59 protein-coding genes (1 of these 59 running past the window's edge) are annotated in these 57,671 nt (G+C 27.7%); 5 read left to right on the forward strand and 54 right to left on the reverse strand.

The window, feature by feature from the left end; genetic code table 11:
* Positions 1-140 precede the first annotated feature (140 nt).
* The 20 genes from nhaC to I4U66_RS12160 all read right to left on the reverse strand — a co-directional run bounded on the left by nhaC (position 141) and on the right by I4U66_RS12160 (position 18,632).
* Positions 141-1,583, reverse strand: a complete 1,443-nt coding sequence (gene nhaC, locus I4U66_RS12065; RefSeq protein ID WP_092925681.1) for a Na+/H+ antiporter NhaC — start codon at positions 1,581-1,583, stop codon at positions 141-143.
* Between the two features lie 160 nt (positions 1,584-1,743).
* Complete coding sequence (locus I4U66_RS12070; RefSeq protein WP_092925679.1) at positions 1,744-2,124, reverse strand: hotdog domain-containing protein; 381 nt, start codon at positions 2,122-2,124, stop codon at positions 1,744-1,746.
* 194 nt (positions 2,125-2,318) lie between these two features.
* Positions 2,319-3,647 (reverse strand): DUF389 domain-containing protein, encoded by a 1,329-nt coding sequence (locus I4U66_RS12075; RefSeq protein WP_092925677.1) that lies wholly within the window; start codon positions 3,645-3,647, stop codon positions 2,319-2,321.
* Positions 3,648-3,754: 107 nt separating this feature from the next.
* Entirely contained in the window at positions 3,755-4,522 is a 768-nt protein-coding gene (locus tag I4U66_RS12080) for a class I SAM-dependent methyltransferase (RefSeq protein ID WP_195929009.1), read from the reverse strand.
* Between the two features lie 162 nt (positions 4,523-4,684).
* Positions 4,685-5,869 carry a sodium ion-translocating decarboxylase subunit beta gene (locus I4U66_RS12085; RefSeq protein ID WP_092925673.1) on the reverse strand — a complete coding sequence of 395 codons (1,185 nt, stop codon included), beginning with the start codon at positions 5,867-5,869 and terminating at the stop codon, positions 4,685-4,687.
* Between the two features lie 154 nt (positions 5,870-6,023).
* Positions 6,024-6,413 (reverse strand): biotin/lipoyl-containing protein, encoded by a 390-nt coding sequence (locus I4U66_RS12090; protein WP_207733558.1) that lies wholly within the window; start codon positions 6,411-6,413, stop codon positions 6,024-6,026.
* A 21-nt stretch (positions 6,414-6,434) separates the two neighbouring features.
* On the reverse strand, positions 6,435-6,818 hold the full coding sequence (locus tag I4U66_RS12095; protein ID WP_092925671.1) for an OadG family protein: 384 nt from the start codon (positions 6,816-6,818) through the stop codon (positions 6,435-6,437).
* 14 nt (positions 6,819-6,832) lie between these two features.
* Positions 6,833-8,380 carry a methylmalonyl-CoA decarboxylase subunit alpha gene (gene mmdA / locus I4U66_RS12100; RefSeq protein WP_195581130.1) on the reverse strand — a complete coding sequence of 516 codons (1,548 nt, stop codon included), beginning with the start codon at positions 8,378-8,380 and terminating at the stop codon, positions 6,833-6,835.
* Between the two features lie 49 nt (positions 8,381-8,429).
* Complete coding sequence (gene mce / locus I4U66_RS12105; protein ID WP_092925667.1) at positions 8,430-8,840, reverse strand: methylmalonyl-CoA epimerase; 411 nt, start codon at positions 8,838-8,840, stop codon at positions 8,430-8,432.
* Between the two features lie 9 nt (positions 8,841-8,849).
* The gene (meaB, locus tag I4U66_RS12110; RefSeq protein WP_092925665.1) at positions 8,850-9,788 is read right to left on the reverse strand and encodes a methylmalonyl Co-A mutase-associated GTPase MeaB; all 939 of its coding nucleotides are present in this window, start codon (positions 9,786-9,788) and stop codon (positions 8,850-8,852) included.
* 13 nt (positions 9,789-9,801) lie between these two features.
* The gene (locus I4U66_RS12115; RefSeq protein ID WP_092925663.1) at positions 9,802-10,200 is read right to left on the reverse strand and encodes a cobalamin B12-binding domain-containing protein; all 399 of its coding nucleotides are present in this window, start codon (positions 10,198-10,200) and stop codon (positions 9,802-9,804) included.
* 20 nt (positions 10,201-10,220) lie between these two features.
* Positions 10,221-11,891 (reverse strand): acyl-CoA mutase large subunit family protein, encoded by a 1,671-nt coding sequence (locus I4U66_RS12120; protein ID WP_092925661.1) that lies wholly within the window; start codon positions 11,889-11,891, stop codon positions 10,221-10,223.
* 65 nt (positions 11,892-11,956) lie between these two features.
* Positions 11,957-12,490, reverse strand: a complete 534-nt coding sequence (locus tag I4U66_RS12125; protein ID WP_092925659.1) for a 2-oxoacid:acceptor oxidoreductase family protein — start codon at positions 12,488-12,490, stop codon at positions 11,957-11,959.
* Between the two features lie 18 nt (positions 12,491-12,508).
* Positions 12,509-13,321: a 2-oxoacid:ferredoxin oxidoreductase subunit beta gene (locus tag I4U66_RS12130; protein WP_092925657.1), complete on the reverse strand. Its 813-nt coding sequence runs from the start codon at positions 13,319-13,321 to the stop codon at positions 12,509-12,511.
* Positions 13,303-14,451 carry a 2-oxoacid:acceptor oxidoreductase subunit alpha gene (locus tag I4U66_RS12135; RefSeq protein ID WP_195929011.1) on the reverse strand — a complete coding sequence of 383 codons (1,149 nt, stop codon included), beginning with the start codon at positions 14,449-14,451 and terminating at the stop codon, positions 13,303-13,305. The genes I4U66_RS12130 and I4U66_RS12135 overlap by 19 nt, the downstream gene beginning before the upstream one ends.
* A 12-nt stretch (positions 14,452-14,463) precedes the next feature.
* Positions 14,464-14,664: a 4Fe-4S dicluster domain-containing protein gene (locus I4U66_RS12140; protein WP_207733559.1), complete on the reverse strand. Its 201-nt coding sequence runs from the start codon at positions 14,662-14,664 to the stop codon at positions 14,464-14,466.
* Positions 14,665-15,191: 527 nt separating this feature from the next.
* Positions 15,192-16,715, reverse strand: coding sequence for a polyamine aminopropyltransferase (locus I4U66_RS12145; RefSeq protein WP_092925651.1), 1,524 nt, complete (start codon positions 16,713-16,715; stop codon positions 15,192-15,194).
* On the reverse strand, positions 16,715-17,137 hold the full coding sequence (locus tag I4U66_RS12150) for a DUF350 domain-containing protein (RefSeq protein WP_092925649.1): 423 nt from the start codon (positions 17,135-17,137) through the stop codon (positions 16,715-16,717). The genes I4U66_RS12145 and I4U66_RS12150 overlap by 1 nt, the downstream gene beginning before the upstream one ends.
* Positions 17,138-17,149: 12 nt before the next feature.
* The gene (locus tag I4U66_RS12155) at positions 17,150-18,250 is read right to left on the reverse strand and encodes a DUF4178 domain-containing protein (RefSeq protein WP_092925647.1); all 1,101 of its coding nucleotides are present in this window, start codon (positions 18,248-18,250) and stop codon (positions 17,150-17,152) included.
* Positions 18,251-18,449: 199 nt separating this feature from the next.
* Positions 18,450-18,632 (reverse strand): hypothetical protein, encoded by a 183-nt coding sequence (locus I4U66_RS12160; protein WP_195581132.1) that lies wholly within the window; start codon positions 18,630-18,632, stop codon positions 18,450-18,452.
* A gap of 821 nt (positions 18,633-19,453) precedes the next feature.
* Here I4U66_RS12160 and I4U66_RS12165 point away from each other — a divergent pair.
* Both I4U66_RS12165 and I4U66_RS12170 read left to right on the forward strand, forming a co-directional pair.
* Positions 19,454-20,344 (forward strand): TetR/AcrR family transcriptional regulator, encoded by an 891-nt coding sequence (locus I4U66_RS12165; protein ID WP_092925641.1) that lies wholly within the window; start codon positions 19,454-19,456, stop codon positions 20,342-20,344.
* Complete coding sequence (locus I4U66_RS12170; protein WP_092925639.1) at positions 20,334-21,755, forward strand: MDR family MFS transporter; 1,422 nt, start codon at positions 20,334-20,336, stop codon at positions 21,753-21,755. Before I4U66_RS12165 ends, I4U66_RS12170 begins: the two co-directional genes overlap by 11 nt.
* 106 nt (positions 21,756-21,861) lie before the next feature.
* Here the strand turns inward: I4U66_RS12170 and I4U66_RS12175 are convergent, their stop codons facing one another.
* The 20 genes from I4U66_RS12175 to I4U66_RS12270 all read right to left on the reverse strand — a co-directional run bounded on the left by I4U66_RS12175 (position 21,862) and on the right by I4U66_RS12270 (position 40,520).
* Complete coding sequence (locus I4U66_RS12175; RefSeq protein WP_092925637.1) at positions 21,862-22,347, reverse strand: zinc ribbon domain-containing protein; 486 nt, start codon at positions 22,345-22,347, stop codon at positions 21,862-21,864.
* A 77-nt stretch (positions 22,348-22,424) separates the two neighbouring features.
* Positions 22,425-22,913: a threonine/serine exporter family protein gene (locus I4U66_RS12180; protein ID WP_176698676.1), complete on the reverse strand. Its 489-nt coding sequence runs from the start codon at positions 22,911-22,913 to the stop codon at positions 22,425-22,427.
* On the reverse strand, positions 22,913-23,701 hold the full coding sequence (locus tag I4U66_RS12185) for a threonine/serine exporter family protein (protein WP_092925633.1): 789 nt from the start codon (positions 23,699-23,701) through the stop codon (positions 22,913-22,915). Before I4U66_RS12185 ends, I4U66_RS12180 begins: the two co-directional genes overlap by 1 nt.
* A gap of 289 nt (positions 23,702-23,990) precedes the next feature.
* Positions 23,991-25,556 carry a ribosomal protection-like ABC-F family protein gene (gene abc-f, locus I4U66_RS12190; protein ID WP_195929013.1) on the reverse strand — a complete coding sequence of 522 codons (1,566 nt, stop codon included), beginning with the start codon at positions 25,554-25,556 and terminating at the stop codon, positions 23,991-23,993.
* Positions 25,557-25,998: 442 nt separating this feature from the next.
* Complete coding sequence (locus I4U66_RS12195) at positions 25,999-26,298, reverse strand: (2Fe-2S)-binding protein (RefSeq protein WP_092925629.1); 300 nt, start codon at positions 26,296-26,298, stop codon at positions 25,999-26,001.
* 111 nt (positions 26,299-26,409) lie between these two features.
* Positions 26,410-27,441, reverse strand: a complete 1,032-nt coding sequence (locus I4U66_RS12200; RefSeq protein ID WP_092925627.1) for an ABC transporter ATP-binding protein — start codon at positions 27,439-27,441, stop codon at positions 26,410-26,412.
* 20 nt (positions 27,442-27,461) lie between these two features.
* Positions 27,462-28,256, reverse strand: coding sequence for an ABC transporter permease (locus tag I4U66_RS12205; RefSeq protein WP_092925626.1), 795 nt, complete (start codon positions 28,254-28,256; stop codon positions 27,462-27,464).
* 8 nt (positions 28,257-28,264) lie between these two features.
* Complete coding sequence (locus I4U66_RS12210) at positions 28,265-29,125, reverse strand: ABC transporter permease (protein ID WP_092925624.1); 861 nt, start codon at positions 29,123-29,125, stop codon at positions 28,265-28,267.
* Positions 29,115-30,335, reverse strand: coding sequence for an ABC transporter substrate-binding protein (locus I4U66_RS12215; RefSeq protein WP_195581134.1), 1,221 nt, complete (start codon positions 30,333-30,335; stop codon positions 29,115-29,117). The genes I4U66_RS12210 and I4U66_RS12215 overlap by 11 nt, the downstream gene beginning before the upstream one ends.
* A gap of 345 nt (positions 30,336-30,680) precedes the next feature.
* Entirely contained in the window at positions 30,681-31,109 is a 429-nt protein-coding gene (locus I4U66_RS12220) for a hypothetical protein (RefSeq protein ID WP_195581135.1), read from the reverse strand.
* A gap of 71 nt (positions 31,110-31,180) precedes the next feature.
* Positions 31,181-32,245, reverse strand: a complete 1,065-nt coding sequence (locus tag I4U66_RS12225) for a sulfurtransferase (RefSeq protein ID WP_195581136.1) — start codon at positions 32,243-32,245, stop codon at positions 31,181-31,183.
* Positions 32,246-32,514: 269 nt separating this feature from the next.
* Positions 32,515-33,582 (reverse strand): DUF4179 domain-containing protein, encoded by a 1,068-nt coding sequence (locus tag I4U66_RS12230; protein ID WP_092925615.1) that lies wholly within the window; start codon positions 33,580-33,582, stop codon positions 32,515-32,517.
* The gene (locus I4U66_RS12235; protein ID WP_092925613.1) at positions 33,583-34,137 is read right to left on the reverse strand and encodes a sigma-70 family RNA polymerase sigma factor; all 555 of its coding nucleotides are present in this window, start codon (positions 34,135-34,137) and stop codon (positions 33,583-33,585) included. It lies immediately after the preceding gene.
* A gap of 178 nt (positions 34,138-34,315) precedes the next feature.
* Complete coding sequence (locus tag I4U66_RS12240) at positions 34,316-35,494, reverse strand: MFS transporter (RefSeq protein WP_092925611.1); 1,179 nt, start codon at positions 35,492-35,494, stop codon at positions 34,316-34,318.
* A gap of 263 nt (positions 35,495-35,757) precedes the next feature.
* Positions 35,758-36,180, reverse strand: coding sequence for a gamma-glutamylcyclotransferase family protein (locus I4U66_RS12245; RefSeq protein ID WP_092925609.1), 423 nt, complete (start codon positions 36,178-36,180; stop codon positions 35,758-35,760).
* Complete coding sequence (gene pcp / locus I4U66_RS12250; protein WP_092925607.1) at positions 36,174-36,815, reverse strand: pyroglutamyl-peptidase I; 642 nt, start codon at positions 36,813-36,815, stop codon at positions 36,174-36,176. Before pcp ends, I4U66_RS12245 begins: the two co-directional genes overlap by 7 nt.
* A 41-nt stretch (positions 36,816-36,856) precedes the next feature.
* Positions 36,857-37,789 carry a DUF979 domain-containing protein gene (locus I4U66_RS12255; RefSeq protein ID WP_092925605.1) on the reverse strand — a complete coding sequence of 311 codons (933 nt, stop codon included), beginning with the start codon at positions 37,787-37,789 and terminating at the stop codon, positions 36,857-36,859.
* Positions 37,790-37,806: 17 nt separating this feature from the next.
* Positions 37,807-38,478, reverse strand: coding sequence for a DUF969 domain-containing protein (locus I4U66_RS12260; protein WP_092925603.1), 672 nt, complete (start codon positions 38,476-38,478; stop codon positions 37,807-37,809).
* Between the two features lie 249 nt (positions 38,479-38,727).
* A complete protein-coding gene (locus I4U66_RS12265; RefSeq protein WP_092925601.1) occupies positions 38,728-39,771 on the reverse strand; it encodes an ABC transporter substrate-binding protein in 1,044 nt (347 codons plus the stop codon).
* Positions 39,772-39,872: 101 nt separating this feature from the next.
* The gene (locus tag I4U66_RS12270) at positions 39,873-40,520 is read right to left on the reverse strand and encodes a hypothetical protein (protein ID WP_195581141.1); all 648 of its coding nucleotides are present in this window, start codon (positions 40,518-40,520) and stop codon (positions 39,873-39,875) included.
* A 281-nt stretch (positions 40,521-40,801) separates the two neighbouring features.
* On the opposite strand from I4U66_RS12270, the gene I4U66_RS12275 reads away from it, so the two are divergent.
* Complete coding sequence (locus tag I4U66_RS12275; protein ID WP_092925597.1) at positions 40,802-40,987, forward strand: hypothetical protein; 186 nt, start codon at positions 40,802-40,804, stop codon at positions 40,985-40,987.
* A gap of 33 nt (positions 40,988-41,020) precedes the next feature.
* Here I4U66_RS12275 and I4U66_RS12280 read toward each other — a convergent pair whose 3' ends face one another.
* The 11 genes from I4U66_RS12280 to I4U66_RS12330 all read right to left on the reverse strand — a co-directional run bounded on the left by I4U66_RS12280 (position 41,021) and on the right by I4U66_RS12330 (position 51,715).
* Positions 41,021-41,878 (reverse strand): kinase, encoded by an 858-nt coding sequence (locus I4U66_RS12280; RefSeq protein ID WP_092925595.1) that lies wholly within the window; start codon positions 41,876-41,878, stop codon positions 41,021-41,023.
* A gap of 273 nt (positions 41,879-42,151) precedes the next feature.
* Positions 42,152-42,844: a DUF554 domain-containing protein gene (locus tag I4U66_RS12285; RefSeq protein ID WP_195929015.1), complete on the reverse strand. Its 693-nt coding sequence runs from the start codon at positions 42,842-42,844 to the stop codon at positions 42,152-42,154.
* Positions 42,845-42,895: 51 nt separating this feature from the next.
* Positions 42,896-43,384 carry a prolyl-tRNA synthetase associated domain-containing protein gene (locus I4U66_RS12290; RefSeq protein ID WP_092925591.1) on the reverse strand — a complete coding sequence of 163 codons (489 nt, stop codon included), beginning with the start codon at positions 43,382-43,384 and terminating at the stop codon, positions 42,896-42,898.
* A gap of 48 nt (positions 43,385-43,432) precedes the next feature.
* Positions 43,433-44,521: an SIR2 family protein gene (locus I4U66_RS12295; protein WP_195929017.1), complete on the reverse strand. Its 1,089-nt coding sequence runs from the start codon at positions 44,519-44,521 to the stop codon at positions 43,433-43,435.
* A gap of 149 nt (positions 44,522-44,670) precedes the next feature.
* Positions 44,671-45,129 (reverse strand): YdeI/OmpD-associated family protein, encoded by a 459-nt coding sequence (locus I4U66_RS12300; RefSeq protein ID WP_195929019.1) that lies wholly within the window; start codon positions 45,127-45,129, stop codon positions 44,671-44,673.
* 24 nt (positions 45,130-45,153) lie between these two features.
* A complete protein-coding gene (locus tag I4U66_RS12305) occupies positions 45,154-45,537 on the reverse strand; it encodes a VOC family protein (protein WP_195929020.1) in 384 nt (127 codons plus the stop codon).
* 312 nt (positions 45,538-45,849) lie between these two features.
* On the reverse strand, positions 45,850-47,190 hold the full coding sequence (locus I4U66_RS12310; RefSeq protein WP_195929022.1) for a TldD/PmbA family protein: 1,341 nt from the start codon (positions 47,188-47,190) through the stop codon (positions 45,850-45,852).
* Positions 47,191-47,192: 2 nt separating this feature from the next.
* Positions 47,193-48,584, reverse strand: a complete 1,392-nt coding sequence (locus I4U66_RS12315) for a TldD/PmbA family protein (RefSeq protein WP_195929025.1) — start codon at positions 48,582-48,584, stop codon at positions 47,193-47,195.
* Between the two features lie 99 nt (positions 48,585-48,683).
* Positions 48,684-49,496 (reverse strand): YjjW family glycine radical enzyme activase, encoded by an 813-nt coding sequence (locus tag I4U66_RS12320; RefSeq protein WP_092925581.1) that lies wholly within the window; start codon positions 49,494-49,496, stop codon positions 48,684-48,686.
* A gap of 2 nt (positions 49,497-49,498) precedes the next feature.
* Entirely contained in the window at positions 49,499-50,992 is a 1,494-nt protein-coding gene (locus tag I4U66_RS12325) for a YjjI family glycine radical enzyme (protein ID WP_195929027.1), read from the reverse strand.
* Positions 50,993-51,019: 27 nt separating this feature from the next.
* Positions 51,020-51,715: a Crp/Fnr family transcriptional regulator gene (locus tag I4U66_RS12330; RefSeq protein ID WP_092925577.1), complete on the reverse strand. Its 696-nt coding sequence runs from the start codon at positions 51,713-51,715 to the stop codon at positions 51,020-51,022.
* Positions 51,716-52,058: 343 nt separating this feature from the next.
* On the opposite strand from I4U66_RS12330, the gene I4U66_RS12335 reads away from it, so the two are divergent.
* Entirely contained in the window at positions 52,059-52,628 is a 570-nt protein-coding gene (locus I4U66_RS12335; protein WP_195929029.1) for an HD domain-containing protein, read from the forward strand.
* Positions 52,629-52,748: 120 nt separating this feature from the next.
* On the opposite strand, the gene I4U66_RS12340 is transcribed toward I4U66_RS12335, so the two are convergent.
* Positions 52,749-52,889 (reverse strand): hypothetical protein, encoded by a 141-nt coding sequence (locus I4U66_RS12340; protein ID WP_176698675.1) that lies wholly within the window; start codon positions 52,887-52,889, stop codon positions 52,749-52,751.
* A 273-nt stretch (positions 52,890-53,162) separates the two neighbouring features.
* Positions 53,163-54,404, reverse strand: coding sequence for a helix-turn-helix domain-containing protein (locus I4U66_RS12345; RefSeq protein ID WP_195929031.1), 1,242 nt, complete (start codon positions 54,402-54,404; stop codon positions 53,163-53,165).
* A gap of 171 nt (positions 54,405-54,575) precedes the next feature.
* Here I4U66_RS12345 and I4U66_RS12350 point away from each other — a divergent pair, with 171 nt between their 5' ends.
* Positions 54,576-56,828 carry a glycoside hydrolase family 3 protein gene (locus I4U66_RS12350; protein ID WP_195929033.1) on the forward strand — a complete coding sequence of 751 codons (2,253 nt, stop codon included), beginning with the start codon at positions 54,576-54,578 and terminating at the stop codon, positions 56,826-56,828.
* A 70-nt stretch (positions 56,829-56,898) separates the two neighbouring features.
* On the opposite strand, the gene I4U66_RS12355 is transcribed toward I4U66_RS12350, so the two are convergent.
* Positions 56,899-57,671, reverse strand: the 3' portion of a protein-coding gene (locus I4U66_RS12355; RefSeq protein ID WP_195929035.1) for a TRAP transporter large permease. Its footprint extends 535 nt past the window's final position; 773 of the gene's 1,308 nt are visible here — the last part of the coding sequence; the start codon falls outside the window, past its right edge; it ends in the stop codon at positions 56,899-56,901.

Raw genomic sequence — 57,671 nt, forward strand, 5'->3', positions numbered from 1 at the left:
ATATAAATATTCTTCGCTTTCTCTTATACTCCTTCTTTTTTATAAAAATTTGTCATATAAAGTTTGAAAATAGACTTTTTTGAAAATTTTCTATAAATAAGAAAGAGGCTAATCTTTAATTAAGATAGCCTCTTTCTTATTTATAGTATACCTTTTTCTATTTCTTCTTTAACTTTTCCCATTTCTTCAGGAGGTAATTTTTCTATAGTTATACCAGTAGCTGCGTATATTAAAGATATTATAGGATTTATTAAGTTTAAAAATGCAAATGGTAAATAAGCAAATGGGTGAATTCCTAAAGTTACCCACATATAAGCCCCACATGTATTCCATGGGATAAGTGGTGATGTTAGTGTTCCACTATCTTCTAGTGCCCTTGATAAATTTTTTGGATGATATCCTCTTTTTCTAAATTCATTTTTATACATTCTTCCTGGTAAAACTATTGATAGATATTGGTCTCCAGTCGCTAAATTTACTCCTATACAAGATACTATAGTAGCTAAAACTAATCCAAAAGAACCTTTTGCAAATCTCAAAAGTGCACTTGATAGTGCCTCTAGCATTCCCGTTTTTTCAAGTAATCCTCCTAAACTAAGTGCACATAATATAAGTGAAACTGTCCACATCATAGAATCAAGACCACCACGACTTAATAGTGCATCAACATCAGCTACTCCTGTTTCTGATACATATCCATAATGAGCAGCTCCTACTATATCAGTTAAATTAGATCCTTGACAGAAATATGCAAATATTCCACCTAGTAGTGTTCCTATTAATAATCCTGGTATCGCTGGTACTTTACATATGACAAGTATTATTACTAAAATAGGTGGGATAAATAGTATCGGTGATAAAGTATTATATGAATCACTAAGTGTACTTCTTATAAGTTCAATATTTGCCATATCAAGTTCTTTGCCTGCATATTTCATACCTATTATTCCATAAAGTATAAGTGCTATTATAAGTGCTGGTCCAGTAGTGTATATCATATGTTTTATATGTTCAAATAGCTCTGATCCTGCCATTGCTGGTGCTAAGTTTGTAGTATCCGAAAGTGGTGACATTTTATCTCCAAAGTATGCCCCAGATATTATAGCTCCTGCTACAAGTGGAGCTGGCATTCCAAGGCCTTGCCCGATACCAATAAGTGCAATACCAACAGTTCCTGCTGTAGTCCAAGATGATCCAGTAGCAAGTGATACTATTGCACATATTATTGTAGTTGCTGGTAGGAATATTGCTGGTGATAATATTTCAAGCCCCCAATAAATCATTGATGGTACTGTTCCACTTAGTATCCATGTTCCTATAAGTGTACCTACTATCATAAGTATAAGTATCGCCTGCATTGCCATCTTTATAGTTTCAAGTATTGTTACTTCTAACTCTTTCCAGCTAAACCCTAGCCTAAATATTCCAACACAACCTACCACAAGTGAACCTATTATAAGTGGTATATGTGGATCCGCATCGAGTTTTATCAGTGAATATGCTAATACTATAACTAAAAGTATTAATGGTATTATAGATTCTATAAGAGTTGCCTTTCTCTGGGTTTTTGGTTTTGCTTTCAAAATATTCCCCCCTTATTTTTATATTTTATTAATCTATATTAAATTTTCTGAAAATTATACCAATTCTTTAGTTATTTTTAATATATTCATGTATAATAAACTCTATAAATTCTATATTTATAACTTTTATAATATTTAACTTAATAATTCATATTTTTATCTATTTCCTTTGTTTATCTTTAGGAACTACACAAGTTCCAGTAGCTTTACATACAACTATAGGTCTTAGTAATACCTCTCCTGCTGAATCGCTTATATCTGATGCTGATTGTATAACCTTTCTCGCTTCAAAATTCATTTTTCTAGATGTGGTTCCAAAAGATATTAATTCTCCACTAACCTCAATATAGTCTCCTGCATATACAGGTGCTAAAAACTCTATATTGTCATAAGATCTAAATAAGCCTTCATCTCCATCATGCTTTATAAGTATTTCTGTGGCCGCATCTTTAAATAATTTAAGTATCTTTGAACTATCTACTACATTTTTGCCATAGTTAGCATCATTTGTCCCTATCCTAACTCTTATTAAAGACTTCATTTACTTGTCCCCTTCCTTAATTTAATTTTTAACCTTTACTAAATACTATGAAATAGACTTAGATATATATTACATAAACAACTATATATTAATTTGTAAAAAATACTACTTTTGTAACATGTAAAAAAGCACTAAAAATCATAATTATAATTTTTAGTGCTTTTTTACATGTTGATTAACTTATTATTAGTGTCTTATTTTTTATATTCATTATCAGTTTTAGTTTCTTTTTCTGTAGAAATCATTTGCACATAAACTTTAACTCCATCTTCTTTAGTTCTAGCTTTAAACCAGTTTTCTATAGTAGGTATACTTTTGCTTAAGGTTTCATCATTTGTATATAGTATAAGTACCGGTACTTCTTTTGAACTATTAGTATCACTAGTTACATATCCTAAATATACTTCTTTTATCTGAGGATAAATAACTTTTATTTCTTTTGATATTTCTTGCACATTTGTATCTTCTTTTATATCACCTGTCTTATTAGATACATTATTATCCTTTATAAATATATTACTTTGATTTTTTATATCAGATATATACTTTTCTATATCAGATATGCTTCCTTCATCTTGCTTTATTATTAAATCCATATCTTTAAATCCATAATTATGTAAATTTTTTTCTAAAATTTTAAATTCATTTCTTGATATTTTTTCTCCAATTAATGCTAAAGTTATAGTGTTATTTTTTGTATTTATGTTTTTTTCTATTACATATTGATCTTTTAATTCTGTATTAATAAAAGCATCTAAATTACTTTCATCTATTGTTTCTTGTATCATATTAAGTGCAGAAAATACGCTAGGTATCATAACTATTACAGCTGTAATTAATATAATTCTTTTTACCCTATGTTGTTTTTCATCATCTAAATTAGTTCTAGCTGGTAAATTTAATGCTTTTGTAACTATAAAAGTTGACGTTATTATAAAAAAGCAATTAATAAAAAATAAATATCCTGCACCAAGAAATATATGATAATTTTTAGTAGCAAGTCCATATCCTGCTGTACAAAGTGGTGGCATAAGTGCAGTAGCTATAGCAACTCCCGGTATTACGTTACTAATTTTATTACGAGTTAGTCCAACCATTCCTGCTATACCACCAACAAAAGCTATTATAACGTCCCATATAGTTGGACTAGTCCTTGCTAATATTTCACTACCTGCTGTTGTTATTGGTGTTATTGAAAAATATAATGTAGATGTTATTATACTTATAAAAACTGATATTGTTAGTATTTTAAAAGCTTCTTTTAATAACTTTAAATTATAAGTACCTACACCATAGCCTATACCTATAATAGAACCCATAAGTGGTGATATAAGCATAGCACCTATTATTACTGCAGTAGAGTTCATATTAAGTCCAACAGATGCTATTATTATTGCACATATTAGTATTATAAAGTTTGCACCGTGTACATTCATTCCTTCTAATATGTTTTCATGTATCTCCTCATTGGTGGCTTGGTTTCTAGTAAATTCATATATAAAATTTTCTTTACTAAATTTCATAAATTTCCTCCTGAGCTATATAATGTCCTATTTAATATATTTAAATTTACTATATTATGGTACAATTTGCAAGTAATTAGATTTCTAATCTATATTATATATATTATTTATAATTTTATTGCCTTCGTAGCTATATAAGTATCTATATATTTTCCTAATATATCATCTTCTATCTTATCTTCATAAAATCCACCTATTACAAAACCTGCTTCAATTTGACCTCCTATTTGACTATAAAGTGTATGCCCAAACTCTAAAGGTTCTTTATTTTTTATAAATTCTTCTAGTTTTTCTTTTGGCAGTTGCTTTATATCTGAATAAGGTATAGTGTTTGCTACTGCTAAATTACCTTTTTCCCATTCACATAAGTCGAATATATATACTATAGGATTTGTAAATCCAGCTATTAGCACACCACCCTTTTTAAGTACTCTGTAGCACTCTTTCCAAGTCTTTTCTATATTATCTATAAATGTGTTTGATACTGGATGAAATATAAAATCAAAGCTTTCATCCTCAAATCTTGATAAATCTCTCATATCACCTTGTTCTAAATCTATTTTAAGATTATCCCTTTTACTTACAAGCTCATCTTTTAATAGCTGTTCTTTGCTATTATCAAATACGGTTACATTTGACCCTAGTGCAGAAAAAATTGGTCCTTGTTGTCCTCCACCACATGCTAGGCAAAGTACCTTTTTATCCTTTATGTTCCCTATCCACTCTTTGGGTACTAATTTTGTTGGTGTTAATAATAGTTTATACTCTCCATTTCTTGCTTTATCTACATCTTCACTACTTACAGGCATTGTCCACTTATTTCCTTTTTTAACCTCATTATCCCAAGCATTACTATTATATTTTAATATATCCATATATCTCCCTCCTCTATTATAATTACTAACAATTCCTATAATTTTTCTCATCAAATTTTTTAAATTTATACAATTAAATATAAATACCATATTTTAACTAAAAAAGGATATCTCTTTTAATTCTTAAAACTTTTAGAGATATCCTTCGTCTACTAAATATATTTATCCAAATAAACTAAGAAGTATTCCTGCCGCTACTGCTGAACCTATAACTCCAGCAACATTTGGTCCCATCGCATACATAAGTATGAAATTGCCTGGATTTTCTTCTTGTGCTACTTTATGAGCAACCCTTGCAGCCATAGGAACTGCTGATACTCCTGCGGCTCCTATAAGTGGATTTACTTTATCTTTGCTAAATTTATTCATTAATTTTGCAAATAATACACCTGATCCAGTTCCTATACTAAATGCTATTATACCAAGTACAAATATTTTTATAGTTTGCATGCTTAAAAATATTTCTGCCTCTGCTGATGCTCCAACTGCTAATCCTAAAAATATAGTTATCATATTCATTAAAGCATTACTTGCAGTATCTGATAATCTATCTGTAACCATACACTCTTTAAGTAAATTTCCAAACATAAGAAGTCCTATCAATGTAGCTGCTGATGGCAATAATAGTGATACTACTATTGTTACTGCTATTGGAAATATTATTTTTGTTTTTTTAGACACCAACTTTGATTGTGTCATAACTATACTTCTTTCTTCTTTAGTTGTTAAAGCTTTCATAATAGGTGGTTGAATAATTGGTACTAGTGCCATATAAGAATATGCAGCAACTGCTATAGGTGCTAATAAGTGAGGTGCTAACTTTGTCGTTAAGTATATTGCAGTAGGTCCATCAGCTCCACCAATTATTCCTATTGATGATGCTTCAAGGCCAGTAAACCCTAAAAGTAATGCTCCTATAAATGTAAAGAATATCCCAAATTGAGCTGATGCTCCTAGTAACATGGTTTTAGGATTTGCTATTAATGGCCCAAAGTCTGTGCATGCTCCTACACCTAGAAATATTAGTGGTGGAAATATTCCAAGCTTTGCACCTTGATATAAATAATGTAAAAGTCCTCCTGGTGATTTAGTATTTATAGTTCCATTTATAGCTTCATTTGTTAATTCTAAATTACTAATTGATGATATTGGCCCATTCATAACACCTGCCAACGGAAGGTTTGTAAGTAACATACCAAAAGCTATGGGTACTAATAATAATGGTTCAAATTCTTTTGCTATTGCTAAATATAATAAAATACAAGCAATAAAAATCATAATTATTTGTTGCCATGATATATTAACAATCCCCATAGATGAAATAAAATTATTTATAACTTCTATCACGGGTAAGTCCCCCTTTTTCTATTCTAGGAAATTGTAATTTTCCCTATTCTGATAAGTTTGATTTTACGTACTATAAAAACTCTCCTCTATCTTAATCTTTTGCTCAAATTATATGTAATATAAAGTATTTGTAGTTTTATTATAATCTAAAGTACTATTTTATAGATAAAAGTATATCTCCAACACTTACAGATGCTCCTTTTGAAACATTAACAGATGTAACTGTTCCGTCAGAATCTGCCATTATTTCATTTTCCATTTTCATAGCTTCAAGTATTAATAAAACTTGACCTTTTTTTACACTATCTCCTTCTTTGACTTTAACATCGCATATAGTTCCTGGCATTGGAGCATTTACTTGACCAGAACTATTTGAGGCTTTAGGTGATGATTGAGCTTTATTTTGTACTTTAGATGCTTTATCTATTTGGTGTGTACTTTGTGCTTGTGGTACTTTTGAAATATGACTCGCTACGCTACTTAGTTCTTCTACTTCTACTTCATATGTATTTCCATTAACTGTTATATTATATTTTTTTATCATTATTAAACTCCCCCTGCTACTTTATTTAGTAGTACTTTTAGTCATTCTTTCCCAATTTGTTTTTGAGTTATTAGTTCTAGATATTTTTCTTACTATTATATTATTTGTACTATTTCTAGTTGAAGCTGCTATTGCTGCAGTTATTACGGATACTAATTCTTCTATACTTTCATCTTTTTTAAATTCATTACTTTCTGTCATAGTTTCTTTCTCAGTACTATCCTTAAGCTTAGCTTGTGATTTTTCACTTTGAAGTAACTTTATTATAGCTGTTATAACTAATAAAATTATAAAAACTACACTCATAGACAGTAATGCTACACTAACACCTGCTAATAATGTTTCTCCTATTGGTAATGTTATTGTAGGATCTTTTAAACTTTCTAATAATTGACTAATATTCATATATTACCACCTTCCTATAAAGGTATATTTCCATGTTTTTTAGGCGGTCTTTCTTCTCTTTTAGATGATAATGTATCAAGTGCATCAGCTATTCTTACTCTTGAGTATGCAGGTTCTATTACATCATCTAAATATCCTCTTTCCGCTGCTTTGTATGGAGTTGCAAACTCATCACTATATTCATTTATCTTAACTTCTCTCATTTCTTTAGGATTTTGGGCATTTTTTATATCATTTTTAAATATTATATTTGCTGCACCACTTGGTCCCATAACTGCAACTTCAGCACTTGGCCAAGCAAGTACCATATCTGCTCCCAGATCTTTTGAACACATAGCAAGATATGAACCACCATAAGCTTTTCTAGTTATTAAAGTTATTTTTGGTACTGTAGCTTCACTATATGCATAAAGCATTTTTGCACCATGTCTTATTATCCCTCCATACTCTTGAGATGTTCCTGGTAAAAATCCTGGTACATCTACTAATGTAATTATCGGAATATTAAAAGCATCGCAAGTTCTTATAAACCTTGCACTTTTATCTGATGCATTTATATCAAGTGATCCTGCCATAATTTTAGGTTGATTTGCAATTATACCAATACTTTCTCCGTTTACTCTTGCAAATCCAGTTATCATATTTTGTGCAAAATATGGTTGGACTTCATAGAAATCACACTCATCTACTATTTCATATATTATTTCTTTCATATCATATGGCTTATTGGCATCATCTGGAATTATGCTGTTTAATATATCATTTTTTCTATTGGCATCATCTATTGTATCTATTATTGGAGCTTTCTCTGAGTTGTTTGATGGTAAAAAACTAAGCAGTTTTCTTATTTGTTGTATACAGTCCTCATCGTTATTTGCTATAAAGTGAGCTACTCCAGAAGTAGTATTATGAGTAGATGCTCCACCTAAACTTTCAGCACTAACTTCTTCACCTGTTACTGTTTTTATAACCTGTGGCCCTGTTATAAACATTTGACTAGTTTTATCTACCATATATATAAAATCTGTCAGTGCCGGTGAATATACTGCACCTCCTGCACAAGGACCCATAATTGCAGATATTTGTGGTACTACCCCCGATGCTATTGTGTTTTTATAAAATATCTCTCCGTATCCAGCTAATGCATCAACGCCTTCTTGTATTCTAGCTCCTCCTGAATCGTTAAGCCCTACTACTGGAGCTCCAACCTTAAGTGCCATATCCATAACTTTGCCTATTTTTTTAGCATGCATCTCACCTAAAGACCCACCAAGTACTGTAAAATCTTGTGCAAATGCACAAACTAATCTTCCCTCAACTTTACCATATCCGCATATTACACCTTCACCTGGCACTTCTTGTTTTTCCATACCAAAATTTGAACATCTATGTTTTACAAATGCATCTAATTCAACAAAAGTATTTTCATCAAATAATAAATTTAATCTTTCTCTTGCAGTTAATTTTCCTGATGCATGTTGTTTATCTATTCTCTTTTGCCCACCTCCTAGTTCTATCTTACTTCTTTTTTCATAAAGTAGATTTAACTTTTCTTGTGACACAAAACCACCCCCAAAACTTTAGTTAATGTATTAAATGGTAAAGCAAATTTTATTTTCTTTCGCTTAGCTCAAGTAACACTCCATCAGTTCCTTTTGGATGACAGAAAGCTATTTTTGCATTTCCTGCTCCATATCTCGGTACTTCATCTATCATTTTATACCCTTTAGCTTTAACTTCTTCTATTGCTTTTTCTATATTATCTACTCTTATTGCTACGTGTTGTATTCCACCACGTCCATTATTTTTAGCTATAAATTTAGCTATAGGTCCATCTTCAGTAGTTGATTCTAGTAATTCAAGTTCAGTATCTCCAACTGGTAAAAATGCTACTCTGACTTTTTGTTCATTTACAATTTCTGTACCTTCACAATTTATTCCTAATACATCTTCATAAAATTTTAAACTTTCTTCTAAGTTATTTACAGCTATCCCCACATGGTCTACTTTTAATATTTCCATAGTTTCCTCCTAATCATTAATTATCTTTTCAACTAATATATCGCTAAGCGAATATATATCTATTTCCTTAGTTATAGTTTTATCTAAAAGCTCATTGACTTCGTTTGTATATTCTAGTTCTTTAACGAGCTTTGAAATCTTTCTTTGTACTAATTCTTTTACTTCTAATTTGTTTCGCTCAAATCTTTTTTTAGTTAGTTCCCCACTACTTTCTAAATAGTTTTTATGCTTTATTATATTTTTAAAAGTAGTATCTATACCTTCTCCAGTTTCTGCTACACATAAGTTTACCGGTGGTCTAAATTTCCAATCTTTTTTAAAATCAAGCATCATTTCTATTTCTAAAGCTGTTTTTTTCGCTCCATCCTTATCAGCCTTATTTATAACAAATACATCTCCAATTTCCATAACACCAGCTTTTATTGCTTGTATATCGTCTCCAAGACCTGGAACCATAATCATAAGTGTAGTGTCAGAATTTTTTACTATATCGATTTCTGATTGCCCAACTCCTACAGTTTCTATAAATATAAAGTCACACCCATAAGCATCAAGTATTTTTACAGCAGATTGTGTTGCATTTGATAGACCACCTAGGCTACCCCTTGTCCCCATAGACCTTATAAATACACCTTTGTCTAAACTTAAATCATTCATTCTTATTCTATCTCCAAGTATTGCTCCTTTTGTAAAAGGGCTTGTTGGGTCTATTGCAATTATACCGACTTTGTTTCCTCTACTTCTTATGTGTTTTACTAACTTATCTGTCATTGTAGATTTTCCTGCACCGGGAGGGCCTGTTATTCCCACTATATAGGCCCTTCCAGTATATTTATATATTTCTTTTAAGTACTTTTCATATCCATTTATTTCATTTTCTACAATAGTAATAAGCCTAGCACAATCCCTTTTTTTACCTTCTATAACTTTTTTTACTATATCACTCATAATTTCACCTTTATTATAATTCTCTTTTGAGATTTTCTTTTATAAACTCTATAGTAACTGTTGTTGGAGTTCCTGGTGTAAAAATTTGTGCTATACCTTTTTCTTTTAAAAAAGGTATATCTTCTTCTGGAATAACGCCTCCACCTATTACCAAAATATCGTCTGCCTCTTCAGATCTTAATAATTCTACGACCTTTGGTAATAAATGATTATGTGCACCAGATAGTATGCTCATAGCTACAACATCTACATCTTCCTGGATTGCAGCTTGAACTATTTGATATGGAGTTTGACGAAGGCCTGTGTATATAACTTCCATCCCTGCATCTCTTAGTGCTCTAGCTATTACTTTAGCTCCCCTGTCATGTCCATCTAAGCCTGGTTTTGCAACTAATACTCTTATTGGTCTCATTTGTATTCCTCCTTAAATCACTATATCATTACCGTTTGTTTATATTCACCAAATTCAGCTCTCATAACTTTGCATATTTCCCCTAATGTGGCATAACTTTCTACTGCATCTAGTATATATGGCATTATATTTTCATTGGAGTTACAAGCTTTTCTTAAAGCTTCTAAGTTTTTTTGTACTTTTTCATTATCTCTACTCTCTTTTAATTTTCTTATCTTTTCTTTTTGTCTTTCACCAACCATAGGATCAACCTTGAGAAGTCCCTTTGGAGCTTCTTCTTCTATCTGGAATTTATTTACTCCAACTATTATTCTTTCATTATTTTCTATTTCTTTTTGATATCTATATGCACTATTCATTATTTCTTGTTGAATAAATCCTTTTTCTATGGCTTGTGGTGCTCCTCCTAAGTTGTCTATTTTATTTATTAATTCTAAAGCCTTTTGTTCTATATTATTAGTTAAGCTTTCTACATAATAAGAACCAGCTAGTGGGTCTATGCTATCTGCTACTCCACTTTCATTTGCCACTATTTGTTGCGTTCTAAGTGCTACTCTTACTGAATCTTCTGTTGGTAGAGCTAATGCCTCATCTTTTGAATTAGTATGAAGTGATTGTGTTCCTCCAAGAACTGCTGCTAATGTTTGAATTGCTACTCTTACTATATTATTTTCTGGTTGTTGTGCAGTTAGTGTACAACCTGCCGTTTGGGTGTGAAATTTAAGCGACCATGATTTTGGATTTTGTGCATTAAATCTTTCTTTCATTATTTTTGCCCATAATCTCCTTGCTGCCCTAAACTTTGCAACCTCTTCTAATAAATTATTATGTGCATTAAAGAAAAATGATAATCTTGGCGCAAAATCATCAACATTAAGTCCTGCTTCTATAGCAGAATTAACATAAGCTATACCATCAGCTAAAGTAAATGCTACTTCCTGAACTGCATTTGCTCCAGCTTCTCTTATATGATACCCTGATATACTTATAGTGTTCCATTTTGGTACCTCTTTTGAACAATACTCAAATATATCAGTTATTAGCCTCATAGAAGGCTTTACAGGGAATATATAAGTTCCTCTTGCTACATATTCTTTTAATATGTCGTTTTGAATAGTTCCTCTTAACTTATCAGCACTTACACCTTGCTTTTTGGCTACTGCTATATACATTGCAAGAAGAACTGATGCTGGTGCATTTATAGTCATCGATGTTGATACTTTATCTAGTGGTATTGAGTCAAATAATATTTCCATATCAGCTAATGAATCTATACAAACTCCAACTTTGCCTACTTCACCTTCAGATATATCATCATCTGAGTCATATCCCATTTGAGTTGGTAAATCAAATGCTACTGAAAGTCCCATAGAACCTTGTTCTATTAAATATTTGTATCTTTTGTTTGATTCTTCAGCAGTTGCAAATCCAGCATACATTCTCATAGTCCAAAACTTACTTCTATACATTGTAGGTTGAACACCTCTTGTAAATGGATATTGCCCTGGATAACCTAAATCTTTTTCATAGTCCATATTTACATCAATTGGTGTATATAGTCTTTTTACTTCTTCTCCTGTATCAAATGTAAATATTTCTTTTCTTTCTGAAAATTTACTTAGACTCTTATTAACCTTATTTTCTTCCCATTTTTTTAAGTTTACTTGTATCTCATCTTTGTTATTTGTCATAAGCTTCCCCCCCTATACCTAATTAATAAAATTAAAATATTTTAATATTTTATTAAACTTTTAATTTATTTTGATAGTGAAATTCCTCTTTCAAAAGCTTTTTCATTTAATTCTTCTGTTCCTTTTGGAACTCTACTTAACATAGATTTTTTTACTTGTTCTGTATCTATTTCTGGTATCATATTGCATATTACTCCAAGTGCTACCATATTAGCTACCATTTCTTTTTTTAATTCATACTTGCTTGTATATATAATAGGTAATTTTAATACCTTAATTTTATCATCATTAATTATATCTTTCTCATCAATAGAAGAATCTAAAATTATAATTCCATTATTTTTTACTGTGTGATAATATTCATCAAATGCCTTTTGTGTTAAACATAATAGCATGTCAGCTTTTCTTACCTTTGGAAAATTTATCTCTTCATCACTTACTATTACTTCAGCCTTACTAGCTCCCCCTCTAGCTTCAGGCCCATATGATTGGGTTTGTACTGCATTTAGATTTGAAAGTATAGAGCCTTCTGCAAGTATAACACCTGCTAGAATAAGTCCTTGACCACCAGAACCACTAAGCCTAACTTCTTTTCTCATAATATAATCTCCTTATACTTACTTGAATTTATTTAAAATTTTTTCATATTCCTCAGTATACTCTGGCATAACACTATCTTTAAATACTCCATAAAATGATTTATTCTCTAATTTTTCTTTGGGTAATTTATCTTTAATAGATACATCTAAATAATTTTCTTTTAATAAATTCATTAAGGATACTGCTGACCCTTTCTTATTTTTTCTTCCATAGTATGTTGGACACAAACTCATTCCTTCTATTAAAGAAAATCCTTTATGATTTATTCCTTTTTTAATATAATCTATCATTTGCTTTGCATGATATGCTGTAGCCCTTGCAACAAATGTAGCTCCTGCTCCTATTGCTAGCTCACATATATCAAAAGGTCTGTCAATATTTCCATATGGTGCTGTTGTGGATAAATCATTAGTGTTAGTAGTTGGAGAGTATTGACCGCCTGTCATTCCGTATATATTATTATTAAATACTATTGCTGTTATATCTATATTTCTTCTACAAGCATGTATTAAATGATTTCCTCCTATTGCACTACAGTCACCATCACCAGTTATAACTACAACATGCATATTAGGACTTGCAAATTTTACACCTGTTGCAAATGGCAATGCTCTACCGTGAGTAGTATGAAGTGTATTAAAGTTTAAATATCCAGATGCCCTTGATGAACATCCAATACCAGATACTATACAAACATTTTCCTTAATAAGACCTAACTCTTCTATAGCTACAGCTATAGATCTCATTAATATCCCATGACCACATCCAGGACACCATATATGTGGCAGTCTATCCATTCTAAAATTATTTTCTATGACTGTACTAGGCATCTTTTTACCTCCAATATTTTATCTACAATTTCTTCTGGAGTTATAATATCTCCATTATATTTGTTGATTCCATAAATATTACAGTCTTTTGAACTTACCCTTTCTACTTCTAACCTTATTTGTCCACTATTTAATTCAGGTACATATATATTTTGAACTTGCTTACTTATTTCTCTCATCTTTTCTTCAGGAAATGGCCATACCGTCTTTATACTTAAAAGTCCAGCTTTTATGCCTTCTTCTCTTAGTATATTTACTGCATCTTTGCTACATCTACTCATACATCCAAAAGTAACTATAAGTTCTTCACAATCTTTTGTTTTATATTCCTCATATATTAATATGTCATCTAAGTTACATTCTATCTTTCTCATAAGTCTATCCATTAATATTTTTGTTTTCTCTATGCTGTTAGTTGGAAACCCTACGTCATCATGCATAAGTCCTGTTACATGATATTTATAACCATCTGTAAAATTTGCCATAGGAGGTACCAAGCAATTTGAATCATAAGCCTTATAGTCTTTTTTAGATGCTGTAACTTTTATTCTATCTATTACTTCTAATTCATTTATTTCTGGTATTTCTACCTTTTCTCTCATATGTCCTATAACTTCATCTAAAAGTAATATAACTGGGGTACGGTATTTTTCTGAAAAGTTAAATGCTTTTACTGTCATATCAAATGTGTCTTTAACGCTTATTGGAGATAATACTATTATTGGATGGTCACCATGAGTTCCCCACTTAGCTTGCATTAAATCACCTTGCGCTGGAGATGTTGGAAGCCCTGTACTTGGACCACATCTTTGAACATTAACAATAACACATGGTACTTCAGCTAAACATGCATACCCTATATTTTCTTGCTTTAGAGAAAAACCTGGTCCACTAGTAGCTGTCATTGATTTTAGTCCTGCAATTGATCCTCCTATAGTTGCAGCCATAGATGCTATTTCATCTTCCATTTGAATAAACTTACCTCCTACTCTTGGAAGCATAAACGATGAAATTTCTGCTATTTCAGTAGATGGTGTTATAGGGTATCCTGCAAAAAATTTCATACCTACATAAAGTGCCCCATGTACACAAGCTTCATTTCCTTGTAATAACTTTACTTTCCTAGACATATTCTCACCTCTTTAATCCTCAGAAGTTTGTGCTATATATATAGCATAATCTGGGCATCTAAGTTCACATAATCCACAAAAAATACAATCTTTTTCTTTTTGTATTTGTACCTTACTATTTTCTAGTTTTAATACATCTTTCGGACAAAATTCCACACAGATTCCACAACTTTTGCACCACTTTTCGTTTAGCACAAGTTTCTTGCCAGGCAATATTCTCCCTCCCCTTATAGTCTTAATGTTTAAAGATATTAAATATATATTTCTAATTATCTTTTATAGTTTCTAATATTTTTAACTCTCACTCTATTCCTATATATTCTTTTGGATTGCTGTATATTCTTTTATCTCGAATAAATATGAAGTAATTCAAAAGAATACCATCTTAACTTTTACTAAAATAATAATACATAATATAAGGCAAAAATTTTAAATATATTTATAGCAAGTTTTTATTTTTATAAAATTAATTAACTTATGTTTTCTATATACTTAGAATAAAAAAAATACCATCAACATAAATTTATGCTAATGGTATTTTTATATGATTAAACTTATACTATTTATTTTCTAATTCATTAACTCTTTTCTCTAAATTAGAAATTTTACTATTTATTAATACTGTCTTTTCTTTATATTTTTTTATAAATTTATATATAGCAATAGGAATTAATATCCATATTAATATATTAAATACTTGGAAAAAAATTCATATGTAATAGACATAAACTCCTCCCGTACTATTTCCAATTTTTAACCGATTCTTCGTAATAATTTATAAGTTTAGGATGAGATAAAGTATTAGTATCAATACTTTCAATATCGATAACTTCATCCTGTGCAAAATTGAACATACTCTCAATAGAACCCTTGTTTAAATACTTGGTACTTACATTAACCTTAATATCATCCAAATTCAACTCTTGTTTTGAAGAAAGATTAAATCCCCATTCTCCAAAAGATGGCACTTGCACATGATATGGATATACATTAAAATCCTCAGATTTTAAAGTTTTATTTATACTCCAAAATGCTTTTCTAGCATAATATGGGCTAGTGGATTGAACGGTCATTACTCCATTTTGAGTTAATGCATTTTTACATAGTCTATAAAATATATTAGTATATAATTTATTTAAACTATCATTGTTAGGGTCTGGCAAATCAACTATTATAACATCATAAACCTCTTTAGTATTTTCTAAAAATTCAAAAGCATCTTCATATACCAAATTTACTTTTTCACTAGATAAAGAGTTTTTATTAATCTCAGTTATAAGTGGGTTTGTTTTGCACAAATCTACCATCTCTTTATCTATGTCAACTAAAGTAATATTTTTAATATCATCATACTTTAATAACTCACGAACTGCAAGTCCATCTCCTCCGCCTAGTATCAATACATTTTCATGATTTTTAACTATTCCCATAGGTATATGAACTAATGCTTCATGATATCTATATTCATCTTTAGATGAAAACTGTATGTTCCCATTTAAATATAACCTTAAATCATCCTTGTGTCTTGTCATAACAATCTTTTGATACTGCGTTTGATTTGATAATACAACTCTATCACGATATAGTGAATTTTCAATACTTTGAGATATATTTTCAGAATATAATACTCCTAAAAACATAAATACTAATGATATATATGAGACTATCTTAAACGTTTCAATATTTTTTATATAACTTTTATAATTATGAATTATAACTATAGCTATTACTATGTTTATCGTTCCCACTAAAAAAGATGTAGCAAAATACCCTAAAGTAGGAAGTAAAAATAATGGGAATAAAAGTGAGCCGATAAGTCCTCCTATATAATCAAAGCTAAATACATTTGATAAAGTTACTCTTAAATTATCACAATTTTCCTCTATAATTCTTGTAAGTATAGGAATTTCAAGTCCTACTAAAGTTCCTATTAGAACTATCTGTATATACATAATAAATTCACTAGAAGCTATATATACATTGGATAAAAATAGTATTAATGAAGATATTCCTCCTAGTATACCGACAGCTATTTCAACAAATACAAAAAAGTCAAATAGGTTCTTTTTAACATATTTTGAAATATGAGAACCTACTCCCATAGCACACATATAAAGCCCTATTGTTATAGAAAACTGCTTTATACTATCTCCTAATAAGTATGAGCCTACAGCACTTATTAAAAGTTCATAGACTATCGAACAGCCTGATATTATAAGTGTTGTAAGCATTAAAATCTTGTAATTAAATTTATTATTTACCATTACTGTATAGCACCACTAATTAGTATAGCAAGACCTATAAATATTCCTGAAACCATAAGTCCTGCTGCACTATTTCCATTTCCAATTTCTTCATTTAGGTTATATTTTTTATTAAATACTAACATTGATAAGTAACCTAATATACAAAGTACTATTCCAAGTACAAAGTATATAACTGTTGAAGTTAAATCTTGTAGTATTGTTGTATTTGTATTTTGATTAACTGGAGATGCTATAACACTTCTTAAAAGTATTCCTACTGCTATTGATGATGCTGCACTTATATATCCTACTGCTTTATTTCCTCTTTTTATTTCTGTTGGAAAGTGACAAGGTATAGCCAAGTCTACTAAAAAATTTCCAACTAACATAAGTATAAAACCTATTACTGAATAGATTATCGTTCCTAAAATACCTTCCATATATTCCTCCTATTATTTACCACTACTAAGTCCACCACCAGATGATGTTCTTGAAAATACACTACCTCTTTTAACACTTTGATTTGAAGTTTGTAGTTCTCTGTATTTATTATTAAAATCTTGAGAGACTATGTTTCCTTTATAAGTATTAAATGGAGATATTCTTCTTTTGTATTTGCTGTAGTCATTTCTATATCCAAATGTATAATAAAAATCTCTATAATATACATTTGATGAAGAGTGACTTGTATTATATAGATCATTGTTGCTAACATACATATATTCTCTAGGACATACTTGTATATATGTCTTATCATCCATCCCTATATAAACTACAGCATATTCATCCTTTGTAAGTATAGCCACACTATACTCATCATCACTACTTTGAACTTCTTCTATTAAAGTTGTTGCTTTATCTATTATATCTTTTGCTGATTCATCCATGGACATAGATGTATAATATACATCTGCTTTTAGTTTACTATCAGCATCTGAAGTTATAGATGTGTAATAAGTATATTTTGATGAGTTATTTTTAAGGTAGTTTTGTATAAAATTTTTATCACTTATAAACATATATACTATTAATATAATTATAGGTATTGAAAGTAATAAAGCATATTTTAGATATTGCACTTTTTTCTGTTCTTTTTTAGGATTGTTTTCTTCTATGTAATCATCTTGTAGTATTTCTATATTATCTACTTCAATGCTTTCACAATAGGTAACTTCATCCTCCCAAATTTCTACTGAAAATATTTTTTTAGATTCTTTATGTTCATATTCTTTAAATACTACTTTTTCATATAAATCTACATCTGCTTTATAAAAGTTTGTAACTTCTGCTTTTAAGTCTTCTTTTAATTTGTATCCCGACTTGTATAATGTGTTTTCTGATTTTTGATGGGTTTCTTTAAATAAATATAAATAATCATAACTTATTCCAACACTTAACCATAATACGCTATTATTATCGCTTAAAATTTCGTATTCTATAAAAGTTGAACCTTCTTCATCTTTGTATACTATATAAGAAATTATTTTATATACATTAGATTTTATTTTTATCCTTTGCCCTATTTCTAATTGCCTAAAACTAGCATTAACCATAATCCCCCCTATTTTACATATTTTACCATATATTTATTATATCATATAAAAATTTCATTTTTTAAGATTTGTATACAAATTTCTCTTTATATATCCATATTTGTTATTTAAGTTTTTTAATGTTAGATGCACTTTAAAATATCCCATATAAGCAAAACTTATATGGGATATTTTAATCATAATTATTATATATTTTACATTAACTATTTCTACTTCTTTTTTGTCTATGTATATTCTCACATAATAAACTTTCATCTAGTCCACCTCTATAATGGGCTATTATAGTTTCTAAATCTATATTAGTTTCTTCTATAATTATTTTAACCTCATATATAGTTGGATTTTCAAACATTTGAAGTATTTCTAATTCCTCTTTAGTCAATTTTAGACCTTCTTTCTTCAATAATTATATATATATTTATACTTTTAATAACTATTATTTATGTATTATTCTTATCTGTAATTATACTCCTATATATTAATTTAAAACACTTTTATTTTTTATTTCTAATTTAAATAGTAGTTAACATAATAAGATTATGGTAATAAATTATTATTATTAATTTTTATATAATTAAATATTAATAATAATATAAATTTACGAGCGAATTTATATGATAATCATGTATTAAAAATTTAAGTATTTTATATCTACTAGAAATATACCTTTTATATTTTTATATTTCTTCAATACTATACTTATGTCTACCTAGATTCCATTTGATTCTTGTGATTCTTCATTTTGTACTAGTGGTGTGCATTCTATGGGGTTGTATCAACAATTGCATTCATATTTTCCTATATCCTTTAAAATACCATCTATAAATTTGTCTTTATTCACTGCTATAGATAAATATTTTCTTTTACTAATGTTTGCCATAATTCTTTTAATTCACTTTACCATACGTTTTACTTAAATTAAGGCATACTTGTAGGTCTAGTATTATCCATTATTTATCCTTTGGCTGGTAATCTTATATGCTATATCATTATTTGTATATTTAAGTAGTAGTATAACTAATTTTTTAGTTGTTTATTTTATAATTAATTTTATCTATTCCACTTCCGATTGCTATGTATATAAGATTAACTCCTTAAGAATATTGGCCCTGTTACTTGACAAAAATAATAAAAATATACATAATAGTACTATAAAGTATCAATAAGTACTAATCAGTACTATTAGTTTCTAAGAGGTGATTTATGAGTAGTAAACAAGAAGTTATTATGCAAGTGGCTCAAAAATGTTTTAATAAACAAGGATTAAAATATACATCAATAGATGATATTGTAAAAGAATGTAAGATATCTAAATCTACATTTTATAAGTATTTTGCGACTAAGGAAGATTTAGTTTGGGAAATGTTAATCTATTCTAATAAAAAATTTTCCAATGCATCTATATTGATAGACACAGATGATACAAAAACACCACATGAAAAATTAAAAGAAAAAATAAAACTTGTATCTGATTATCTTAAATATAACTATTCTTTTAATTCACACATTCTAGGAGAATTTTCAGAAATTAAGGGTAATTCTTTAATAGAGATAAGAAATAACTTAAGATCTAATATAATAAACTGTTATAAGACCCCTTTAATATTAATTTATGGTGAAGAAATAACTCCTTTTATATGGGAGTTATTATTTGTTATAGATAGCTTAATTCATGAATTTAATCTTGTAATGAAAATGAATAAAAGAAATATTAGTGAAGAATATATTTTTGAATTTATAACTAGACAAATAGATTTAAATATAAAAAATCTAAGATACAACAAAAGTATTATAAATGAAAATATATTTTACTCTATAGATGAAATTGGTGAAAGCAATTATAAAGATTCTCTAAAAGATGTTTTTTTAAATGTAGTATATTCTATAAAAGAATGTATTAAATTAAATGAAAACGAAAAACTATCTGAAGCAATTACAAAAATAGAAGAAGAATTTAATTTAGGTAATTATAATTCATTGACTATGCATGCTATGATAGCATACTTAGAAAAGCAAGATTCTCTAAAAGAATATGCAGCTAAATTAAATAGATTGATATCTAAGTTAGGAGATGAAATAATAAATGGAGAATAAAAGATTAAGGAATTTAATAGTTTCAGTGCTAATGCTAGGTTCATTTTTAACAGGGCTTAATCAAACTGTACTAACTTCAGCACTACCTAGTATAATGCATGATTTTTCTGTAAATGCAGATACAGCTCAATGGCTAACATCAATTTATATGCTTGTTTTAGGTATTATGATACCCTCAACTGCATATTTAATAAGTAATTTCTCAACTAAAAAGCTATATATTAGTGCTATGTTGCTATTTTCTATTGGATGTATAATATCTATATTTACAAAAAACTTTTCATTGCTAGTTGTGTCTAGAGTCTTTCAAGCGATGGCTTCCGGAATAATAATGCAATTAGTTCAAGTTGCAATGCTAAACCTATACCCTAAGGAAGAAAGAGGAGCTGCCATGGGTATGTATGGTTTTGTTGTTGGTGTTGCTCCAGCAATAGGACCAACATTAGCTGGGTATGTAATAGATAACTTTGGATGGAGAGTTTTATTTTATGTTCTAGCTTTTATTGCAGTATTAGATATGATATTTGCACACTTTACATTAAAAAATATTACAGAAATTAAAAAATCTAAACTTGAATTCATATCACTAATATTATCAACTTTCGGGTTTGGAGGATTATTAACAGGAGTTTCTAATGTTGGATCATATGGAATATTAAATCCTATAACATATGTACCAATAGTAATTGGAATTATATCACTTATATTATTTACAATAAGACAATACAAGGTTGATGTACCACTTTTAAACCTTAGAGTATTTAAAAGTAAACAGTTTGTAGTATCAGTTATATTGCTAATGATTACTTATGGAGCATTTACATCTGCAACTATGATATTATCTTTATATATACAATCAGCAAGAAAAATGTCCGCAATGATACCAGGATTAATGATGCTTCCAGGTTCAATACTTATGTCTATATTAAGTCCAGTATCAGGACGTATGCTTGATAAATATGGAGCAAGAATCCCAGTTTTATCAGGATTTTTATGTTTGGGAATAGGTACATTTGCATTTTCAAACTTAAGTGAAACAACGTCTATTTTAACATTAACTATTATGTATTCGTTTAGAATGCTCGGAATAACATTTTTATTAATGCCAGTTACAACTTGGGGACTTAATTCACTTAAACAATCTGAACTGGCAGATGGTAGTGCTATAAGCTCTACACTTAGACAAGTTTCTGGGGCAATAGGCGCATCTATGCTTATATCTATAATGACACATGTATCAAATAGTAGTTTAAATACGTCTCAAGTTCTTGCTGATATAAAAGGAATGGATGCTGCATTTAGAATTGCTACTATATTAGTAGTAATCGGATTAATAATTGCAATAATATATGTAAAAGATAATAAGAAAAAATCTAAAAAAACATGTAACGATAATCTGGCCTTAGAATAAATTATATAATTTACCCCTTAAATTAGTATATTTATTAACAGTTATAATAAAATATAAAAACTTAAATAATAAAAAGATGGCATCATATTTCACAATGCCATCTTCTTTATTTTTTTAAGTTTTTTATTTCTTCTATAGTAAGTCCAGTTTTTTGTGCTATCACTTCAATAGGTAATACATCTAATAATTCCTTTGCTATTTCTATAGCCTTTTCTTTTTTTCCTTGTTCTATCTTCTTTTTCTCAAATTCTAAATCTTCTATAGATTTGTTAATTTCTTCAGATTTATCATAATTAAAATAATTTCTATCTTCTAAATCAATAAATTCTATATTATCTAAATCTAAAGATACTTTTTCTTTCTTTTCGATTTTTCTTCCAATTTCATTATTTAACTTTCCTATTTTGTTACAGCAAGTCATTTTGACAAAGTATGTTTTGTTCCATTTAAAAAGAGGTATGAAGAAAAACATAAAATACCAATATGATATATATACTTCTACATGTCCATACTTTCCACAGCATTTACATATAGTAAATTCATCAAAGTCTAGTTTTTTCTCTTCTTGACTTATACCCATTATAAAAAACATTTGTTTCCTCCAATAGTCTTTCTAATATTTAGTAATATTATATCAAATTAATTACCTTTAAAGTACTAATTCTATTTTTATTGTTGGCTAATTTGTGAAACCTTATGAATCTCTACTTTTTCATTTTTCCTTAAGTTTTTATAATATGTCCTAAATAAAGAAGAAACTACTATAACACCAAGGGCTATAGAACCACTTGCAAATAAAACATTAGCTCCTGTAGTGAATGATTCTTGGAAATTTCCTTCTATAACATAATACATTGTATTATATAATCCAAGACCTGGAATTAAAGTTATTATTCCTGGAACTACAAATAATATAGTAGGTTTTTTCATCTTTCTTGCTAATATTTCACATAATAATGCTGCAATTGACGCTGCTATAAAGTTTGCACTCATCATATCAAAATTGATTCTCATTAAAAATATATATATAGTCCATGATATCATTCCTATAGAACCAGATATGTATAGTGTTTTTTTAGGTGCATTTAAAAATACTGCAAAACCAACTGCTGCTAAGTATGAAAATATTATATGTATATACATTGGCATCCAAATCATTATAATAATCCTCCCCATTTTACATATATATTCATTGACACACCAACACCAACTGCAATAGCTGTGGCAATAACTCCTGCATCAATTGCTCTTCCTACTCCTGACATTAACTCCCCTGATACTAAATCCCTTATAGCTTTTATAAAAGGTACTCCTGGTAAAAGTGGCATTATAGATCCTACTATTAACATCTTTGGTGTATCTAATATACCAAGTTCTACAAGACCTATTCCACAAAATCCTATAATTATAGATGAAACTAGTGTTGCAAAAACAGGTATATTTGTTATTTTTTTTACCTTATTATAAGTAATCATAGCTATTACCGATGTTATAAGAGTTAGCATAAATGTTATTACGTTATCTCCTCCAACTAATACTGCAAAACTAGAAGAACCTATTGCAGTCCATATATTTATCTCACTTTGTGTATGCGGTGATTTATCTTCTAAGTTTTTTAATTCTGCTATTGCATCATCTATTGACATATCTATATCGTTAACAAATTTTCTTGAAAACTCATTTAGTAAGTCAATTTTATTTAAATTTATACACCTATTTTCTATTACTTTCATAAATGTATATCCATCAAATCTATCATCAGAAACTATAATGGTATTGGGTGCCATAAACACATTTATATGAGAAAATCCTCTAGATTTGCAAATCCGTTTTACAGTATCGTCTACTCTATAAGTTTCTGCTCCATTACTAAGCATTAATTGCCCTATAAATGTGGCTAATCTCAAGACATCCTTTTTGTATTTATAATTAATACTTTCTGCCATAGTTGACCCCCTCATTTACATATTATTTTTATTAGAAATTAATTATATCACTTCTATTTAGATATATAAAGCAAAATTTTTATACTTTAAAATCATTAATACTTTTAATTATTATAGATAATTAAATCCGTGAAATTGTATTTAAGAATGTTTCGTTTCTCTTAATAACTTATTGTTATAAAAAAAGATAGTGCCCAAAAGTACAACACTATCTTTTTTAATTATTGATAATTTAATTTTATTTATCATTAAATGATACAACACTAAATATGTTTAAAATATATTCTTTTTATATTATATCTATAATTTTAGTAGCTATTTTCTCTCCAAAACATTTATCATGCTCTACAAAAAGCATAGTAGGTTTTTCTTCAAGAATCATATTTTCTATTTGTATACGCGAAATTACATCAATAAAATTAAGGGGTTCGTCCCAAATATAAAGTTGAGATTTTTCACATAAACTTGCAGCAATAAGTAATTTTTTCTTTTGACCTTCACTCCACTGTTCTATATTCTTTTCAAATTGAATATTTGTAACACCTACTTGATTCAAGCTACTTTTTAAATGCTGTATATTTATTCTTTTTTCTGCTGAAAACTCTTCAATTTTTCCTTTTAAAAAATTTGTTTCTTGAGAAACATATGATATCTTACTTACTTTTTCTACATAGCCTGTATAATTAATTTCTTCTCCCATTAATAGCTTTATTAAACTTGATTTACCACACCCATTTTTACCTCTTATCCAAATACGATCTCCTGGTTTAATTTTAAAACTTATTGGTTTTTTTAATATTTCCTTTTGATATACTATTTGTAAGTCTACTACCTCTAACAACTTATCTGAGTTTGTCTCTATATTCCCTATTTTGAGTTTTTCTACCTGTTCTATATTTTTTAGCAATTTAGATTTTTCCTCTATAGCTTTATTTTGACGCTTTTCTAAGCATTTAGCTCTTTTCATCATCTTTGATGCTTTATGCCCAATATATCCTCTATCTACAGGACCACCTCCTATTTTAGTGGACTCTAATTTATCAGACCAACTAGATTTTTGTTTAGCTGCTATTTTAAGTCTTTTAATGTTTTTAAGTAATTTTTCATTTTCTGATTTTTCAAACTCATCTCGCCTATCATTATTTACTTGCCATGTAGTGTAATTACCTTTTTGGATATCTATATTACTTTTATTAATAGATAAAACATGATTAATTACTTCATCTAAAAAGTTTCTATCATGTGAAACTAATATAAATCCCTTCTTCTTATTTAAATATTTTGCTACACATTCTCTACCTTCTGAATCTAAATGGTTAGTAGGTTCATCAATAAGTAAAAAGTTATTTTTTCTAAGAAATAATGCTGATAATAATAGTTTTGTACGCTCACCAGAACTTAATGTTTTAAAATTTCTATCTAGTATTTCTGGTCCTAATCCTATTTTTCTTACTTCTTTTTCTATCATTTCATTAATAATATATCCATCATAGCTTATAAATTTATCTAACACTTCTCCATATTCTTTTATATATTTAATATCACCTGAATATTCTTTTAGTTCTTTTTCCCATTTAGTGAACGGTGCTATTGCTTCTCTCATAACTTCTAAAGCTACTTGATTGTCATTCTCTACATTCATAGGAAAATAATCAAAGCTTACTGGACTTATTATTTGCCCACTATATTTATATTCTCCTTTTAATAATTTTAAAAAAGTTGTTTTCCCTCGACCATTTCTACCTATTAATCCTAACTTCCAGTCTGTATCTATATTTATGGATACATTTTTAAATATATCATCTCCATGGTTATCATATTGAAAACTTAAATTATTTATTTTAATTTGTGCCATAATTGTCCTCTCCTTTGTTGAGGAAATAAAAAAACTTCCTCAACTTAAATAGTCTTTTTTACTACTTAAAAGATAAGAAAGTTATTATATTTAAATATTATGACATGCAAATAAAAGCAATGATTGCTTTTATTTGAGTAATTTAGTTATAACATTTAATCTTATTCTTAACTTTAAGTAGTTTATAGGGTAGCTTAATAAAACATCTATTTTTGATGTTTTAAAACCTAATTAAACTATATTATTGTTATTTTGAATAAGATTAATTGTTCATTTTATCTAATCACCTCTATATGTATTTTGTATTATTATAATATTATAGTAACTTAATTTCAAGTGCTTACATTAGATCAAGAGATTTCATGAATTTAATTTTTTAAGATAATTTAAGTTAAAAAGGGATATGTCTTAAGACATATCCCTTTTTATAACTATAAACTAGTTATCTTTTATTTTCTATTATATTTGATATAATACCTTTACATCTTCCACATCCAGTACCTGCTTTAGTAACTTCTCCAACTTTTTCAACAGTGTCAGCTCCATTTTTTACTGCTTCTACGATTGTATCTATTGATACATTCTTACATTTACATGCATTTTTTATAAGAGCCTCTACTTCCTTAAGCTCTTCTTCGTTTTCAATATTTATATCAGACATCTTTTTAAGCTCTTCAATAGTTCTAGCTCCCTGTGCTTGAGCCTTTCTAACTTGTAAATATTTATCCATATCTAGTTTCATATGTATTTCTCCTAACCTTTAAATTTATTTATTAATATATTAACTTTATAATTATTTAATATTATAATTACATTATATTTATATCCAATATTAATATATAATAAACAAGTTTTATTGAGTAAAGTAAACTACATTTTCTAAATTAAAGTTTATTTTTACATTTTGGTTAACTTCATAAAAATGCTTATTTGAACTAACCTTGAGTATAAAGTCTTTTATATCTATTTCATAAATTGTATTTTCACCTAAATATGTTTTCTTTTTAATTTTTCCTATAACTCCATTTGGATAATTTTCATTATTAATTTCTATATTTTCTTTAGATATCATAAGTTCTACATTATCTAAACTTTCATTTTTATCAATATCTAAGCTTAGCTTAACATATTCATTTTCAAATAATCCATTATATATTTTCCCACTTATATAATTTCTTTCTCCAAATATATTCGCAACTACTTTACTATTTGGTTTTTCATATAAGTTTTTTGGAGTATCAAATTGTTTTATTTCTCCATTTACCATAACTGCTATTTTATCACTCATCATCAAAGCTTCTTCTTTATCATGAGTTACTAGTATTGTAGTTATTTTTAATTTTTTTTGTAAATTTAATACAAACTCTCTCATTTCTTGTCTTAAGTTTATATCTAAATTTGAAAAAGGTTCATCTAAAAGCAGCACCTTTGGATTTATCGCTAAACTTCTTGCTATGGCTACTCTTTGTTTTTGACCTCCCGAAATTTGTGATGGGTACTTTTTTTCGTATCCATTAAGTTTTACTAAGTCTATTAATTCTTGTACTTTTTTATTACGTTCGCATTTTTTAATTTTTTTCATTTTAAGTCCAAACTCGATATTTTCAAATACATTCATATGAGGAAATAAAAAATAATCTTGAAATACTATGGCTACGTCTCGTTTTCCTGTGGGTATATTTTTTATACTATTTCCATCAAATAATATATCTCCTTTATCAAAATCAAGTATTCCTGCTATTATCTTTAATGTAGTGCTTTTACCACATCCTGATGGTCCTAGTAAAGAAATTATTTCGCCTTCATTTATTGATAAATTTATACTTTTTAACACATTTATATTATTAAAACTTTTATTTAAGTTAACTATTTTAACACTTGACATTGTATTCTCCTTAAATTGGTTTATCCTAAAAAGTAATTGTTTTTATTATTTAAATAATACTTTTTTATTTTTCCTTCTACAAGTATTAGTACTACTATACTTACAATTAAAAATACTAGACTGTATAGTGCTGCTACTGTTCTATCTCCGCTTTGTATATATGGAAACATAACCATAGGATATGTAATTATATTACCTCCTCCTATTAGCATAGTTAAGAAGTATTGACTAAATGAAATTATAAAACACATACTAGATGCACCTATTACTCCTGGAAATATTAAAGGTAATGTTATGTATCTAAATGTGTTTATTGAATTTGCTCCTAAAAGCTTTGCTTGTATTTCTAATTTTTCTCCTACTAAATTATATATATCCGCTATCATTTTTACTGCATAAGGAATACAAGGAAGTATATTTATTATTATTACTCCTATTATATTATTTGCTAGACCATTTCTTAAAAAAGTAATGTGAACCCCCATAGCTATAGATATCATAGGTACAATTATTGGTGATAGCACTAAAATTTCAAATAATTTTTTTCCTCTAAATTCATATATTGATATAGCCTTAGCTGCTGGTATGCTTATTATAATTGTTATTAATATCACTATTATTGATATTAATATACTGTTAATTAATATTTTTATATTATAAGTATTTAATATATATTCAAACCCTCTTAAAGAATAGTCTGTAGGTATTAACTTTGGATAAGTCCACCTACTAGTTATTGTCCATATTAATAGTATTGAAATTGGTATTATAAGTACTATTAATAATATATCTAAAATTATTTTTTTACTTTTCATAATCTCACCTATAATTTATACTTATACATTTTTGAAAAAATTTTGTTATATATTATTAATAAAACAAAACTTATGCCTGATAATATAATATTTATAACCATAGATAATGCCTTTTGGTTAAAATCTGTACTTACATAATTAGTGTAAGCTAATACTGATAATGCTTTAGGTGTACTTGGCCCTATTAAAAATGGTACTTCATATGACCCAAAAGCAAAAGCAAATAGTATTATGAATGAAGATATTATAGATGGCATAGCAAGTGGTAAAGTTATGTATCTAAAACTTTGTAGTTTGCTAGCACCCAAATTTAGTGCTACTTTTTCTAGCTTCTCATTTATATTTCTTAGTATATTATAAGTTGTTATTACTACAAAGGGTATCCCTTTGTATAAATATACAAGTATTATTCCTATACCATTTTTATCAGATATTAAATTTATAAATTGTGATGAATCAGATATTATACCTAAATTATATAAAATTCTTGATATTATTCCAGATTGAGAAAATATTGTTACCATAAAAAATACTACTACTATATGTGGAATTATTATTGGCAAGTTTAACACGGTATTTCTAAAATTTGAGTACTTATCTTGAGTTAACAAATAGGCTAATAAAACACCAAGTATTACAGATATCAAGCTTGATATTAAGGATGTATTTAAACTAAATAGAAGAGACTTCAAAAAAGAAGTCTCTCTTAAAATCTCTTTGTAATAACTAAAATTTATTTCATTAAAACCTATTTGTGGAAAATATCCTAAACTTTGTAATAGACAATTTATTATTCCATACCCCATTATAAATAACAAAAGTATAGCTGTTGGTGCTATGAGTATATATGGTTTTATTTTATTGTTCACTTTCTAGAACCTCTTTTGTCCATATTTTTTCTATTATTGGAACAAGCTCTGCTCTTAATTCTGGAACAGCATTTTCTATTACTATCATTTCATCACTAAATTTACTTTTTTCATTTTTAGGTATTTTGTTCATATCTAATATTGTTGAGTCTCCCCAATTTTTACTAAATGTTTTAGAACCTTGTGCATCTATACTCATTAAGTAATCTATTAAAACCATAGCACCAGCTTGATTTTGACTATTAAATGGTACTGTTAAGAAATGAGTATTGCTTATATTTCCTTTTTCAAATTCTATTATCTTAGTATTAGGACTAAACTCTTTACTTTCTATTTTAGATGGTATTACATTTGGTGAATATGTCATTGTAAAGTAAACTTCTTCATCTGAATACATATTATCTAATTGTGAAGTTGTTGAAGGATAAGTTTTACCTTTATTCCATAAGTATGGTTTTATTTCTTTTAAATAGTTAATAGCAGGTTGGATTACTTCTTTTACCTTTGTTTCATCTACTGGTAAATCTTTTACATTTTCATATCCTACTATATCGTATATTACGTTTCTTACAAAAGCACTACCTGTAAAGTCAGGAGGTGCTGGGTATGTAAATTTACCTGGATTTTTCATTATTACTTCTTTTAAATCATTAGTGTTTTTAATTTCTTTATCCACTTTAGAAGCATTTTCTATTATTGTAAATTGTGCTTTACCCCAAGGTGCTTCCATATTATCTACTTTTGTTCCAAAGTCTGTAGTTATATCTTTTGAAGTTGTATCTACATATTTATTAAAGTTTGGAAGTTTTTCAGTAAATTTTCCTAATAGTAAATTACTATCTTTTGCAGTTTTAAAGTTTTCTCCATTTATCCAAACTACATCCATATTTCCTTTTAAATTGTTTGCTTGTTTATCTGATAATAAACTGTTTAATATTTCATCTATATTCATACCTACTCTTTTTACAGTTATATCATACTTTTCTTTCATCTGAGGTATTATGTAAGTATCAAACCATTTATTCATTACTTCGTTACCACCATAACCATAGAAATTAACAGTAGTCCCTTTAGCTTCTTCTAATAATTGTTCATATTTTTTATCTGAAACATTTACTTCTTTTGGTTTTGTAGATGGTTTTGAACATCCAATTAAACTTATAGTCATAATTATACTTAAAGCACCTATTATCTTTCTTTTAAATTTCATATTTATCTCCTTTTGTATTATTTTATTTTTTATCAATATTATCTTATGTTATATATCTATTTTTTATTTTTTATATGTATTTAAAAAATTCGATTCGCTCATGTTACTCAAACGACTTCGTCCGCTAATCAAAAATTCTTTTTTGAGCTACTGTGTAGGCGAATACCTTTACTTTTTCCAAATATGTTACTATAACTTTAATTCATAGATTAACAACAATTTACAATCAAATAAATTCCCTTGGTAAATAAAAAAGTATTGATGAGTTCATCAATACCTTTTTGTTGATATATAGAATATAATTATTTTTAATTCTTATAAAGATACTTAGCATACCATTTATTTTTAATTCTTATACCAAATAACTCCTATAAAAGTCTTAATAATCTGTATTAATGTCATTAACCCAAACATAACGCTTATATAATAAAATGCTCTTATTTCTTCTGCTGAATATATCAATATAAATCCTATAAAGAAAAGTACAAGTATAACCATAGTAATACTCATAGTAGTTACTATTTTTTTTAACCTTACTTTTCTTTTCATGTATAGTATTAATACTAATAGCATTAATGTTATCAATGCTATTATGGCAATATATTGTATAGTTTGAATAGGATATTTATCTTCCCAAACATAATTTTTATGTACGACATGTCGTAACATTCCCATCTTTTTGTGTGTAAAATAGTTCACCATATACGCTCCAACTAAGAGCAAAATTTCTAGTGTTGTAGTCAGTACATAAAAAATCTTTTTTATTTTTTCCATATAAATATCAACCTCATTATCTGTAATTTAAAATAATCACTACAATTAGTTTAGTGATTATTTTAAATTATTTATTTTGCAGCTTTGTTTGTTGGTAGTTTACCCACTATAGTATATTCACAATTACCACTATTTGGATCTCCTACTTGTACAGGAAGATTATTATGCATTTGCCATTCATTCCATCCACCATCATAAACAGTCATCTTATCCCATCCTGCATCATAAGCAATTAACCAAGGAACTGATGCTCTCCAACCTGTTCCACAGTAAAATGAAAGTTCATTGTTTTTATTTATATCAGAATCTGACCATAACTTTTCCATTTCTTCAGCAGTTATAACAGTTCCATCTTTATGTGTATAATCTTCCATATTGTATGGATTGCTTCCTGCATGTCCCCAAACTGCGCCTTTAGGCTCACCAGCTCTATCAATATAAGTGTATCCACTTGTTTTACCATCAAATTCATCTTTACTTCTTATACTTACTAGACGGAAGTTTTGGTCATTTTTTAATTTATCTTGAACTTGTTCTATAGACATCCAATATTCTGGATGTGCTGGAACAGTTGTTCCAAAGTCTTTTGCTGGTGTTGCTTTTTCTACTTCAGTTTCTGTTTGATACCCTGCTTTTTTCCATGCATCAAGTCCACCATCTAGAACTTTTACATTATCAACACCTGCCCAAAGATATGCATATGCTACTCTACTTACTGCTGAAATATCTGTTCCATATAAAATAACAGTTTTATCTTTTGTAACTCCTAAATCTAACATACCTTTTTCAACTACCTTAGGATCTGATATATTCCAAATCGGCTCTGATTCAACACTTGAAGTATCCACATGTAAAGCTCCTGGAAGATGTCCTTTTGTATAAGTTGGGCTGTCTTTATAAGTTCCCCACGAAACTTCTAATATAGTATAATTTTTAGACTCTGGTTGATTTCCATCTATTACACTTTGTACCCACTTAGGTGATACAAAGACTTTTTGTGTATCTACCTTTTCTGCCTTTACATCTGATTTCGTTTCTGTTGTTTTTTGAGAATCATTCGAAGGACTACTACATCCTACCGCCATTGTGGCTACCATTGTAATACCAACTAGTGCACTAATTAATTTTCTTTTCATAATTGTCCTCCGTTACTTTTTATCATTTTCTTAAAATGAGAGTGTTTATAGCTACCCTTAATATCACCCTTAATATCACCCTTAATTATTTAAACCCATAGAAAAATTGCTACCTTAAAAACAAATCTAAAAGATTTGAATTTACTGAAATTTGACCTCGATAATTTTATCATAATTCATATAAATCTCCAATATTTATACAAAATTTAAATACTTAACATTGGTATTATTTATTTTTTCTATACGTTAATATACAACATTTAAATTCTCTAATTTATATCTATATAAACAATAGCATCTTTAAATATCTTAGGATTATCATCAATATATATACAAGGTATTACACTAATCTTTTTTTCATTTCCTTTTAGTTCAAATTCATCACCTATATATAAATTACCATCAATTAACTCTCCTCCAGTTCCAGGTCCATGTATTAATTCATTATTATTTTCGTCCTTTGCGATTAATACTGGTTCTCTTCTTTTATTAACACTAAGTTCTGTGTATAAGTCATAATTATATTTAATCTTAACAGATACAGGAGATACCCTAATTTCCTCTATAGTGAAATTTCCTTTATATACATTTTCATCTATTTTAAAAGTTTTATTTATTTTATGTACTTTAGTATCATTTAATATATTTGATGCATTTATTATAGTATTAAATTCCCAATTGCCCCTAATAGCTTCAAATTCTTCATTTCTATAGTTATGCATTTCATTAAAAATAATCTTTAAGTCATAGTCTTTGTTTCCTTCTATCTTATCTAATATTTCATAAGGAGTGTCAGATGCACCATCTCCATCAGTATCTATTGATAGTAAACTAGTTTTAAACAATATATTCCCTTTTTTTTCTCCTATTACTTTTTCAACTTCACAAGAATTACTCTGTCCCTCAAATACAAGGTCATCAATAATAATTGTTGGATATAATGGTGATAAAGTTTCTATATTTAAATTATCATTAAAATTGGAATAATCAACACTCATACTAATTATTAGCTGTCTATCATCTAACATAACTTCACCTAGACTAATTTTTAGCCCATTAGATTCAATAGTTTGATTCCCTTCAAACTTGTACTTATCAAATTCATTTTCTTCTCTTCCTAGTAAAACTTCTATTTGTTTTGTTATATTCTCTATATAAGCCCATGTAGTTTTACTATTTAATGCCATAGTTCCTAAAAGAATGATGCTTGATCCAGCTATTATAAGCTTTTTCTTTTTTAATTTTATTTTTTGTTTATCCTTTAAAGCCTTATTTATAACAACCTCTATAGAAGAATCAAAGTTATCTGGTATCTTTATATTATCTAATTTGCTCATTTATTTCCCCTCCATTAATATCTTATATAATTTCTTTTTTCCTCTTTTTATGTAAGTTTTAATAGTATTTTCATTGCATTCAAGTACGTCTGCTATTTCCTTTATAGTCATATCTTGAAAGTATTGAAGTATTATAGGAGTTTTAAATTTTTCTTCTAATATATCTATAGCATTATATAAATCTATTTTCTCTTCCAATTTCTCATATGATATATCCTCAACTTCTTCTAATGCTTTTATGTCATATATAACCTTACTTTGACTTCTATTTCTATCATTTACATTATTGATAAGTATTCTTGTAATCCAAGTTTTAAAGTATTTTGGATTTTTTAATTTATGTATATTTATAATTGCTTTATATACTGTTTCTTGGCATACTTCTACTGCCTCTTCTTCATCTTTTATATACAAAAAAGCTGTTTTATATAAGTATTCTTTGTTTTCATTTATAATTGCATTAATTGAATCTTTGTCTCCCTTTATAGCTTTTTTTATTATATCCTCATCACTAACTTTATTTTTACTCCTTCTTAACATTAATAATTGTCCCATATCCCTCTCCTTTTGTTTGTATTACATTCATTAGACGCAATAGATATATAATAAGTTTCACTTAAATTAAATTATTTTTTAATTAATAAAAGCCATGTGTATAGAATAGACTTCCATACTCATGGCTTTTATTAATATTTAGCATTTTATATAAGTTATTTTATTTAGCAATTTTAATCTATGCAATAACTTTTTCAGTTTTTTCTTCTAAACACACTCTTGGCACAAGTAAGCATACTATCATACAGCATATCCCACTTAATATAAATGGTAATTTATTACCTATATCAAATATAAATCCAGATGCTAAAGATCCTACAATCATACCAATAGCTTTGTATGATCCTTGTATACCCATTATTTCACCATAATTTTCTTTTGCAAGTTTTGATACTATACTTTGTTGTATAGGAGTAACTAAAGCACTACTTCCAACGAATACCATTATAAACATAAAGCTAATTAATATGTTGTTAAATAATGATGCTAATATCATACTTATTCCAGCTATCATACAAGCTACTATTAAAGTGTATTTTTCATTATATTTTTTACTTAGATATGGATTTATACATAAGTTCATAATTAAAGCTACAACCCCAGCAAATGCCATAACAATACCATTAACTGTAGTTGGCATATTTAACACTGATTCTATATAATAGTTTATAGTCGAATTATATGAAGTTGTTGCTATAGTTATTAAAGTCATAACTATCATCATAATACTTACAGTAGGATTTAATGAAGTTGACTTACTTCCTTTTTTAAGATGTTTAGTATAAATCTCTATTTTACCAAGCTTTTTATCAATAGTTTCATCTAAAACAAAGTATATAACTCCTGCAACTAATAAACATAATATAAACTGAGTAAAAAATGCAAATTTATAACCTAAATTTCCACTAAATCCACCCATAAGAGCTCCAACAGAACTTGCTATTGATGTAGTTGCTGTATGATATGACATATATTTTGTTCTTTCTTCTTTCGAAGATATATCACTAACATAAGCTATACAAGTAGTTATAAATGCTACTGACATAGCTCCACCAGTTATTCTAAACATAAGTATAAGTGGTGTACTTTCTATAAATCCAAATCCTAGTTGGCTAATACCATAACCAATTACCCCAATAACTAAAAATCTCTTTCTTCCTCTTTGGTCAGACAAACTTCCCCATATAGGTGACATTACAAAATGAGATACTGCCATAGTTGAGTATAGTACACCAAACATATATGTAGGTAGGCTTAGTGCGTTTATAAGAGATGGTGTTACAGGATGTGCCATATTAAAGGTCGCCATGGTTATAAAATTTATAAATAATATCTTTCTCATTTTTATCTTGTCCATATTTACTCCTTAAGTTTTTATTTTAAACCTTAATTATTATATCATAAAAATATTTATATAACATAAAAAATTCACTTCACTTTATCAATGTAATTTATATAGTCAACTACATATTCCGTTATCAAAAAATTATTTTTACTTAAGTAAATATTTTGCTATAACTTTAACCTATAGATCTTTTACTATTTCTAAATAAGTGCAATATCTTAATAATTAAAAAAGCACAGATTACCATCTGCGCTCTTTTATACATCTCTTTTATATTAAATTTTACTTATAATATATTCTTTCCAATCTCCATGAGGTATCTCAATTAATTTATCTTCTGAATTATTTAAAGCTTTTGTATTATATTCATAGTAATATGCTATTTCTTTTATTCCATCTTTTAGAATAACTTCTATTTCTTTCCTTAAATACTCACAATTTATATTATTATCTTCACTATAGTTTTCTAAATCATCTAATTCTTTTAGGCTTTTATCAAAGTCTTTAAGCTCCATTAGCTCACCTATAATAGTACCATCCCCTGGTACAACAGCTGGATATCCCTTATTATCTAAATGAAATAAATTTCCATTTATTGTTGCTTTACAAGTTTTTGATACCTTACCTTTTAGAAGTTTTTCATAATTGAACATATCACTTCTTAAACTACCATATACAAATATTTTATCTATTAACATATTTCTCCACCTACAGCTTTTATATCTTTATCATATAATGTACATGCCTCTATTGCTAATTCTAGACCCTTTACTATTTCTTCTAAAGACATATATGGAGTATTTTTCTTGTCTATAACTTGAGAAGTCATATATGGTATATGTATAAACCCACCTTTTATATTTGGATATTTCTTATCTATCATGTACATTATTCCATACATTACATGATTGCATACAAATGTACCAGCTGTATTTGATACTGTAGCAGGTATTTTATTTTCATTCATATGTTTAACCATAGCTTTTATTGGCAAGTTTGAAAAATATGCAGCTTGTCCATCTTCTTCTATTATCTCATCTGTTGGTTGATTTCCTTCATTGTCCTTTATTCTAAAATCATCCATATTTATAGCAACTCTTTCAGGAGTTATATCATATCTTCCTCCAGCTTGTCCTATAGATATAACTATGTCTGGATTGTGTTTTTCTATAGCTTCTTCTATAGCTTTTACTGATTTATGTCTAACTGTTGGTATCGTTAACTTTATAACGGTAGCTCCATTTATATTTTCTTTTACCATTTTTACAGCTTCCTCAGCTGGGTTTACTTTTTCTCCACCAAATGGATCAAATCCTGTTAATAAAACTTTCATACTCACCGTCTCCTATCTTTATATTAATTCTTTACTTCAAATTAAAATGCTAAGAAGTACATTGCAAATATATGAATTACTAATAATATTATAGCTACTGGTGCTTGATACTTTATAACATCATATTGCTTTTTCATATCAAGTAATGCTGCTGGTACTATGTTAAAGTTTGCAGCCATTGGAGTTAACAGTGTACCACAATATCCTGCTGTTAGTGCAAGGGCACCAACTATAGCCGGATCTGCTCCTTGACTTAATACAAATGGAACACCTATACCTGCTGTTATAACTGCAAATGCAGCAAATGCATTTCCCATTATCATAGTGAATATTGCCATTCCTAGTACATATGCCACTACTCCAAAGAATCTACTATCTGCTGGAACTACTCCAGATATTATATTAGATATAACTTCACCTACTCCAGCTTGAGTAAATAATGCACCTAATGCAACTAAAAGTTGTGGTAACATACTTGCAGGACCCATATGTTGTAAAAGTCTTGCACTATCTGTTACTGTTGTAGATGGTTTTGCTTTTGTTAATATAAATGCTGCTATTAATGCAACTACCGAACCAGCTCCTATTGCAAATTGCGATGAACTACCAAAGTCTTTTAAAGCCATTGCAACTAAAACTGCTACAAGTGCTAATACTAATGATGGCATAAATATTTTATTACCAAGTTTTTCTGACTGCTTTTGTCCAAATTCTTCACTTGGAGTTTCATATTTAGCAAATACAACTTGCTTTGTAAGTGTTAGTAAACTTGAAGCTACTAATATTAGCCCTATTACATTTGATGGTATCAATTTCCCAAATATAAATGGTATAGATATTAATACCCAAAATAAAGCTGTTCCAAATCTTTTATTGCTATCTATTGTTTTATACGATTTTATCGCTATAACTATCATTAAAATCCCCATAAGGGCGTAAAAAATTTCTAAAGATATATTTATAAAATTTTGCACTTAATTTTCCTCCTTATTTAATTATTTTGTCTGTATTTTTTATTTAGTTTTCTATCAAATAAGTAGTTTTGAAGTGCAGATACTAAAAATGCAACTACAGCCATTATTATACTAGCTTTAACAATTTCTAATTCTGTAACATTAAACCCTTGTTCTGATAAAGTTGACGCTATAAGTAATACTCCACTACTTCCTGCAAATAAGTTTTGTCCATAGAAGTTACCATAGTTTTCCGAAGCAGCTGATAATGCTTTTATAGCCTCTTCATCTTCTTCATTTATTTTATTGTTTTTGTTTATAGCAGCAGCTTGAGCCATTGGGTTTACTAAAGGTCTAACAAATTGAGGATGACCACTCATTCTTATTGATAAAGCACCTGCTATTTGTCTTGCAAACATATATATGCTTAGTACTCCTCCAGCTGTAATTTTTCCAATCTTTTCTATTAAATATATAGCCCTTTGCTTTAGCCCGTATCTTTCTAATATACCTATTACTGGTAATGTTAATATAAACAGTGATACTGCTCTGTTAGCTACAAAGGAATCTCCTAATATAGTTAGTATTTGGTTTATATCTAACCCAGATACTAGTCCTGTAACAATTCCTGCTACTAATACGGTAAATAGTGTTTCTATTTTGAATAAAAATCCAATTACAACTATCAAAACACCTATTAGTTTTATCATTTTTATTCCTCCCTAATTATCTAATTTAAATTTTCAGAAATTTAATTTTTTTCATAAATTTCATATTTTTCAATTTTATTAAATTATACAATATAAAACATTTTCTTACAATATTTTTATTTATATTTTTAATATTTTAATTTTGAAAATATTTTTTATATAAATATTTAAATAAAAAAACCTATAACGATAAACATAAATTTAAATATGTTTACTTATAGGTTTTTTTATTTATGTTAATTATTTTAATTAATCAATACTTTTTATAGCTTTATCTGCAAAGTCAGTAGTTACTATGTCACTATATAGAGGTTTTTTATCTAACTCACCAGCTTCAGTCATAACTTCCATTAGTTTATTTAAACTTTCTTCTTTTAATGTAGGTTCTTGACACCATGCATCTATTTCTTTATATCTATCAGCAACTGATATTAAATCATCTAAGCTCATATCATCAAAGAATGGTTGCATAGCTTTAGCAATCTCTTCTGATGATGCACTTTGAACCCATAATTGTCCTTTATATACTGCATTAGTAAATCTTTGTATTAAATCTTTATTTTCGCTCATAAAAGACTTAGTAGCACAATATGCAGTATATGGAATTTCACCAGAATCTTGACCTACTGATGCTACTATATAACCAGTGCCTTCTTTTTCCATAGCTGTACCTGTTGGCTCAAAAGCAGTTGTAAAATCAGCTTCTCCACCAACAAAAGCTCCAGTCATTACTCCAAACTGTACATCTGTTCTTACATTTACTTCACCAGCTTTTGTATTTTCACCTATTGTAAGTCCATTTTGTTTTAATACATATTCTAGTGTCATTAAAGGTACGCCACCTTTTCTTCCACCTAGTATTTCTTTTCCTTTTAAATCTTCATATTTAAAATCTGGCATTTCTTCTCTAGCAATTATAAAACTTCCATCTCTTTTAGTAAGTTGTGCAAAATTTATTGCATAGTTTTCTTCTCCTTGATTATAAACATAAATAGATGCTTCAGGTCCCATAAGACCTATTTGTGCTTCTCCAGATATTAATGCTGCCATAGTTTTATCTGCTCCTTGAGCATTTATAAGGTCTATGTCTATACCTTCTTCTTCAAAGAATCCTTGAGTTATAGCTGCATATTGAGGTGCATAAAATACTGAATGAGCAACCTCAGCTATTGTTACTTTATCTAGCTTTTTCTCATCAGTTTTTCCTCCTTCACTAACATCTTGGCTGCAACCTGTTATGCATAATAAACCAACTGCTAATGAACTTATAAGTGTAACAGCTTTTTTAAACATAATATCCCCCCATGTTGAGATTTAACTACTGATATATAATATTATTTCTTCATTAAAATTGTTACATTCTAATAAATCAACCTCACTTAAGGGATTTATTTTTAATACTTATTTACAATAAATTTTTTATTTAATGCATCTGTAATATAATTAATTCCTATGCCATTAATCATTTGAGTAAAACTTTCATATTTATCATAAATATCTTTATAAAAATCTACTAAAATTTCTATAACTTCAAGTAGTTCCTTTTGTGTACTTACTTCAACTATTAATTCGCTCTTTATATATATCCTATAATTTGGTTTATCTCTTTCTATTATTTTAAAATAACATCTTTTAATGCATTCTCCACATCCTATACATTTTTCTTTATCTATACAAACATCCTTACAAATTCTTTGCATTGCCCTACTTTTGCAATTTCTTATAGATGGACACGTTTTGCAGTAAAAGCACATACCTTTATGCATACTTACACCTTTCTTTATTAATATAGCTAAGTCATATTCATTAATATCAAAATTATCACTACAAGATTCACTTATACTTATGTTTATTCTATGGTTTAGCTTTATTTTCTTAGTACTTTTATCAATATATTTATATATTTTATTAGCTAAATTAACATCTTCACTCACAGAATATATATATATATTGTTAGTACAATACATAAAGGACTTTATATGTTGGTTGTATATTTTTAATTTATTATGTTCTTTTATATGCATAGCTTTATCATTATTCATAAAATACTCCCTTTAATATAGATTATTTATGATTATTAACTTTAAATTCTTTCAGTATAAAGTATATTTTTATTATTTTGTAATTATGTGCTTATATTTTTAAATAAGATATTATTGTTCTTAAAATTTAAATTAATTTAGAAAGTGTGTTGTAAAATAATTTATATCCATTTTAAAATTTTTTTATATGAATATTTATCTATATATGTATTAATACTAATTATAAGAATATAATAAGTTGGATGTGTTAATATCTAACTTTGAATTACGAGGTGCTTATTATGAGATTATCTTTTAAATCATCTAAAAAAAGTAGTGTATTAAACCTACTAAACTTCAATGAGTTTACTTATGATAATGATGTTTTATCATATGATGATGAATACTTTGAAGAATATGACTACTATACAAATAGTATTCCTAACACAAATTATGGATTTGAAAAAGATGATATCTTGTATTATTGATATAAAAAGGACTAGGATTACCTAGCCCTTTTCTTATGCATTTTCAAAAGTATATATAGCATCTATCCTAGCTGTATATATAGATGAATTAGTACAACCTACATACTTTGCATATTTTTCTATTTTTTCCTTATCTATTTCAAGATTATAAGAATGTTCTTTTAATAACTTTTTAACATAATTATCCATTAAATAATCTTTATAATCACTTATGTCATACCCTAAGTAAATTGTTAATCGTTCTATTTCTTTATTAAAATCTCCATCTTCTTTTATTAAAAACTTATATACCTCTTCTCTATATGGATTTAAATGTATTATTTGTTTAACTATTTGAGCTTCATCTAATCTAGTTATAAATCCATCTTTGTAATTATTAAATAGTGCATTAGATTTTTGCTTGCTTTCTTCATCTATAAAAAAGCCAATATTATCTACTTTATTTTCTACAAGTGCATCTACAACTGCCATATGTATGTTAAAGCAATCATTATATAAATGATGAGATAATGATTCTAGTGTTGATTTAGCTTCATTATTTTTAAAGTTGTTTCTCTTACCTTTACTTTTAAATAAATTATTGCACATTCTTTCATAGTTTAAGTATTTTTCACAATAACTTTTTTTAAATACATCTATGTCTATTGTTATTACATCAAAGCTTATTATAGTTTCTATAGCCTTTTTTAGACCTTCTTCTATATGTTTAAAACCATCATTTTTGCAGTACTCTTGAAGATTATTTATATTTTGAATATGTTTAATTCCTTCATTATAAAAACTTTCACTAACTTCTATAGCATATAGCTTAAATAATCGTCTTATCTTATTGTAATTATCCATTTTTTCATCAAACTCTACAACTGCCCCATTTATATCAAATGTAACCATTTAATTTCCTCCTATCAATATAAAACCTTCTATACTTCTAATATTTGATTTTAAAATTTATTTTCCTTTTAAATACGTAATTTGTCTAACGTTTTATTTTTTCTATTTAAATATATGGTATTATTTTATATTAATAAGAGGTCTTTGGTAAAATTTTGATAGCATTATATACAAAATTCGATTTTTTTTAAAACCATTAATAATATTTTTCAAAAACATAAAAAATGAATTATCTTATGCATTAGATAATTCACTCTTTTTACTTAATACTATTTATATAATATTAATCATCCCTGCTAAAATAGGTAAAAATACTGCTATAAGTAAATTAGCTACCTTTATATTAGTAACCTTTAACATATTAAGTCCAAGACCTATTATAAGTAAACTACCTATGGCAGTCATAGAATTTATAACAGGGGTTGAAAGTATTCCCGACAAACTAGATGAAAGTATTGTTATAATACCTTGATATAAAAATACAGATACTGCTGAAAATAAAACACCTATACCAAGAGTTGATGTAAATATAATAGCACTAACACCATCTAATATAGACTTAGCAAATAATGTTTCGTGATTTCCACTTAGTCCACTTTGAAGACTACCAACTATAGCCATAGCTCCAACGCAAAACAATAAACTAGCAGACACAAATCCTTCTGATATAGATACAGCTTCTTTTTCTTTATCTTTATTAAACTTTACTTCTAAATAATCCCCTAATTTATTTAGCCATTTGTCTATATCTATAATCTCTCCTAATAAAGCACCTAAAGCTATACACACTATAGTCAAAAGTGTATTTTCTCCTTTAAAGGAACCCTCGATACCTATGTATACAACACAAAGTGCTAAACCATTCATTACAGTTGTACTTATTTTTTCACTTAGTCTTCCCTTGACAATAATTCCTATTATACAACCTAAAACAATAGATATACTATTTACAATAGTTCCTATCATAATATCCCCCCGGTGTTTTAATCTTTAAATTTATCCCTTAAATAATATTATTTAAACTTCTACAGGTATTAAATCATATCCCATACTATGCACAAACTTTTCAAGACCCTCTAAGGATAAGTTAACCATCTTTGTATTTATATTAGGATGAAAGTTTAAGTTTTGTCCATCTAATACATCTTTATCTATACATAAGGTTACTTTTTTCTCTTCATCATTTATTATAGAAAATGGATTAACACTACCTGGCGTAAGCTTTAATGTATCATATAGTCTTTCTGCTGATGCAAAAGATAATCTAGTACTCCCTAATTGTTCTTTTAATATCTTTAAGTCTGCTTTTTTATCATCTCTAACTACTACTAGATAATATCTATCTCCTCTAGAATTTTTTAAAAATAAATTTTTACAGTGATTTCCCTTAGCCACATCTTTTATAATTTCTAACTGCTCTGCTGTATATATCGGTTCATGTTCAAATACTTCATACTCAACATTTAAATCATCTAATATTTGATATACTTTAGTCTCTATGTTCATATATTTCTCCTTATATCTTTTGTGATTATATATTTATATTTAATTATACTAAATATTATTAATTTCTTGTAAGTACTTTAATGGATTTCTAGAAAAATCTTGAAAAGAGCCTTCTGTATATATCACATCTTTTCCTAAAAATCTTTTATATCTTTCTTCTTCCTTTCTCATAGAGTAATCTTTTTTCCCTTCATGATTATTAAGTACCATAATCTTTAAAGGAGATTTTTTTCTACTCCCTTGAACTCTTTTTAACATATACTTTATATGTATATCAGAGTCAGGAAAAGAATATCCACAAAATACAAGTATATCTGCATTTCTTAAATTCTTTTCTACTTCTCTCCAAACATTAGATATATAAACATTTGACATATCTTTAAAATATGTAGGTGGTATTATTATAGGTATAGTAGTTTCACCACACTCTAAGCATTTAGCATCTTCTATATTATACAATAATCTCATAACCCCTCCTTCATAAGGAGTTAATGTTAAACTGTTGCATATAGGACAATATAGCCAGTTTAGCGATCCATGTATTTTATATAACTTTATAGTTTTTCCAAATGGTTTTCTCCATCCATCTTTTACATAAAAATTAGTAAAATCAACTCCATAATCTAGCATTATATGATTTTTTTCTTCACTATATAAAGATGCTATAGTGTTATCTACATGTATATCATAGTTTGCACTTATAAATGTTGTATTTTCTATTAAATTTGCTTTAGATAGATTATCTACTAGTAGCTTATGGTATTTGTTATTTCTATTTTCACTTTCATGTATTGCCTTTGCCATTAATAAAATTAAGTATTGTCTTAAAAATCTTATACTATCACTTTTATTTCTTAAATTTTCCATTCCAAAGTTTTTAAAAGCTTCTCCTCTTTTTTCTGCTAAATCAAGAAGTCCTAACACTTCTTCAAAGGTTGGGAAGTTTACTTTATCCATATCATCTTTTGTTATGTCTATATCAAACATTTGTTTAAAGAACTTATATAGTTCTTTATTCATGTCACTTTCAAAATCATTCTCTTCTAAACTTTTAAAGTAATCTACAAAAAGGTCACTTTGTATTGGTAAATTTTCAGCAGCAGATGCTCCTGCTCCAAGGAATATGCTTATGTTCATTTTATCCTCCATTGCTAATTTAAATTACTTTATTTATTATATTAAATTTTTTAAAATTTATAATTTATCATAAATTTTCTTAATATAATGATTTATCTTTAGTAAAGTATCTAAAAAAACCACCATTAAGGTGGTTATAAATTTACTATTTATAATTTAACGTTTGATTTTAATTTTAAAACTGCTTCTGATATTCTTTTATTTCTAGTTTCTTGTTTTTTAGCACTTGTTATCCATTGATAGTATTTTTTCTTTGAAGAGTAAGATAGACTTTCATAAAATTTCATAGCATCTTCGTTTTCGCTAATAGCATTTTTAAAATCATCTGGTAATTCAATTACTCTTTCATCTTCATCTTTCTCAATTTCAACAAATACTTTATCTAAAGCTTCTTTACCTATTTCTTTTCTTATTGCTTTAGTTATCCCTATTATGTAACATCCTAGCCCCATATTTACTATAGACCCTCTATATTTGACTCCATCAAATTTTGCTTTTACTTTTACCCTTTTTGCCTTAAATTCTGCTTCAACATCAAATGGTATTTCAATGAATGTAGCATCTTTGTCTGGTACTTTCTGTATTACGGCTTCAAACTTATAGCTCATATTACACCCTCCAAGTACAGCTCTTTAGTATATATCTTCTCTAACTAGATAATCATTGTCATCTTGGTCTTTAAATGAGAACATCTTTCCATAAGGCATTATCATTAGTTCTCCTACTTCAACTTCATTTGATTTCATTTTATTATAAGTATTTTCTATGTCACTAGTACTTAAAATTATACTAGGATGATTAACATTTGCTTTTGGATTTTGAGATAGCATTAAATTTTTATCATATATAACAAATGTAGTAAATTCTTCTTCACTTGGTCCAACTTCTAGCCATTTCATAGAAGGCCCCATTGGTTGTTCAAATTTAACTATAAAGTTCATTTTTTTAGTCCAAAACTCTTTAGCCTCTTCTTGATTGTTAGCATATATAGTTATTTTTCCTATTTTGTTTATCATAAACTTGCCTCCTAAATTATTGTAAAAATCATATGTTTAACTTTTTATTTCAAATTATATAAATTAATTTGATGTAATACATAAAATATACTCTTTTAAAGATTATATACCCAAAAAAGCAAAATGTATATCTTATCATTATTAAAAATTATGCTAAATTTCTATCATTAACTTACATATTTTATATCATAAATAAATATAGGCTATGGAGATTGTTCCATAGCCTAAGTTTTTATCTTATTTATTTTAGTTTTAATAAGACAGCTTCTACTGATTGTTTTTGTATTAATATAAATTATTAGATTTTATTATTTATTTACCAGCTATTGATAGTTCCTTAACTATAACAGAAGGAGAACCAACATTACTCATAGGGAATTTTAAATCACTTCCAACTACTTCTATATCTTTTAATAATTCAAAGTAATTTCCTGCAACAGTTATTTGTTCTATAGGATGAGTTTTAGCTCCATCTTTTATATAAAACCCTTTAGCGGCCAATGAAAAATCTCCACTTATAGGATTAGCCCCAGAGTGAAGTCCTGCTAAATCAGTTATCATTATTCCCTCATCAACTATCTTCATAAGTTCGTCTAAATCCTTCTCTCCAGCTTCAATATATAAATTACTACATTCAACTCCTACATTTGATGCAAACGATGCTTTAAATCCATTACCAGTACTTTTAGTATTTGCTTTGTTTGCAGTTTTTAAGTTGTGAAGTAATGTATTTAATCTACCACTTGATACTAATTCCTTTTTGTAAGTTGCCACACCTTCATCATCAAAAGGAGTTGACCCTAATCCATTATCTAAAAGTGGGTTATCAACTATAGTTAAAACTTCACTTCCTATAATCTCACCTTCTTTGTCCTTAAGAAGAGATAATCCCCTTTGTGCAGCATCTGCACTAAATGTATTTGAGAAAGTTTCAAGAAGTGATGCCATAGCATCTTTATATAGTATAGTTTTATATTTTTTAGATTCTATACTACTTCCATTTAATTTACTTATAGCTTCATTAATACCATCTTTAGCTATTTCTTTTGGATTTAAGTTTTCTATAGAATTAACTATAGAGTATCCTATACCATCTTGTTTTTGACCATTATCTTCAACAACAGGTACAACATAAGCCATTAATATATTACTTTTATTATTAAGCTCTAATCCATTAGTGTTATATATACTATGACTAGATGAACTATATGATATTTTACAACCATTTATATTAACAACCTTATCGTAAGACTTAGCTTCTTTTTCTAAATTAAGTACTAAATCTATCATTTTAGCTGGATCTATGTTTTCTAAATCTTCACTGTAAGTTTTAACTTCGCTATAATCTTTATCACCTTTATATATAAACTGAACATCATCACTTTCTACATTTAAAGCACTTTCTTTAGCATTTTTTATAAGCATATTTAAGGCATCAAAATCTAGTATTTCAGTAAAAGAATATCCCATTTTACCATTTATTAATCCTCTAAAAGAAAGTCCCTTAGACTTTTCTAAGTTATACTTTTCAACTTCACCCTCATAAACACTTATACTTAAGCTTTCTCCTTGAGTGTAGTATATTTCACACTCACTAAATCCAGCTTCTAATCCTTTTTTAAGCAACATTTTTCTAAAAGCATTAAATTCCATAACTATTCCTCCTCTCTTCCACCAACTGTTATTTCTTTTACTCTTATCATTGGTTGACCTACGTTAGTTGGTATACTTCCAGAAGATGAACCACACATACCTTGTGCTTGTTTTAGATTGTTTCCAACCATGTCTATATTCATTAAAACCTCGCTACCTTTTCCTATTAAACTAGCACCTCTTACAGGTTCTACTATTTCACCATTTTTAACTAAATAACCTTCTGATACTGAGAAGTTAAATTCACCAGTTACAGGGTTTACAGAACCTCCACCCATTTTTTTTGCATATAATCCATTGTCTATAGATTTTATTATATCTTTAGGATCATCAGTACCATTTGCTATATAAGTATTAGTCATTCTTGAAGTCGGTGCAAATTTATAGCTTTGACGTCTACTACTTCCAGTAGCTTTCATATTCATCCTTCTACCATTTAATTTATCTATCATATATGATTTTAATATTCCATTTTCTATTAATACATTCTTTTTAGTAGGATTTCCTTCATCATCAATATTTGCTGAACCCCAGTGATTAGTTAGTGTTCCATCATCTATTGCAGTTACCTTAGTTGATGCAATTTGCTCTCCTAATTTATTTGAAAATACAGAATTTCCTTTAGCAACAGAAGTAGCCTCTAGTGAATGACCACAGGCCTCATGAAATATAACTCCACCAAATCCATTATCTATTGCTACTGTCATTTTACCTGCTGGGCAGTTTTTAGCGTTTAGCATTGTTACTGCCACACGAGATGCTTCTTTTCCGTAGTATTCTGGGTCTATTTTTTCAAATAATTCAAATCCCATGCTCGCACCAGGACCCTCAAAACCTGTTTGATTTTCAGTTTCATTAGATGCTACTGAATTTATAGATAGTCTAGTTCTTATTCTTCTATCTTCTACGTATAGGCCTTCTGTGTTTGCTATTAACACTTGTTGGTCTTTATCTAAGTATCCAACACTTACTTGAGATATTGAACTATCATATGATTTTGCACTTTTATATGCCCTTTTCATAACGTCTATCTTTTTGTTATATCCTACAGAATTTGGATGTACCTTTATAGGATTTATATCTGTTAAAATTTTAGTATTATTTAAAGTTATGCTTATATTTTCCTTTAAACTACCTAATGCTAAAGCTGCCTTATAAGCTGTATCAATTAGTGAGTTTAAGCTATTGTCATTAGTATAAGCATATACACTTTTTAATCCTTTAAATATTCTAATTCCTATACCGTAACTTCTTCCCCCTAGTGCATTTTCTATTTTTTCATCTATTAAACCTATAGAGTTAGTTATAGTGTCTTCTTCAAATATCTCAGCAAAGTCAGCACCTGTTATTAGGCACTTTTCTAATACTTTGGTTGCTATTTCTTTAGATAACATAATTTTCCTCCTATTTACTCGTATATTTATATTATATATATAAAAACACCCGTATACAATGTATATGGGTGTCCTATATTTAAATGATTTATTTATAAGTTATTTACAATACTTATTTTTAAGTTCTATATATTGATTTATTTCTTCTTCACTAGGTCCTACTTTACCATGAAAATCTAATCCTTCTTTTCTAACTCCATATTTTCTATATGCATTAAACTTGTACTTACACTTATTTTTAATAATTTTTGAAACTTCCATTACAGTTTCTTCATTATTTAAATTAGGAGCTATAACAGTTCTAACTTCGTAAATTTTATCTATACTTAAAAGATATTTTAAATTTCTTAACACTATATCATTACTTACTCCTGTTAATTTAATATGCTCGTCTTCATCAATACTTTTAACATCTAACATAAATTTATCAGTTAAATCAACAAGTTCTTTATGCTCTGTTAAGTCTATGCTTCCATTAGTATCTATAAAACAAGTAAGGTTTAATTCATCTTTGACTTTTTTAAATAATTTTACTAAAAAATCTGAGTTAAGAGTACATTCACCACCACTTACAGTTATCCCTTGAATAAATGGACTTATTTCTTTAATTTCTTCAAAAAGTTTATCTACTGAATAATCTTTAGTTTTAGGGCTTGATAAATTATCACATGCTTTAATGCAATCGTCACATCCTACACATTTTTTTTCATCCCAAACTAGTTTATTATCTATCTTAAATAATGCATCTGCTTTACAAGTTAAAATACACTTACCACAATTTATACACTTATTTATAGTTTCTGGATTATGACAGTAAGTACATTTAAAATTACAACCTTGAAAAAATATAGCTGTTCTATTTCCCGGTCCATCTATACAAGAAAAAGGAATAATCTTATTGACTAGTGCCATAATTAAGCCCTACGCTTTCTATCAAAAGCTTTAGAACCATATTTTGCATTCATACCAAATACTGTTGCATTGTTTTTAACTGCCTTTTTATTTTCAAGTTGATTAACTTCTGATTTTTTAACTAAATATCCTGTAACACGAACAACATCACTACTATCTGAATAAGCTGATATATATCTTATTCCAGTTTTAAATGCCCCATCTATAACATTAACTATAGCTTCTAGGTTATCTTTATATGTATCTTCAAACACAAATATATCACCTATTCCATTGAAAAAGTACTTATGATATGGCGCTGATTGTATAATATGTTTAAATAGTTCAGGTTCTTCTCCTACTGGAATTCTACATCCCGGTGATATCCCTGTATCTGTATCTATTCCAACTTGAGCGTGCATTAAGTGTTGACCATCAAAACAACCTGTATACTTTGATTTATGTGAAGTTACTATAGAGTTAATCTTTTCTATTATTCTTAATCCTAATTTATTAGCTTCTTTTGAATATCCAAATCTATCATCTTGATTAGTTGCATTTAATAAGTGATTTACAGCTTCAGCAAGTCCAACTATACCAAACATTCCCGAGAATAAATCTTTTTTGATAAATCCTTCTAATACAAGGAAGTTTGATTTGAAAAATGCTGCTTCTTCTACTAAAAATCTTATTCTCTCATCTATATACTCAAGCATCTTTTGTGTAACAAAAGGTATTTTATTTTCTATAAAATCATCTACAGAACTTGATTCCTCTGCTAATCTACTAAGAACAAGTCTAACTAGGGTATATCCCCCTCCACCTATTAAAAATCCATTATAACAACTTGCAAGTGCATATTTTTCAGTTTTAAAATCAACAACATCCATTTTATGATTTGCAAAACTTGGCTTAGCTGTAGATAATGCCGTTTGTGCACATAATGTTATAAATTCTTTTGATGTTAAGTCTTTATCATATTTAACAGTTAAATTTGGCACTGCACATTGTAACGCTCTCATAGCTTTAAGTATAAGCCTACCAGCTTTAGTGTCTATTGGACCTATATTTGCATGAACAAATGAATCAGTAAGCGTTCTGTCTATGTGTTTTAAGTATAATTTTATAGCCTTATAAGCTTCTTCTTCATCTTTTACAAAAGGTTCTAAAAGCTCATCTATATTCCCTAAATATACTGGATATGATGTTATTGATGGAACATGCTTGTAAAATATTAATAAGTTATTAGTTGCTTCCCATATATCAGTAGGTATATCAAGTTCTAAAAACTTACATCCTTCTTTCATTAGTTTTTCATAATCTGGTATAACATATCTTGGTCTATAAGGAGCATTACCTTCAAACATTGTGCATATTATATTTTTTTCTAGTAAAGGCTTTGTTTTGTCATCTATATTTAATACATTAAGAGTACTTTCTCCTTGACCTGCTAGCTGTAATACTTGTTGATTATAAGTTAAAGTTTCATTTTTTATAATGTTTAGTGCTTGATTCATAGATTTTCCCCCTATAATTTATATTAATTATTTACTTTTAATTGAATCTAGTTTATTTAATAATTTATAAAACTGCTCTTTATTTATTGATATATATTTTCTACTTACACAAATTAATTTTTCTTCTTTTAATTCTTTTAAATTTCTATTTATTGTTCTTATAGAAAATCCTAATACTGAGCCTATTTCTTCTCTTGTTTTATAAATATATACGACATCATTTTCTTCACTTTCAAATATATCTATTAAATAATTTATTAGTGAATATATTGCTGGGTATGCCAAAACTTCTCCTTTGTTTAAAGATTGTTCATACATACTTTTTGATACAAAGTGTAATACTTTTAATGTTAAATCTTGGTCTAAATTAATCCATTTTATAAAATCACTTGTGGAAATTTTGAGCATTATACAATCTGTTATGGTTTTAAGCGTTGATGAATAAGATTGTTTATTTGCCATAATTTCCATAACACCTATATATGCTATAGAATCTACATCAGCAAACCTATATACAAATCCATTTTCAAATTCATTTCTAACTTGCATTTTTCCATTAAGACTTATATATATGTCTTTTATATTTTCGCCTTTTAATGCTACTATTTTTTCCTTTTCAATTTTTATAATCTCACATTTATTTTTTATGTTATTAGGTATTTTATTTATAAATTCTTTTGTATGTTTATCTTGTGTATAACTAGAGAACACACTATCTTGCATATTTTAAATTTCTCCTAACAATTTAACTTTTATTTTATTTTATCATTCTTTTACAAAAGTAAAAGGACATATGTCCCTTTATATTTTAAATAATAGCTATAATAATACCTATATTAAAAGAAATACGATTAGAAATAGATTTATTGAACTTACTTTAGACAATGTATTTCACTTTAAGTTTAATGAAACTATTTTATAATTGGAAAATAATTAAATATTGTATATAATATAATCAAAGTTCGCAATTGTTATATAATATGAAATAAAGATATTTTAGATATCATATATATTAATATGAACTTGTTATAATATTTCATAAATAAAAATTCTAGGGGGACTTCGTATGAATACAGCAACATTTCTAGAAATATTAACAGTAGCAGAAAAACTAAAATGCAATACTAGGCACTCGTGGACATCGAGTGGACGACATGAAAGTGTAGCAGAGCATAGCTGGCGTATTGCGTTAATGGCATTATTAATGCGTGATGAATTTCCAGAGATTGATATGAATAAGGTAATTCGTATGTGTTTGATTCATGATTTAGGGGAAGCCTTTACTGGTGATATTCCTGCTTTTGACAAGAAAGAAGAAGATAGTGAAAAAGAGGATGAGATATTTTTTAAGTGGATTGCAACTTTCCCTACTCCTTATCGTGAGGAATTCACAGAGCTTTTAAAGGAAATGAATGAACTAAAGACTGATGAAGCAAAGCTTTACAAAGCATTAGATAATTTAGAAGCAGTCATTCAGCATAACGAGGCGGATATTAGTACTTGGATTCCGCTAGAATATGACTTACAGTTTACTTATGGTGCAGATAAGGTTAAATTTTCTCCTTATTTAAAAGAGCTTAAGAAAGAAATAGATAAAAGAACTACAGAAAAAATAACTCAAAAGAATGAAGCTTAGTTATTTAAAATAAAGGCTATGTTAGCTAACTTTGTTATAAATAGCAATTTAAAATAACTCTATCTTAGTCATTGAAATGTTGAATATACTAAGATAGAGTTATCTCTTAATTTATTAATATTATTTTTTAATATCTTCTGTTGTAAGTATTGCTTTCTTATCTATCCCTGAATATTGATAACCTGTAACTTTAATTCCAACAAATCCAACTAATACTGCTAATGCTATTCCTATGATTATTTTTTTACCTTTTGATTTCATTTTTTATCCCCCATGATATATATTTTCTTGAATTATTTTTCAATTATAAAATAGTTATATAAAGCAGACAACTATACTATATACTTAACTTATTTTTTAAATTGTTTATCATTGACATAGTCTTATGATTTACGCCTTTATCTGGATGATGTTTATGGCTTAATAATTTAATGGCTTCTTTTCTTCTGTATCTATATCTAATTTTTCGTCACTACAAAAAATAAATTTAAATTATCTATATTTAGTTATTTCATTAATTCTTATTAAAATTTACTATAGCCTACCAAAGTCTCTAAATTTTTTAGGTGTCATTCCTGTAAACCTTTTAAATATTTTAGTAAAGTAGCTTTGATCGTTAAAATGTAGTAATACAGATATTTCTAAAATTGAATAACCATCTGATAAAAGCAACCTTTTTGCCTCTTCAATTTTTTCTTTTAAAATATATTCACTTATAGTAATCCCCATCTCTTTTTTAAAAAGCCTAGATATATAGCTAGGATTAAAATTAATATATTCACAAATATCCTCTAAAGATATATTACTATATAAATTTTGATATATAAAAGAAATGCAAGCTAGTATTGGACTTGAAAAATTTTTATTCTTCAAAATACGAACTCTATCTGCAAAATCACAAGCCATAGTTATTCTCAAATTATTCAAATCATTAAGTGTATTAAGCTCCTCAATATGTTGAATATAAGAATCACTAAGTGTATATGCAACTTCAGGATTCATTCCACCAGAAATTGCAGCACGAGTTACTAAGGTAGCGGTAGTAATTAATAAGTTTTTAACTGATCTTATTGAGTTATTCTTAGCTAAAACACCATAATTACCACTTACAGTATCACACAAAACTTTAATTAGTTTATCTTTGTTCCCAGTTCTTATACAGTCCATAATTGCCTCTTCATACACAAATGAATGATGAAAAACATCATTTTGCCTAGCTAAAGTGGCTATATTTTCAAAGTTACTAGAAATATTACTGATTATATCATTGTTATAAGAATTTATTTGTATAACATCATCAAAATCTAGCTTTTTATTATAAATTAAATAATAAGATAGAATACTTGTATTTATAAATGTATTAAAGTCTATAGTTGGTAAAGAGTTATAATATTTTAATAAAATATTCTTTTCTTCAAGGGTTATATTATGTTTAAAAATATTATCTATATTATCAAATTCAATTGGCTCATAAAGGCAAGGTCCAATAATAAAATTACCAATAAATTCATTATCAATACAAAGTCCAATAGATATAAAATTTTCCATATACTCTGTAGATTTAATCACAGGAACAGGTATAAATGTATTTAAGTTAAAAACTTCTGAAATAGATTTTATTAATCTATCATCAATTATACATAGATTATTCTTACTCTTTGTAGAGTACTTTAATGAACCATCTCTACTAAAAAAATATAAAGGTATTTTTAAAGTATCAAATATAATATTACAAATAAAATTTATATCATTACACATTTCTGTTTTTAAAATCATAAAAAATCCCCTTTAGTCAAAAAAATAATACAAAAGCAAAAATAATACAAAAATTATACTATTATTATTGATAATATATTATATATAACTAAACAATCAAGTCATACTTGATAGTGATATTTAAAATAATCATCAATAAGGTAAATTAAAGTAAAAAGGGGAATTATGACTATGAAAAAATGGAAAGAAATTAAAAAACAAGGCTATAATATTATCTTAAATGAAGGTGGTCAAAATATAGCTTATTCACCTAGCTCAGGAGTTAAAATAATTGAAGAAGATGGATATGCTTTTAAAAACTTAAGTAAAAGTGGAAAATTAGAAAAATATGAAGACTGGAGATTACCAGTAGAAGAAAGAGCTAAAGATTTAGCATCAAAAATGAGTATTGAGCAAATAGCAGGGCTAATGCTTTATAGTGCACATCAATCTATTTCAACTAAAGATGACTTTTTCTCTAAAGCATTTGCAGGTACATATAATGGTAAAAAGCTAGAGGAATGTGATGCTAAAATAACTGATTTAAGTGATCAACAAAAGAATTTCTTATTAAATGACAACTTAAGACATGTACTAATAACAGTAGTAAACGATGCCAAGACTTCCGCTATATGGAATAATAATGCGCAAGCTTTTGTAGAAAAAATAGGATTAGGAATACCAGTAAATACAAGTAGTGACCCAAGACATGGTGCAAGTGCAGATACAGAATTTAATGCAGGTGCAGGTGGAGATATTTCAAAATGGCCAGAGCCACTAGGTCTTGCTGCTACTTTTGATAGTGAATTAGTTCGAAATTTTGGACATATAGCAGCTAAAGAATATAGAGCTTTAGGAATAGCTACAGCTTTATCTCCACAGGTAGATATAGCAACAGAACCAAGATGGATGAGATTTAATGGTACTCTTGGAGAAGACCCAATTTTATCAAGAGATTTAGGAGAGGCTTATTGTGATGGCTTCCAAACTTCATATGGTGAAAGTGAGATAAATGATGGTTGGGGATATGATAGTGTAAATGCAATGGTTAAACATTGGCCAGGTGGAGGTAGTGGAGAAAGTGGTAGAGATGCTCACTATGCTTATGGTAAATTTGCTGTATATCCAGGAAATAACTTTGATGAACATCTAATACCTTTTACAGAAGGTGCATTTAAATTAAAAGGAAAAACTAAAAAAGCTTCTGCCGTAATGCCATACTACACTATATCTTATAACCAAGATAAGAAAAATGGTGAAAATGTAGGTAATTCATATAACAAATATATAATAAATGATTTATTAAGAGATGAATATAAATACGATGGAGTTGTATGTACAGACTGGTTAATTACTAAAGATAATCAAGTAATTGATGCCTTCATATCAGGAAAGTGTTGGGGTGTTGAAACTCTTTCAGAAGATGAAAGACACTACAAAGCACTTATGGCTGGTGTTGACCAGTTTGGAGGAAATAATGAAGTTAAACCAGTACTTAATGCATATAAAATGGGTGTTACGGAACATGGAGAAGAATTTATGCGTGCTAGATTTGAAAAATCAGCAGTAAGGTTACTACTTAATATTTTTAAAACAGGATTATTTGAAAATCCATATGTAGATGTAGATAAGTCTCAAGAATTAGTAGGTAACCCTGAATTTATGCAAGCTGGATATGATGCACAATTAAAATCATTAATTATGTTAAAAAATAAAAATAATGTACTTCCAATAAAGGAAAGAAAAAAAGTATATATTCCAAAAAGAAGAATAAAAGAAAGTAAAGACTGGTTTGGTAATGTAATACCTGCTAGAGAAATTGATCCTGTTAGTAAAGTTATAGTAGAAAAATACTTTGATGTTGTAGATGATGCAAAAGAAGCTGATTTTTCAATCGTATTTATAGAATCTCCTAAAACTGTTGGATATACAAAAGAAGAAGGATACTTACCAATAAGTTTACAATATAGACCTTATACTGCAGTAAATGCAAGAAAAACAAGTATTGCAGGAGGCGACCCATTAGAATCATCAACTAATAGATCTTACTTAGGAAAGACTAACTTTGCTAGTAACGAATCAGATTTAGATATAATATTAGAAACAAGAAAAGCTATTGGTAAAAAACCTGTGATAGTTTCTTTAAATATGACGAATCCAACTATAGTAGGAGAATTTGAGCAATATGTAGATGCAATAATTACAGACTTTGGTGCTCAAACACAAGCTATAATGGATATAATTAGTGGAAATGTAAATCCAAGTGGATTGTTACCATTTAATATGCCTGCTAATATGGAAACTGTAGAAAAGCAATGTGAAGATGTTCCTCATGATATGAAGTGTTATAGGGATGAATTAGGAAATGTATATAAATTTGCATATGGTCTTGATTTTAACGGAGTTATAAATGATGATAGAGTAGCAAAATATAAAATTAAATAAGTAATCTAATCTTTATAAATAAAAAACCTCGACAAGACATTTATGTATTGTCGAGGTTTTTATGATGGAGTTAAATCATTTTCATAAGTTTAGGTATAAATAAACTTATTTCTGGTATAAATGTTACTAACATAAGTACAACCAATATACCTACATAGAATGGTAATAAGTATTTTATTACATCTTCTAGTTTTGTTTTACCTACTTTACATCCAATAAACAGTGTATTTCCAACTGGCGGTGTTATATTACCTATACATAAGTTAAATATAAGCATTATACCAAATTGGACAGAGTCCATTCCAAAGTTTTTAGCTATTGGTAAAAATATTGGTGTAAATATTAATATTGCTGGAGTTAAGTCCATAAATGTACCCACTATTAATAATATTAAGTTCATTATTAATAATATTACAACTGGATTTGAAGATATTCCTAATAATAATTCTGTTATTGCACTTGGAATATTTGTAAATGCCATAACCCAAGACATTATTGATGATACCCCTATTAAGAATATTATTATCCCTGTCATTTCAACTGTTTCTAACAGTATTCTAGGCATATCTTTTACTTTTATAGATTTGTAGAAAAAGAATGATAATATGAAAGAATATACAACTGCAACTGCTGCTCCTTCTGTAGCTGTGAATATACCACCTACTATACCACCTATTATTACAAATATTAAAGCTAAACTAGGAAGTGCATCTATAAATATTTTCATAGCTTCACCAAAGCTTATCTTATATTTAGTTGAATACTTATACTTTTTCGCAAGTATAAATGCTACTACCATTACTGATAATCCCCATAATATTCCTGGTATATATCCAGCCATAA

Origin of the sequence: Romboutsia sp. D33t1_170424_H2, assembly GCF_015669105.1 — a bacterium.
Taxonomy (GTDB): Bacteria; Bacillota; Clostridia; order Peptostreptococcales; family Peptostreptococcaceae; genus Romboutsia_C; species Romboutsia_C hominis.

Bases quoted from the DNA above. Each gene is read 5' to 3' on its own strand.
- I4U66_RS12070 (WP_092925679.1), bottom strand. From the start codon at position 2,124: ATGAAGTCTTTAATAAGAGTTAGGATAGGGACAAATGATGCTAACTAT.
- I4U66_RS12075 (WP_092925677.1), bottom strand. From the start codon at position 3,647: ATGAAATTTAGTAAAGAAAATTTTATATATGAATTTACTAGAAACCAA.
- I4U66_RS12080 (WP_195929009.1), bottom strand. From the start codon at position 4,522: ATGGATATATTAAAATATAATAGTAATGCTTGGGATAATGAGGTTAAA.
- I4U66_RS12090 (WP_207733558.1), bottom strand. From the start codon at position 6,413: ATGATAAAAAAATATAATATAACAGTTAATGGAAATACATATGAAGTA.
- I4U66_RS12095 (WP_092925671.1), bottom strand. From the start codon at position 6,818: ATGAATATTAGTCAATTATTAGAAAGTTTAAAAGATCCTACAATAACA.
- mce (WP_092925667.1), bottom strand. From the start codon at position 8,840: ATGGAAATATTAAAAGTAGACCATGTGGGGATAGCTGTAAATAACTTA.
- meaB (WP_092925665.1), bottom strand. From the start codon at position 9,788: ATGAGTGATATAGTAAAAAAAGTTATAGAAGGTAAAAAAAGGGATTGT.
- I4U66_RS12115 (WP_092925663.1), bottom strand. From the start codon at position 10,200: ATGAGACCAATAAGAGTATTAGTTGCAAAACCAGGCTTAGATGGACAT.
- I4U66_RS12120 (WP_092925661.1), bottom strand. From the start codon at position 11,891: ATGACAAATAACAAAGATGAGATACAAGTAAACTTAAAAAAATGGGAA.
- I4U66_RS12125 (WP_092925659.1), bottom strand. From the start codon at position 12,490: ATGAGAAAAGAAGTTAGGCTTAGTGGTTCTGGTGGTCAAGGACTTATT.
- I4U66_RS12130 (WP_092925657.1), bottom strand. From the start codon at position 13,321: ATGCCTAGTACAGTCATAGAAAATAATTTTAGAATGGATAGACTGCCA.
- I4U66_RS12135 (WP_195929011.1), bottom strand. From the start codon at position 14,451: ATGTCTAGGAAAGTAAAGTTATTACAAGGAAATGAAGCTTGTGTACAT.
- I4U66_RS12145 (WP_092925651.1), bottom strand. From the start codon at position 16,715: ATGGTAAATAATAAATTTAATTACAAGATTTTAATGCTTACAACACTT.
- I4U66_RS12150 (WP_092925649.1), bottom strand. From the start codon at position 17,137: ATGGAAGGTATTTTAGGAACGATAATCTATTCAGTAATAGGTTTTATA.
- I4U66_RS12155 (WP_092925647.1), bottom strand. From the start codon at position 18,250: ATGGTTAATGCTAGTTTTAGGCAATTAGAAATAGGGCAAAGGATAAAA.
- I4U66_RS12165 (WP_092925641.1), top strand. From the start codon at position 19,454: ATGAGTAGTAAACAAGAAGTTATTATGCAAGTGGCTCAAAAATGTTTT.
- I4U66_RS12170 (WP_092925639.1), top strand. From the start codon at position 20,334: ATGGAGAATAAAAGATTAAGGAATTTAATAGTTTCAGTGCTAATGCTA.
- I4U66_RS12175 (WP_092925637.1), bottom strand. From the start codon at position 22,347: ATGTTTTTTATAATGGGTATAAGTCAAGAAGAGAAAAAACTAGACTTT.
- I4U66_RS12180 (WP_176698676.1), bottom strand. From the start codon at position 22,913: ATGATTTGGATGCCAATGTATATACATATAATATTTTCATACTTAGCA.
- I4U66_RS12185 (WP_092925633.1), bottom strand. From the start codon at position 23,701: ATGGCAGAAAGTATTAATTATAAATACAAAAAGGATGTCTTGAGATTA.
- abc-f (WP_195929013.1), bottom strand. From the start codon at position 25,556: ATGGCACAAATTAAAATAAATAATTTAAGTTTTCAATATGATAACCAT.
- I4U66_RS12195 (WP_092925629.1), bottom strand. From the start codon at position 26,298: ATGAAACTAGATATGGATAAATATTTACAAGTTAGAAAGGCTCAAGCA.
- I4U66_RS12200 (WP_092925627.1), bottom strand. From the start codon at position 27,441: ATGTCAAGTGTTAAAATAGTTAACTTAAATAAAAGTTTTAATAATATA.
- I4U66_RS12205 (WP_092925626.1), bottom strand. From the start codon at position 28,256: ATGAAAAGTAAAAAAATAATTTTAGATATATTATTAATAGTACTTATA.
- I4U66_RS12215 (WP_195581134.1), bottom strand. From the start codon at position 30,335: ATGAAATTTAAAAGAAAGATAATAGGTGCTTTAAGTATAATTATGACT.
- I4U66_RS12220 (WP_195581135.1), bottom strand. From the start codon at position 31,109: ATGGAAAAAATAAAAAAGATTTTTTATGTACTGACTACAACACTAGAA.
- I4U66_RS12225 (WP_195581136.1), bottom strand. From the start codon at position 32,245: ATGAAAAGAAAATTAATTAGTGCACTAGTTGGTATTACAATGGTAGCC.
- I4U66_RS12230 (WP_092925615.1), bottom strand. From the start codon at position 33,582: ATGAGCAAATTAGATAATATAAAGATACCAGATAACTTTGATTCTTCT.
- I4U66_RS12235 (WP_092925613.1), bottom strand. From the start codon at position 34,137: ATGGGACAATTATTAATGTTAAGAAGGAGTAAAAATAAAGTTAGTGAT.
- I4U66_RS12240 (WP_092925611.1), bottom strand. From the start codon at position 35,494: ATGGACAAGATAAAAATGAGAAAGATATTATTTATAAATTTTATAACC.
- I4U66_RS12245 (WP_092925609.1), bottom strand. From the start codon at position 36,180: ATGTTAATAGATAAAATATTTGTATATGGTAGTTTAAGAAGTGATATG.
- pcp (WP_092925607.1), bottom strand. From the start codon at position 36,815: ATGAAAGTTTTATTAACAGGATTTGATCCATTTGGTGGAGAAAAAGTA.
- I4U66_RS12260 (WP_092925603.1), bottom strand. From the start codon at position 38,478: ATGATAAAACTAATAGGTGTTTTGATAGTTGTAATTGGATTTTTATTC.
- I4U66_RS12265 (WP_092925601.1), bottom strand. From the start codon at position 39,771: ATGTTTAAAAAAGCTGTTACACTTATAAGTTCATTAGCAGTTGGTTTA.
- I4U66_RS12270 (WP_195581141.1), bottom strand. From the start codon at position 40,520: ATGAATAATGATAAAGCTATGCATATAAAAGAACATAATAAATTAAAA.
- I4U66_RS12275 (WP_092925597.1), top strand. From the start codon at position 40,802: ATGAGATTATCTTTTAAATCATCTAAAAAAAGTAGTGTATTAAACCTA.
- I4U66_RS12280 (WP_092925595.1), bottom strand. From the start codon at position 41,878: ATGGTTACATTTGATATAAATGGGGCAGTTGTAGAGTTTGATGAAAAA.
- I4U66_RS12285 (WP_195929015.1), bottom strand. From the start codon at position 42,844: ATGATAGGAACTATTGTAAATAGTATATCTATTGTTTTAGGTTGTATA.
- I4U66_RS12290 (WP_092925591.1), bottom strand. From the start codon at position 43,384: ATGAACATAGAGACTAAAGTATATCAAATATTAGATGATTTAAATGTT.
- I4U66_RS12295 (WP_195929017.1), bottom strand. From the start codon at position 44,521: ATGAACATAAGCATATTCCTTGGAGCAGGAGCATCTGCTGCTGAAAAT.
- I4U66_RS12300 (WP_195929019.1), bottom strand. From the start codon at position 45,129: ATGAGCTATAAGTTTGAAGCCGTAATACAGAAAGTACCAGACAAAGAT.
- I4U66_RS12305 (WP_195929020.1), bottom strand. From the start codon at position 45,537: ATGATAAACAAAATAGGAAAAATAACTATATATGCTAACAATCAAGAA.
- I4U66_RS12310 (WP_195929022.1), bottom strand. From the start codon at position 47,190: ATGGAATTTAATGCTTTTAGAAAAATGTTGCTTAAAAAAGGATTAGAA.
- I4U66_RS12315 (WP_195929025.1), bottom strand. From the start codon at position 48,584: ATGTTATCTAAAGAAATAGCAACCAAAGTATTAGAAAAGTGCCTAATA.
- I4U66_RS12320 (WP_092925581.1), bottom strand. From the start codon at position 49,496: ATGGCACTAGTCAATAAGATTATTCCTTTTTCTTGTATAGATGGACCG.
- I4U66_RS12325 (WP_195929027.1), bottom strand. From the start codon at position 50,992: ATGAATCAAGCACTAAACATTATAAAAAATGAAACTTTAACTTATAAT.
- I4U66_RS12330 (WP_092925577.1), bottom strand. From the start codon at position 51,715: ATGCAAGATAGTGTGTTCTCTAGTTATACACAAGATAAACATACAAAA.
- I4U66_RS12335 (WP_195929029.1), top strand. From the start codon at position 52,059: ATGAATACAGCAACATTTCTAGAAATATTAACAGTAGCAGAAAAACTA.
- I4U66_RS12340 (WP_176698675.1), bottom strand. From the start codon at position 52,889: ATGAAATCAAAAGGTAAAAAAATAATCATAGGAATAGCATTAGCAGTA.
- I4U66_RS12345 (WP_195929031.1), bottom strand. From the start codon at position 54,404: ATGATTTTAAAAACAGAAATGTGTAATGATATAAATTTTATTTGTAAT.
- I4U66_RS12350 (WP_195929033.1), top strand. From the start codon at position 54,576: ATGAAAAAATGGAAAGAAATTAAAAAACAAGGCTATAATATTATCTTA.